This window comes from Mycobacterium sp. B14F4, from assembly GCF_039871645.1.
Classification (GTDB): domain Bacteria; phylum Actinomycetota; class Actinomycetes; order Mycobacteriales; family Mycobacteriaceae; genus Mycobacterium.
Genome location: NZ_JBDPMF010000013.1, coordinates 56,445 through 98,714 on the forward strand (window position 1 = coordinate 56,445; position 42,270 = coordinate 98,714).

Genomic DNA, 42,270 nt, shown 5'->3' on the forward strand with positions numbered 1-42,270 from the left:
ATCAACGCGCTACTCGACTCGGCCGGGCTGGGCTTGAGGCTGCACACCAGCGCCACCGCGGTCAACGGGCGGCCGGTGTCGGCCGGGGCCGTCATGCGCCGAGCACCGTGATGCCGGCCAGGGCGGGCATGCTGGTGGTGAGAGCCAGGAGCATCAGGGTCAGCAGGAACCACCCGGCGCCGTGCCATGCCCACGACGTCCGGCCCTCTCGCGACGTCTGATGCGTCCGGACGAAGGCGCGCACGCCACCGGCGAGCAGAACGCCCGGCGCCGCCAGCGCCAACAACGTCCGCTGCGGCGGGCCGCAGGCGACACTGTCGGCGGTCGCACCCTGGCAGGTACTGACCCAGACCACGGCGGTGAGCAGGAAAACGGCGCCCAGCACCGCGACGCCGAGAGCGAACCGTACGGCGTCTCGGACGGCCGCGTCGACGTCTCGCAGGTCGCCAGGACTGTCGTACACGGAAGGTTCTCTCCCCGAAATCGTTGCTGGAACACCGCTGTTGTGACGGGCGGCAGGGTTCCCGAACGGTTCGCTGGATAAACCTCAGGAGTCGGTGCGCAGGTGCGCGGTCAGCAGCAACCGGTCGTAGACGGAGCGGGGTGGCAGCTCCTCGTCGTAGGTCAGTTCGAGGAAGTCCATGGCGATCTGCTCGGCGAGCACGCGCAGCTTGGTGTTGGTCTCCTGCGAGCGCCACCGCAACAGTTCGAACGCCGATTCGGCCGAGATGCGGTAGACGAGCATCAACATGCCTTTGGCCTGTTCGATCGCGGCGCGGGCCTGCGCGATCTCGGCCACCGCCGCGGTGATCATCTTGTCGTGACGCTCGACCGTCGACGGGGTGACGTCGACATAGAACCCGTGCGTACCGACGACCACCCCGCTGTCGTCGTAGAGCTGGTCCCCCACCACCACGACGTGGTGCACGTCGCCACGGGTGTCGATGATGCGGTGCCGGGTGGAGAACGCGCCCGAGGTGCGCCTGATCTCGTCGAGCGTCGCGGCCACCTGCCCGTAGTCGTCGGGATGCTTGTGCGACAGCACCAGATCGGTGGTCGGCACCGTCGAGCCGGGCTCGTACCCGTGCATCCGCTCGACCTGCGGCGACCACTCCCACCGTTCGTCGGCGAAATAGAACCGGAACCACCCGACCCGCTGGGGGTCACCCCCCGCGAGCGCCTGCTCGACGGGCGTCTGCCCCTCGACGTCGGCCAGCTCATCGGTCACGAAAGGAAGATTAGCGCGGCAAACCGCAAGGTCCACCGTGCGTGGAGCATTTCGCTTCTCGGACAACGCTGCGCGGCGACGCTGCGGAGTCGGTGCGCACCTCTACGATTCGCCGCGTGGCGGTGAAACGGTATGCGCTGACCGCCGTCGCCGCAGCGGTGGCGGCCTGGCTGCTCGGCGTCGCGCCGCAGTGGAGCCTGGCGATCGGGCTCGTCGCGCCCCTGGCGATCGTTGCCGTGCCGCGCTTCGTCGTCGGGACGGTCGTCGGCGCCACGACTGCGCGCAGCCGCGAGGATGCCACCGCCGCGATGTCCGGCGAGGAGTTCGAGGACCACGTCGCGCGCATCGCCCGATCGTGCGCAGTGCCCGTCATCATGACGGCCGTCACCGGCGACTGGGGTGTCGACATCATCGTCGGCAGGCGGCCGAACCGGCTGGCCATCCAGTGCAAGCGCCAGTCCCGCCCCGTCGGGGCGAGCGCCGTGCAGGAGGTGGTGGCGGGCGCACCGATGCAGGACTGCACCAAGACGATGGTCGTGACCAACCACGACTTCACCCCGGCCGCACGCAGACTCGCCGAGCTGCACGGATGCGAACTGGTCGGCGGCGCCGAGCTGCCCCGCCTGCGGTCGACGATCCGGCGGCTGCTCGAACCGTCGGCGGAGGTCAGCTGAGCGCGTCGCGGACGGCCTCGACGGCCGCGTCGATCTCCTCGCACGACACCGTCAGCGCCGGCCGGAACCGCACGCTGTCCGGACCGCTGGCGAGCATGATGACCCGCCGCCGCCACAGCTCGCGTAGCAACGCGTCACGCTGGGCCGCGGTGGGCAGGCTGAACGCGCACATCAGGCCGCGCCCGCGCACGTCGAGGACCACGCCGGGGAACTCCTCGGCCAGCCGGTGCAGCCCGTCGAGCAGATGGCGGCCCGCCGTCGCGGCGCGGACCATCAAGCCGTCGCGCTCGATCACCTCCAGGATCCGCCGGGCCCGCACCATGTCGACGAGATTGCCGCCCCAGGTGGAGTTGATCCGCGAGCTGACGGCGAAGACGTTGCCTGCGACCTCGTCGACCCTTGTCTTCTTGTGCTCCTCGCGTGCGCGGCCGCCCGCCATGATCCCGCACACCTGCGTCTTCTTGCCGAACGCCACCACGTCGGGCGTCACGCCGAATTGCTGGTACGCCCACGGCGTCCCAGTGAAGCCGCACCCGGTCTGGACCTCGTCGAAGATCATCAGGGCGTCGAACTCGTCGCACATCCGGCGCATGGCCGCGAAGAACTCCGGCCGGAAGTGACGGTCCCCGCCCTCCCCTTGGATCGGCTCGGCGATGAAGCAGGCGATGTCGTTGGGGTGCGCCTCGAACGCGGCGCGGGCCTGCCGCAGCGACTCGGCTTCCAATGCGGCGATGTCGGCACCGGGGCGAAGGTAGGGAGCGTCGATTCGGGGCCAGTCGAACTTGGGGAACCGAGCCACCTTGTTGGGGTCGGTGTTGGTCAGCGACATGGTGTAGCCGCTGCGACCGTGGAAGGCGCCACGCAGGTGCAGCACCCTGCTGCCCAGGCGCGGATCGACCCCGCGGGACTCGTTGAGCCTGCTCTTCCAGTCGAAGGCGACCTTCAACGCGTTCTCCACGGCCAACGCTCCGCCGTCGACGAAGAAGAGGTGCGGCAGATCCGGATCGCCAAGCACCCGGGCGAAGGTGTCGACAAACCGCGCCATCGCCACGGTGTAGATGTCGGAGTTGCTGGGCTTGTTGACCGCGGTTCTCGCGAGTTCGGCCAGGAAGTCCTCGTCGCCGGCCAGCGCGGCGTGGTTCATGCCCAGCGCCGAGGAGGCGAAGAAGGTGAACATGTCGAGGTAGCGCTCGCCGCTGCGGGCGTCGACCAGCCACGACCCCGCCGACCGCTCGGTGTCGAGCACCAGGTCAATACCGTCGGCCAGGATGCTGCGTGCCAGTACGGCGTGCACGTCGTCGGGGTGGATGTGCGTCGCCGGTCCGGCCATGTCGAGGCGCGTCAAGACATCGGTCATGACGCCATGGTAACCGAAAGAATTCCCTTCATATTCCACCCAGACCGGAAGATTTCCGGTTTCGATGCCGCGAGACCGGCAATGCCCATGCCTCCGAGCCCACCCGCCCCCTGCCCCGGACCCGGATTGTTTGGCGGCGCTAGCGGTCGCAGCGGTCGGCCGCCGCTAACCGGAAAAACCACTGCCTAGCGGCAATAGGCCGGAATAATTACGGTACGAACTGCCTTCCTTCGTAAAACGTCTGTAAGATGATCGTGCTGCGGGTGCGCACGTTCGCCGCGGTGCGGATCTGCTGGAGCAGGTCCTCCAGAGCTCGTGCCGACGCGACCCGCACCAGCAGCACGTAGCTCTCCTCGCCGGCGACCGAGTGGCACGACTCGATGGCCGCTATGTGCGCGAGGCGCGCGGGCGCATCATCGGGTTGAGACGGATCGAGAGGGGTGATGGCGACGAACGCCGACAGCTGGTGGCCGACCGCTTCGGGATTCAGCCGCGCCTGGTATCCGGTGACGATGCCCCGCGACTCCAGGCGCCGGACCCGCGACTGCACCGCCGAAACCGACAGGCCGGCCGTCGCGGCGAGATGGGCCAGTGTGGCACGGCCGTCGGCGACGAGCTCACGCGCCAGGATGCGGTCGACCTCGTCCAGATGCGCGGCGACGGGGTGGTCCTCGGCTTCACCCATGGCCGCACTGTATCCGAGTGGGTGAGCCGCGATGAGTCAACGCTCGGACCGCTGGGAGACCTGGCAGCTGCGCGCGGAGTTCGCCGCCGCGCTGTCGCGGATGTACGGCTCGGAGGTGCCGGCCTACACCACACTCGTCGACGTCAGCGCCGAGGTGAACCGCAACTGCGTCGCCGCCACCCCCGGCACCGAGCGGTTGGGCACCTTGGCGCGGGTCACCGCCGAGCGCCACGGCGCGATCCGGGTCGGCAGCCCGCGCGAACTCGCCGACGTCGCCGACCTGTTCGCCGCATTCGGGATGTACCCCGTCGGCTTCTACGACCTGCGCGACGCCACCCCGCCGGTCCCCGTGGTCTCCACCGCCTTCCGGCCGATCGACTCGGAAGAGTTGTCGCGCAACCCGTTCCGGGTGTTCACCTCGATGCTGGCCAGTGCCGACGGGCGCTTCTTCCCTGCGGACCTGCGCGCCCGGGTCGACGCATTCGTGGCGCGACGGGGGCTGTTCGACCCGGCCCTGCTCGCCGAGGCGCGACGCATCGCCGCTGAGGGTGGCGCCGACCGCGAACGCGCGCGACACTTCGTCGGAGCCGCCGTGTCGGCGTTCGCTCTCTCCCGTGAGCCGATCGATCGGGCGTGGTACGACGAGCTGACCCGAGTCTCGGCGGTCGCGGCCGACATCGCCGGGGTGAGCACCACCCACCTCAACCACCTGACACCGCGGGTGCTCGACATCGACGAGTTGTACCGGCGGATGGTCGAGCGCGGTGTCGCGATGATCGACGCGATCCAGGGGCCGCCGCGGTGCGACGGGCCGGCAGTGTTGTTGCGGCAGACATCGTTTCGTGCGCTGGCTGAACCGCGCCGGTTCCGCGACGCCGACGGAACCGTGTCCGAGGGCACGCTACGGGTGCGCTTCGGCGAGGTGGAACAGCGCGGCGTGGCGCTCACTCCCGCCGGTCGCGCGCGCTACGACCGGGCGATGGCCACCCCCGACCCCGCCGCGGTGTGGTCCGACTACTTCCCATCGACCTACGTCGAACTCGCGGCGTCGGGCCTGGCGTACCACCGCGGCGGCAACCCCGCCGAACCCGTTGTCTACGAGGACTTCCTGCCCGCCTCGGCCGCGGGCATCTTCCGCTCCAACCTCGACGCCGACGCCCAGGCCGGAGCGGGCAGCGACGACACGCACTACAGCCAGGACTGGATGGCCGGTCAGATCGGCCATCACATCCACGACCCCTACGCACTCTACGAGAAGGCGGCATCATGACCACCACGACTACTTCGGCGCTCCCGACCGCGGATGCCCTGCGGACGAAAGTCCTCGACGCACTGCGCGCCGTCGGGTGGCACGGCGAACTCGGCGAACCGGGTGTCCACGGAGCCGGGGGGCCGGCGACATCAGGCTGGGGCCTGCACGCCAGCACACCCATCACCGGCGATGTGCTGTTCACCATGGCCGAGACCACGCCGGAACAAGCCGACGAGGCCATCGCCCAAGCGGCGCAGGCGTTCTCGACGTGGCGCACCACGCCGGCACCGGTGCGCGGCGCGCTGGTGGCCCGGCTCGGCGAGCTCCTGGTCGCCCACAAGGCCGACGTCGCGACGCTGGTGACCATCGAGGCGGGCAAGATCACCTCCGAGGCGCTCGGCGAGGTCCAGGAGATGATCGACATCTGCCAGTTCGCGGTGGGCCTGTCTCGCCAGTTGTACGGCAAGACGATCGCATCCGAGCGGCCGGGGCACCGGCTGATGGAGACCTGGCACCCGTTGGGTGTGGTCGGGGTGATCACCGCGTTCAACTTCCCCGTCGCGGTGTGGGCGTGGAACACCGCGATCGCGCTGGTGTGCGGTGACACCGTGGTGTGGAAGCCGTCCGAGCTGACGCCGCTGACCGCGCTCGCATGCCAGGCGCTGATCGAGCGCGCGGCCCGCGATGTCGGCGCGCCCGAAGGGGTGAGCCGCCTCATCCAGGGCGGCCGCGACGTCGGCGAGCGCCTGGTCGACGATCCGCGGGTGGCGCTGCTCTCGGCGACCGGCTCGGTCCGGATGGGTCGGCAGGTCGGACCGCGCGTGGCGCAGCGGTTCGGCAAGGCACTCCTGGAACTGGGCGGCAACAACGCGGCGATCGTCACGCCGTCGGCCGACCTGGATCTCGCCGTGCGCGCGATCGTGTTCTCGGCCGCCGGAACGGCGGGCCAGCGGTGCACCACGCTGCGCCGGCTGATCGTGCACACCTCGATCGCCGACGAGCTCGTCGACCGGATCGGTGCGGCGTACCGACAACTGCCCCTGGGGGATCCGGGGGTGGACGGCACCCTGGTCGGGCCCCTGATCCACGAGACCGCCTACCGCGACATGGTGCGGGCTCTCGAACGGGCCGCTGCCGACGGCGGCGAGGTCATCGGGGGCGAACGCCACCACCTCGGCGACGAGAGCGCTTACTACGTCGCACCCGCGGTGGTACGCATGCCGGCCCAGACCGCCGTGGTGCACGACGAGACCTTCGCCCCGATCCTCTACGTCATGACCTACACCGATCTCGACGAGGCGATCACGCTGAACAACGCTGTTCCGCAGGGGCTTTCGTCGTCGATCTTCACCGTCGACGTGCGGGAAGCCGAACGGTTCATTGCCGCCGACGGGTCGGACTGCGGCATCGCCAACGTCAACATCGGAACGTCGGGCGCGGAGATCGGCGGGGCGTTCGGCGGTGAGAAGCAGACCGGGGGCGGCCGCGAATCGGGCTCGGACGCCTGGAAGGGCTACATGCGCCGCGCGACCAACACCGTCAACTACTCGTCGGAACTGCCGCTCGCCCAGGGCGTCCACTTCGGCTAGAGGATCGGCCTGCCGCCTGTCACCGCCACCCGCGCACCGGTCACATAGCTGGCCTCGTCGGACGCGAGCATCACGTACACCGGCGCCAGCTCCACCGGTTGACCGGCGCGTCCCAGCGGCACGTTCTCGCCGAAGGATTCGACCTTCTGCGGCGGCATCGTGGCCGGAATGAGAGGCGTCCAGATCGGACCCGGCGCAACGCTGTTCACGCGGATGCCCTTCTCGCCGAGAAGTTCAGCGAGGCTGGCCGAGAAGTTCGCGATGGCCGCCTTGGTCGCGGCGTACGGAGCCAGCTTCGGGTTGGGCATGTCCGAATTCACCGACGAGCTGCCGATGATGGCCGCGCCGGATTCCATGTGCGGCAGTGCTGCCTTGACGAGGTAGAAGTAGGCGCCGATGTTGAGGCGGAAGGTGTAATCCCACTCCTCGTCGGTGATCTCGTCGAGGCTGTCGTGTGTCATCTGGTACGCGGCGTTGCTCACCAGAATGTCGATGCCGCCGAACTCCTCGACCGCCTTGTCGACCACCGCCCGGCAGTGCGCGGGATCGGAGAGGTCACCTGACACCAGCACGCACTTGCGCCCCGCCTCGGTCACGTAACGCTCGACATCGCGGGCGTCCTCGTCCTCGTTGAGGTAGGCGATCAGCACGTCGGCGCCTTCGCGCGCGAACGCGATCGCGACGGCACGGCCGATGCCACTGTCACCGCCGGTGACGATCGCGCGCTTGCCCTCCAGTCGCCCGTGACCTCGGTAGCTGGTCTCGCCGCAGTCGGGCACGGGCTGCATCTGGGACTGCACCCCCGGCGGCGATTGCTGCTGCTGTGGAAAACTCATCCTCATCCTTCGTGTGCTGTTACTCGCTGCGGTGTTGCGGTTGCATGTGCTGGGTTACCCCGACTTCGCCGCCTTACGCGACCGGGCTCGGGCGCTACCGAGCCGGCATTCGGGCGTAGGGGCCGTCAACCCCTGCGGGCGCCACGCTCGGCGATCTCATGCGTGATCGGTGGAACGAATTCGCCCAGCAGGTCGCGATGCCACCAGGAACGTTCACGCCGGAGTTCCTGCCAGGTGGTGAACCGGTACCGGTACAGCTGAACCCGCACGTATTGCGGTGCAGAGTCGGGAAACGGATTGTGGTGCAGCAACTTCAGGGTCCGCTCGTCGTTCTCGAGAAGCCTGGCCAGGAACCGAATCAGCCAACGCTGGGCGTAGGCGGGGGAAAGCGCAGCGAACCACATCAGCCAGTCCAGGCGCAGGTGGTACGGGGCCCACTGCCGAGGAAGCCGACGCGTGTCGCCCGGCTTGCCCTTGAACTCGTACTCTTTCCACTCCGGTTCGCCCGAGAGATCGGTGGCGGCGGCGCCCTCGATCACCAGTTCATCGCGCGTGCGGCCGATGGCACCGAACGCACCATAGGTGTTGCCCAAGTGGAGGGCGTTGAAAGCGACGTTCATTCGTTGGCTTCGCGACACCATGTTCGTCACCGGCGCGTAGCTGAGAATCAGCATCGAGACCGCGGCTGCGATCACGACACCGATGAACCACGTCGGTGTCGCCGGAGTCGACGGCGGATCCGGCAAGGGCAACAGCAGCGCTGCGGATGTGTGGTCCACCGTGCTGAAAGCCAGGACGATCGTCAGCCAGTTGAGCCAAGCGAAGTTACCGGACAGCACAAGCCACGCCTGGGTGACGATCACGATCAGCCCCGCAGTACCGGCCACCGGTTGGGGCGCGAACAACGCGAAGGGAACGAGCAACTGGGAGAAGTGGTTGACGGCAACCTCGATCCGGTGGAGTGGTTTGGGCAGGTGGTGAAAGAACCAACTCAGCGGACCTGGCATCGGCTGAGTCTCATGGTGGTAGTACAGGCAGGTCAGATCCCGCCAGCAGCGGTCGCCCCGCAGCTTGATCAATCCCGCGCCGAACTCCACCCGGAACAACAACCAGCGCATCAACCAGATCACCAGCACTGGCGGTGCGATCTGCTCGTTGCCGAGGAAGATCGCGAGAAAGCCGGCCTCCAGCAGCAGCGATTCCCATCCGAACCCGTACCACTGTTGGCCGACGTTGACGATCGAGAGGTACATGAACCAGATCAGCAGCCAGGCCGGCATGGCCAGCCACAGCGGCACCAGATCGGCTGCGCCGGCGACGAGCGCCAGCGAAGCGGCGACACCCAGCCAGCAGACGATCGCGAAGAACCGGTCGGAGTAGTGGAGGTGGAAGATGCTCGGTGCCGCTCGAAATGAGCTGCGCGACAGGTATTCTGGTATCGGCAGCATCCCGTGCTCGCCGATCAGCGGCCGGAACTGCCGTGCGGCGCCGAGGAAAGCGATCGCATAGATCGCCGCGATCCCGCACTGCAGGACCTCTCTGGCGAACCAGTATTCGGGGGCGCTGAACCACTCCATGCCTGTGTTGCCGTGTTCAGTAGAAGGATTCGAGTTGCGTGCTCGCCGCAGCGGTCACCGAGGCACCCGGCGGATTACCGACGCGTCGCCTTCGTCGTCTTGCGGGGCGACGACCCGCGGGCGCGCGAGGACGTGCCTTTCGCTGTGGTGGCGTTCACGGTCTGGCAGGCCAATCGGGTCGCGCCTCGAGCAATGTCCATCGTCATCCCTGCCTCGGTATGCGGATAACTGGGTAAAGGTACCCGCCCGACGTGACCCCAACCCACTGTTGGACATGTGTCAATTACGATGGCGGGATGGCTGAGACGCGACGACGCCTGTCGCCCGACGACCGCCGCAACGAACTGCTGGCGCTCGGTGCGGAGGTGTTCGGTCAGCGGCCCTACGACGACGTGCGCATCGACGAGATCGCCGAACGCGCCGGCGTGTCCCGCGCGCTGATGTACCACTACTTCCCCGACAAACGCGCGTTCTTCGCCGCTGTCGTGCGCGCCGAGGGCGAGCGGTTGTTCGCGGCCACCAACACGCCGCCCGAGCCCGGGCAGAGCCTGTTCGACCAGCTGCGCGAGGGCGTGCTCGCATACCTGCGCTACGACGAGGACCATCCGCACGGCGCATGGGCGGCGTATGTGGGAGTGGGCCGGTCGGATCCCGTCCTGCGCGGCATCGAGGACGTCGACACCGACCGACAGGCCGACAGGATCGTCCACCGCATCTTCGGCGCCTTCGGCGACGGGCTGGACGCCAAGGTCGAACGCGACCTCCGGATCACCGTCTACGGCTGGCTGGCCTTCACGTTCGAGATGTGCAGACGGCGGCTGATCGACCCGTCGATCGACGCCGGTCAGGTCGCCGACGCGTGTGCCCACGCGCTACTGGACGCGATCGGGCGCGTACCGGGCATTCCGTCCGCCCTGAGCGAAGCGGTGGCATCCGAACACCGGTGACCCCCGGCTTGTCGGTGGGCGGGAGCAGTATGGGTAGCGATGAGCACCACCGCCCTCGCCCGCTTCAGTGAGCTGACCCAGGAGTGGTTCACCGGAACGTTCGCCGAGCCGACGCCCGCCCAGGCACAGGCCTGGTCGGCGATCGCCGACGGCGACAACACCCTGGTCGTAGCGCCGACCGGGTCGGGCAAGACGCTGGCGGCGTTTCTGTGGGCGATCGACCGCCTGGCGGCCGGCGAGCCGCGGCCGGCCAAGGCGGGTACTCCCCTCGCAAGTTGGGGCCCCAGCGTGCTGTACGTCTCGCCGCTCAAGGCGCTGGCCGTCGACGTCGAGCGCAACCTGCGCACCCCGCTGACAGGCGTCGCCCGGGTGGCCGAGCGGCGCGGAGTGCCCGCGCCGCAGATCAGCGTCGGCGTGCGGTCGGGTGACACCTCCCCCGCGCAGCGCCGCGCGCTGATCACCTCCCCGCCGGACATCCTCATCACCACCCCGGAGTCGCTGTTCCTGATGCTGACGTCGGCGGCCCGCGACACGCTCGGCGAGGTGCAGACGGTCATCGTCGACGAGGTGCACGCCGTCGCGGCCACGAAGCGGGGCGCTCACCTGGCGCTCTCGCTGGAGCGCCTGGACGAGCTGCTCGACACGCCCGCACAGCGGATCGGATTGTCGGCGACCGTCCGGCCCGCCGAGGAGGTGGCGCGCTTCCTGTCGGGGCAGGCCCGCACCACCATCGTCGCGCCGCCGGCGGCCAAGACCTTCGACCTGTCGGTCCAGGTGCCTGTGCCGGACATGGCGAACCTCGAGAACAACACCATCTGGCCGGACGTCGAGGAACGCATCGTCGACCTGATCGAGACGCACAAGTCGTCGATCGTGTTCGCCAACTCGCGACGGCTCGCGGAACGACTCACGTCGCGGCTCAACGAGATCCACGCCGAGCGATCCGGCGTCGAACTGGAGACCGGCCCCAACAACGGCGTCGCGGGCGGGTCACCCGCGCACATCATGGGCAGCGGGCAGGCGTGCGGTGCGCCGACGCTGCTCGCCCGCGCGCATCACGGATCGGTCAGCAAGGAGCAGCGGGCGCTGGTCGAGGACGACCTCAAGAGCGGCCGGCTCAAGGCGGTCGTCGCGACGTCGAGCCTCGAACTCGGCATCGACATGGGCGCGGTCGATCTCGTGATCCAGGTCGAGGCTCCGCCGTCGGTGGCCAGCGGCCTGCAGCGCATCGGCCGCGCCGGCCACCAGGTCGGTGAGATCTCCCAGGGCGTGTTGTTCCCCAAGCACCGCACCGACCTGATCGGCTGCGCGGTGACCGTGACACGGATGCTCGCCGGCGAGATCGAGACCATGCGGGTGCCCACGAACCCGCTCGACGTGCTGGCCCAGCACACCGTGGCGGCGTGCGCGCTGGAACCGCTCGACGCCGACCGCTGGTTCGACGCGGTGCGGCGCAGCGCACCGTTCGCCACGCTGCCCCGCAGCGCCTTCGAGGCGACACTGGACCTACTGTCCGGCAAGTATCCGTCGACCGAGTTCGCCGAGTTACGACCGCGTCTTGTGTACGACCGCGACGCCGGCACACTGACCGCCCGCCCCGGCGCGCAGCGACTGGCGGTGACCAGCGGCGGCGCCATACCCGACCGCGGCCTGTTCACGGTGTACCTGGCCTCCGAGTCCGAAAAGCCCTCCCGGGTCGGCGAACTCGACGAGGAGATGGTCTACGAGTCGCGGCCCGGCGATGTCATCTCGCTGGGCGCGACCAGCTGGCGGATCACCGAGATCACCCACGACCGGGTGCTGGTGATCCCGGCGCCGGGCCAGCCCGCGCGGCTGCCGTTCTGGCGCGGCGACGGCGTCGGGCGTCCCGCCGAGTTGGGCGCCGCGGTCGGCGCGTTCACCGGGGAGCTCGCGCGGCTCGGCAAGGACGCCTTCGTCGACCGCTGCCGCGCAATGGGTTTCGACGAGTTCGCCTCGGACAACCTGTGGCGGCTGATCGACGACCAGCGGCAGGCCACCGGTGTGGTGCCCTCGGACACGACGTTCGTCGTCGAACGGTTCCGCGACGAGCTCGGCGACTGGCGCGTCATCCTGCACTCGCCGTACGGGCTGCGGGTGCACGGGCCGCTCGCGCTGGCGGTATCGCGACGGCTGCGGGAGCGTTACGGCATCGAGGAGAAGCCGACCGCCTCCGACGACGGCATCATCGTGCGGCTGCCCGACACCGAAGACGCCGCTCCCGGAGCGGATCTGTTCGTGTTCGACGCCGACGAGATCGAACCGATCGTCACCGTCGAGGTGGGCGGCTCGGCACTGTTCGCGTCGCGGTTCCGCGAGTGCGCTGCCCGCGCCCTGCTGCTGCCGCGCCGTCATCCCGGCAAGCGCTCGCCGCTGTGGCACCAACGCCAGCGCGCCGCCCAGTTGTTGGACGTCGCGCGCAAGTACCCGGACTTCCCGATCGTGCTCGAGGCGGTGCGGGAATGCCTGCAGGACGTCTACGACGTGCCGGCGTTGACCGACCTGATGCAGCGTGTCGCGCAGCGGCGGCTTCGTATCGTCGAGGTCGAGACCACCACGCCGTCGCCGTTCGCGGCGTCACTGCTGTTCGGCTATGTCGGCGCGTTCATGTACGAGGGCGACAGCCCGCTCGCCGAGCGGCGGGCGGCGGCACTGTCCCTCGACAGCGTGCTGCTCGCCGAGTTGTTGGGCCGGGTGGAGCTGCGTGAGCTGCTCGACCCGCAGGTGATCGCCGGCACCACAAGCCAATTGCAGCACCTCAGCGAGGACCGCCTGGCCCGCGACGCCGAGGGCATCGCCGACCTGTTGCGGTTGCTGGGCCCGTTGACCGAGGCCGAGATCGGCGAGCGCTGCACCACATCAGAGGTGGAGGGCTGGCTCGACGGGCTGCGCGCCACGAAGCGGGCGCTGACGGTCTCTTACGCCGACCGGACCTGGTGGGTGGCCGTCGAGGACATCGGCCTGCTGCGCGACGGCGTGGGAGTCGCGGTGCCGGTGGGCGTACCGGCGGCGTTCACCGAATCGGTCGAGGATCCGCTGGGCGAGCTGCTCGGCCGTTATGCGCGTACCCGCGGACCGTTCGCCACGCACGATGCGGCCGCCCGGTTCGGCCTGGGCCTGCGGGTGACCGCCGACGTACTGAGCCGAATGGCGATCGACGGCAAGCTGATTCGGGGCGAGTTCACTGACATCCCCGTGTCGGACCACGGAGCAGGTGAGCAGTGGTGTGACGCCGATGTGCTGAAGATCCTGCGGCGGCGGTCGCTGGCGGCGCTGCGTGCCCAGATCGAGCCGGTCAGCACGACCGCCTACGGCCGATTCCTGCCCGCCTGGCAGCAGGTCGGCTCGGCGCACAACACCGGCATCGACGGCCTGGCCTCGGTGATCGATCAGCTTGCGGGCGTGCCGATTCCGGCGTCGGCGGTCGAACCGCTGGTCTTCGGCCAGCGGGTGCGCGACTACCAGCCGGCGATGCTCGACGAGCTGCTCGCCTCCGGGGAGGTCACCTGGTCCGGTGCGGGCCAGATCGGCGGCGGAGACGGGTGGATCGCGTTCCACGTCTCGGAGTCGGCGCCGTTGACGCTGAGCGCCCCGACCGAGATCGAGTTCACCGACACCCACCGCGCGATCCTGGACACCCTGGGGGCGGGTGGTGCGTACTTTTTCCGTCAGCTTGCCGACAACCCCGGCGAGGAGCTCAAAGCGGCTCTCTGGGAACTGATCTGGGCAGGCTGGGTCACCGGGGACACCTTCGCCCCGGTGCGGGCCATGCTGATGGGCACGCGTAGCCAGACGGGTCGGCGCGGCGCACCGGCACACAAGCAGAAGCAGCGAGCACCGCGGTTGAGCCGGTACAGCGTCGCGCACGCCCAGGCGCGAACCCCGGATCCGACGGTGGCGGGCCGCTGGTCGGTACTGCCGACGGCCGAGCCGGAGTCGACGGTGCGCGCACACTTCCAGGCCGACCTGCTGCTCAGCCGCCACGGGGTCCTGACGAAGGGGGCGGTCGGCGCCGAAGGCATTCCTGGTGGCTTCGCGATGCTCTACAAGGTGCTGACCGCGTTCGAGGATGCGGGACGGTGCCAGCGCGGCTATTTCGTCGAGTCGCTGGGCGGCGCGCAGTTCGCGGTGGCGTCCACGGTGGACCGCCTGCGCACCTACCTCGACGGCGTCGACCCGGACCGTCGGGAGTACCACGCGGTGGTGCTTGCCGCGGCCGATCCGGCCAACCCGTACGGCGCCGCGCTGCCGTGGCCGACGAAGCGGTCGGCCGACGAGGACGTCACGCACCGCCCGGGCCGCAAGGCCGGCGCGCTGGTGGCGATCGTCGACGGTGAACTGGCGTGGTTCCTGGAACGCGGCGGGCGCTCGCTGCTGAGCTTCACCGGCGACGCCGATGCGCACGCCGCCGCGGCGGCCGCGCTGGCCGACCTGGTCGGCACTGGGCGGGTGGGGTCCTTCTTGGTGGAGAAGGTCAACGGCGTGCCGGTACTGGAACCGGGCGCCGAGGGCGAGGGGGCCGGTGAACGAGCCAAAGTGCACGATGCGCTGCTCGGCGCCGGGTTCGCCCGCACACCGCGCGGCCTGCGTCTGCGCTGATGCCGCGGTGACCCGGATACGCTGAACCATGCCCGAAGGCGACACCGTATTTCGCGCCGCGACCAAGCTCCGCGAGGCGCTGGTCGGGAAGGTGCTCACCCGCTGCGATGTGCGGGTGCCGAAGTTCGCGACCGTCGACCTCTCGGGCTGCGTCGTGGACGAGGTGCTGAGCCGGGGCAAGCATCTGTTCATCCGGGTCGGCGGGGAGGCCGGGGTCAGCATTCATTCCCACCTCAAGATGGAAGGCGCCTGGCTGATCGGCGGGCAGATCCGTCGCGTACCCGAATACAAGATTCGAATCCTGCTGGCAACGGACGACTCTCGGGCCGCGGGGGTGGACCTCGGTGTGCTGGAGATCCTGAAACGCGACCACGACATGGAGGCCGTCGCGCACCTCGGGCCGGACCTGCTCGGCGACGATTGGGAGCCCCGCATCGCCAGGGCCAACCTGATCGCCGACCCCGACCGGCCGTTGGCCGAGGCCCTGCTCGACCAACGGGTGATGGCGGGCGTCGGCAACGTCTACGCCAACGAACTGTGCTTCGTGACCGGTTATCTGCCCACCACCCCGGTGAGCAACGTCAAGGACCCGCTGCGCATGGTGCAACGGGCCCGAGACATGCTGTGGTTGAACCGGTCTCGCATCAATCGCACCACGACGGGTGACACGCGAAGTGGCCGCGATCTATGGGTGTACGGCCGCCGCGGCAGACCGTGTCGCCGGTGCGGCACACCGATCGAGTCGGACGGCCCGGCCAACCCCGGCGACCGGGTTTCCTACTGGTGTCCGGTCTGCCAGACCTGAGCCGCTTCGATCTGGTGAAACTACGGTTCTCGACAGTTTCGCGATTTCCCCGTCGACGACCGTAGTCTCGAAGCCGATTTCGCTCAGCCCGGCAGGGCCAGCCTGACGATCTTGCGCACGACGGTCGCGAACTGGCGCGGCAGCGATCCCTTGTTGTACGGGATGCCGTAACGGTCGCAGATCTCCTTGACGTCCTCGGAGATCTCGGCGTGGCGATGCGCCGGGATGTCGGGGAACAGGTGGTGCTCGATCTGGAACGACAGGTTGCCGCTCAGGATGTGAAAGAGCTTGCCGCCGGTCAGGTTCGCCGATCCGAGCACCTGCCGGAAGTACCACTGTCCGCGGGTCTCGGCCTTGGTCTCCTCGATGGTGAACTCCTGGACGTCGTCCGGGAAGTGGCCGCAGAAGATGATCATGTAGGACCACACGTTGCGCATCAGGTTGGCGGTGAGGTTGCCCGCCAACACCCACGGCGCGACCGGCCCGGCCAGCAGCGGGAAGGCGACGTAGTCCTTGAGCGTCTGGCGCTTGGTCTTGCGCCAGATGCCTTCCAGGATCTCACGCTTGTCGCGGATGCTGATCTCGCCCGAGCGGATCCGTTCGGTCTCCAGTTCGTGCAGCGCGACGCCGTACTGGAACAACACCATCAACAGAAACGCATACACCGGATTGCCCAGGAAGTACGGAGTCCACTTCTGGTCCTTGCTCATCCGCAGGATCCCGTAGCCCACATCGCGATCCATTCCGACGATGTTGGTGTAGGTGTGGTGCATGTAGTTGTGCGAGTGGCGCCACTGGTCCGCAGGGCACGCGGTGTCCCACTCGAATTTCTGGCCCGACAGAGCAGGATCGCCGGTCCAGTCGTACTGGCCGTGCATGACATTGTGACCGATCTCCATGTTGTCGAGGATCTTCGACAGGCCCAGCATGGCGGTGCCAGCCAACCAGAACGGCGGGAAGATCCCCCCGAACAACATCGTGCGACCGCCGACCTCCAAGGCGCGCTGCGCCTTGATGATTCGACGGATGTAGTCGGTGTCGCGCTCGCCGAGGTCGGCGATGACCCGGTCCTTGAGCGCGTCGAGCTCGCGGCCGAACTCCTCGGCCTGCTCGGGGGTCAGGCTGATCGTCTTGCCCGCGACGGTCTTCTCGAGGGTGCGCGGTTGTACGGTGGTGACAGTCATTTCGGACTCCTTTGCGATCTCAGAGCGCGATGTCGACGTCGCCGAGGGGGACGGACACGCAGAGCTGCACGTCCTCCTCTTCGGGACTCGACACCGTGCCGGTGATCAAATTCTTGACAGCGCCGCGGGTTTTGCGGCGAGTACAGCTGTGGCAGATGCCCATTCGGCATCCGCTTTCGGGATTGAGGCCGGCCGCCTCGGCCTGTTCCAGCAGCGGGCGGCCGTCGTCGGCCACCGCGACGCTGCTGTCGGTGAAGGCGACCAGGCCACCGGATGCTTCGGCAGGCACCGTGAAACTCGGCGGGACGAAGCTCTCGGAGGCGACGTTCGGGCAGTACTCGCGGACGCTGTCCACGAGCTCCGGCGGTCCGCACACGAACACCGCGTCGGGCTCGGGCATTGCTGCGGCGAGGTGGGCGGGGCCGAACCGGCCCTCGAGATCGGAGCCGGCGGTCTCGCGGGTGTAGCCGTGCAGAACCCGCACGCCCGCCATGCTGTCAAGCTCCAACCGGTAACTCGCCTCCTCGGCGGACCGTGCGTAGTGAATGAACGCGATCTCGCCGTCGAATTGTGCGGCGCGCAGGGTCCGCAGCATCGACATGACCGGCGTGATGCCGCTGCCGCCCGAGACGAACAGGATTCGTCGCGGGCGGGTGGAGGTCGGCAGGACGAACTCGCCGCCGACGGAGTCCAACCCGACGACCATGCCGGGACGGGCGTGGTCGTTGAGGTAGGTGGACACCAGCCCGCCGTCGTGGCGGCCGACGGTCAGCTCGATGTGGCGAGCGCCCTCGGCACTGGCCGGGGAATACGGGCGGGTGCGGCGACGACCGTCGATCTCGACGGTGAGGTTGATGTGCTGGCCGGCGCGGTGGCCGGTGAACGCCTGATTCGGCTCGAGGGTGAGCGTGACGCTGCGCGGCGTCTGCCGGCGGACAGCAACCACCGTCGCGCGGGCGTCCGCCCCCGTCCAGGTCGGGGCGACGAGCTCGGTGTACCGGTCCACGCCATGGGGCCCGGTGAGCAGGTCGACCAGCGGAGACCGGAGCACCCGCTGCGTCAAAGTTTGAGTGAACATATGTACACAGTGAGCGTTGAAGGGCGTGATGGTCAAGGTAACCGGCCAGTTTGTGGCGGCATTCACATTTGTAAACAGTCGTACGCTCACTTCACGTCTACCGACCTCGCGGGCGATGCACGCCGCCAGGCCCGGCAAGCGGGACCCGACGCGCCGAAAAGTGACTTCTGACGATCGCCGAAGCCGATCGCTGGTAAACGTCTGTACGCTGACCTGGTGGCCAGTGAACATCTCAGTGCGCGGGCCGCTCGATCGAGCCGGTCACACTCGAGCCGCTCCCGCCAGCGCGACAGCTCGACGCGCGAGGAGCGCAAGGAGGCCACGCGCCGCGCCATCGTCGCGGCCGCCCTCAAGCTGCTCGAGGACCGCAGCTTCTCCGCGCTCAGCCTGCGCGAGGTGACCCGCGAGGCCGGCATCGTTCCTGCCGCGTTCTACCGGCATTTCGAGTCGATGGAGGCGCTCGGCCTCGTCCTCATCGACGAGTCGTTCCGCAGCCTGCGCGAGATGCTGCGCGGGGCGCGCGCCGGCAAGCTCGACCCCAAGCGCGTGATCGAGTCCAGCGTCGACATCCTCATCGACGGCGTCAATCAACGTCGCGAACACTGGCGGTTCATCGGCCGCGAGCGATCCAGCGGGGTCACCGTCCTGCGCTATGCCATCCGCACCGAAATCCGGCTCATCACCTCGGAATTGGCCATCGACCTGGCCCGCTTCCCCGGTCTGAACACCTGGAGCGGCGAGGACCTCAACATCCTCGCCAGCCTGTTCGTCAACTCCATGATCGTGATCGCCGAGGCCATCGAAGACGCCCACGACCAGGCCGCGCTCGACGAGATCAAGCGCGTTGCGGTCAAACAGCTTCGCATGATCGTCGTCGGCGTCGCCGGCTGGCGCAGCACCGTATGAGAACCCGCGCGGGGCTAGCGTGGGCGCATGTCGCATCTGGAATTGGACTACCCGCGCCCCGACATCGCCGTCCTCACCCTCAACCGGCCGGAGAAGCTCAACGCACTGTCGTATGAACTGGTCGAGGACCTGCATGCCACCCTGCAGCGGGTCGACGCCGACAACGACTGCCGCGCGGTGGTGCTCACCGGCGCCGGCCGCGGCTTCTGCTCGGGGCTGGACCTGACCGACCCCAACCCGAACAAGGCCGGCGAAGGCGTCGAGTTCCCCCGCTCGGGCATGCGATGGCAGGAGCGCATCGCCGACCTCACCGCACGCATCCACCGGCTGCGCCAACCCGTGATCGCCGCGGTCAACGGCGTCGCCTACGGCGGCGGCATGGGCATCGCCCTGGCCTGCGACATCCGCATCGGCGAACCCTCCGCGCGGTTCTGCACCCAATTCATCAAGCTCGGCCTCGGCGGCTGCGACATCGGGGTCAGCTACACGCTGCCGCGGATCATCGGCGCCGGACCCGCGTTCGACCTGATCCTCACCGCACGTGCGGTCGAAGCCGACGAGGCGCTGCGTCTCGGGCTGGTCTCCCGGCTCTCGGCAGAAGGGGCGGTCGTCGACGAAGCGCTTGCCATCGCAGAAACCCTTTGCAGCTACGGCAAATTCGGCCTGGAATCCACCAAGCAGGTGTTATGGGCGAATCTCGAGGCATCGAGCTTGGAGGCGGCTCTGCACCTGGAGAACCGCAGCCAGATCCTGTCCTCCACCAGCGGCGAGATGCGCGAGGCTAGCGAGGCGTTCCGCCGCCGTCCACGATGATCACCGTGCCGGTCATGTAGCTACCGGCATCCGACGCCAACAACAGAGCGGCACCGATCATTTCGTCAGGCGACGCCAGCCGTTTCATCAAGGTGCTGCGGGCCATGCCCTCGATCGCCTCCTGCGGGTTGTTGCGCATCATGTCGGTGTCGACAGGCCCGGGCGCGATCGCGTTGACGCGGATACCTGACGGAGCGTACTCGGCGGCCATCGACCGCGTGAACGACATCAGTGCGGCCTTGTTGGAGGAGTAGATCGAGGTCATCGCCGAGAAGTTGAATGCGCCGACCGAAATCATGTTGATCACAGAGGCTTTCGCGCTAGCCTTGAGATAGGGCAGCGCCGCCTGAACGAGGAACACCGGCCCGCGCAGATTGACCTCGTAGGACTTCGTGAGCGCCTCGGGGGTCATTTCCCCGAGCGGCTGCGCCAGCGCATTGGCAGCGTTGTTGACCACGACGTCGACGCCGCCGAACTCGTCGACGGCCTTGCACACCAGCGCTTCGAGGGCCTCGACGTCACCGAGATGGGTCGGCACCCCGATGACCTGACCACCGAGCGCGCGCAGATGCTGGGCGGCCTCCTCGCACGCATCGCGCTTGCGACTCGCCACCACCACGCGAGCCCCTGCCAACGCGAAGCCCTCGGCCAACGCCAGGCCGATCCCCCGGGTGCCGCCCGTCACGATGACGGTGCGGTCGGTCATGTCGAAGAGACGGTCGAATGCAGCGCGGTCCACGGCCGTCAGTCAAACAGATCGCGGTGTGCGGCGACGAACTGCTCGACGGTCTCGGCGGGCCGCCCCAAGATGTGTTCGACGTCGTCGGTGGCTCGTTCGTAGCGATGCGCGCGATGCAGCAGCGCCATCGTCGCGATGTGCTGCTGGACGTGTTCGGGCAATCCGATCGCGGCGAGCACCTCGCGCCGCCACTCGTCGTGGGGCGTGTCCTCCCCGGATATCGGCCTGCCGAGCGCGCGGCCGTACCGCGTGGCCAGAGCAGCGATGTCGAGCACTTCCGGGCCGGTCAACTCGTAGACCTTGCCGATGTTGTCGACAGGATCCTGCAGGATGGCGGCGACGACGGCGGCCACATCGGCGGCAGAGATCGGTGATGTGCCGCCCGAACCGAACGGCAGGGCTAACACATCGCGCTCTTTGACCGAGCGTGCGGCCAGCCACGTGAACAGCGGGTTGTCGAGGAATACCGTTGGCCGGACGTGGATCACGGGAAGCGCCGACCAGTTCAGCACATGTTCGGCCAACCAGTGCAGCCGGTGCTGGTGTGACTCCTCGGTGCTGGTCAACGTCATCTGCGACACCGTCATCTGCGACATGTTGACGATCGCCTCGAGATCGCCCTCCTCACGCGCCACGGCGCACACCTCGGCGGTCGCCGCCAAGTAGTCCGGGGACACGCTCATGTTGAAGAACATGCGACGTACGCCGCGAATCGCCGCCAGGATGTCACCTGCCCTGGTCAGATCGCCGACGATGACCTCAGCGCCGACAGCGCGAAGCCGCTCGGCGCGGTCGTCGTCGCGGCGCACCATCGCGCGCACCGGTTCGCCGAGCCCGACCAGCAGCTCGACGACCCGCCGGCTGACACTGCCTACGGCGCCACCGGCACCGGTGATGAGGTACACGTCCTCAGCCGGCCAGCGCCAGGGCCGGTGTCGCGATCAGATCGCCTCGCTCCAGCGCGTCGATGCAGCGCTGGTGAGCTTCGAGGTACTTCTCGTCGGTCGCCATCGCGCGCTCGCCGTCAGATGCACCCGCTGACGCTGATGCGGCGGCCGACGTTGGCGCACACGTCCACGTTCGGCGCCGGCGGTATGTACACCGGCGGCGGTGGCGGTGGCGGCGGAGGAGGCAATTGGTTGAGATACGACAGCGGATCAGCACATCCGGTGACGTCGACGAACCTGCCGCCGACCGAACCGCACAGCGTCGCCTCCGCCTCGGGCGCGCTGACGGTCACCAGACCGCCGGCGAACAGCACCGCGGCGGCGCACAGCCCAATCTTGCGCACGTCTCCTCCTCCGGCGACCGACGCCCGGCGGTCAGCCGGGTCGATTGTCGCAGCCAAGGACCCGGACGGAGGCTGAACCGATCAGGCGGCGGTAACGATCACCGTCCGCGCGTCGATGTGTTGGTCGATGCGCCTGCCGATCCCGCTCCGTCTCGACACCGACAATTGTTTGCTCTCAGCGCCCGAGACTTCGTCTGAGCGGCACCCCGATGCACGCCGCGCATTGCTCCGAAAACCCGTCGCTTCAACATGGCACGCGACATAGCGAGATGCTAAGCTCGGCAATCACTTGAACCTAGTTACTCCCTGGACGCGCAATGTAAATGCTCATCTTGAGCGATCTCAGCTGACACCCTTGTACCTTCGCCGACGAAGGGCCGTGGACGTCAGCCCAATATAGTGTCGCGAAGCGTAGGGAACACCGACTTCCCTGGCAGCGTCTCGCTGTCGTTGTTTGCTGTGCGGTGTCGGTGTGCGCCGCGCATGCGCAGTTCGTCGTCTTTCCAACTCCTGGGGGGAGCAGTCATGTCCGCATGCGCCGAATCGCCGCGATACGAGCGCGCCAACCGCCTGCCTGCGGCGTGGTCGGGCCGTCGCATCGGGCTCGCCCGGTCGGCGGTGCTGGCCGTGGCCCTGATGGCCGGCCTCACGCTGGTCGATACCCCCGCCCACGCCGCCGAGGCGTGGCAGCGGCAGAGCCCACCGCTGTCGACGCCGTGGACGCACCTGGTCGGACCGAACAACGCCCTGCCCGAGTACCCGCGGCCCCAGATGGTCCGTCAGCGGTGGCTCAACCTCAACGGCGTCTGGGCGTACACCGGCCGCTCGCGGGACAACGCGCTCTCGGCACCGCCGGCGTCGGGCGCGTACGACGAGAAGATCCTGGTCCCCTATCCGACCGAATCCGCCTTGTCGGGCATCCAGCGCCACGACGAACAGATGTGGTATCGCAAGGTCTTTCACGTTCCGGGCACCTGGCGTGGGCAACGGGTGCTGTTGCACTTCGGCGCCGTCGACCAGATCGCCACCGTCTGGGTGAACAACCGGAAGGTCGCTCACCACGAAGGCGGCTACACCGCTTTCAGCGCCGACATCACCGACGCGCTGCGGTGGTCCGGTGCACAGGACATCACCGTGCAGGTGGAGGACCGCAACGAGACCAACCCCTTCCCCGTCGGCAAGCAGCGCAACGATCCGGAAGGCCTCTTCTACACCGGCGCCTCGGGTATCTGGCAGACGGTGTGGATGGAGCCGGTGCGCGCCAACCACATCGACAAGCTCGACATCACCCCCGACCTGACCGGGTTCACCGTCACCCCCCGCATCACCGGCGAGGCGCAGCTCGCCGAGGTCGTCGTCTCGGCCCCGGGCGGCGCGGTGGTGTCGCGGGCACGGGGCAAGCCGGGTGAGCCGCTGCGCGTCCCGGTGGCCAAGCCCCGGCTGTGGACGCCCGAGGACCCGTACCTCTACGACCTGACGGTGCGACTGGTCAGCGCGTCGGGCAAGGTGGCCGACGAGGTGAAAAGCTACGGCGGCCTCCGCACGATCAGCACCGTCAGGGATCCGCAGGGCAGACCGCGAATCGCCTTGAACGACAAGATCACCTTCCTGCACGGACCGCTGGACCAGGGATACTGGCCCGACGGGATCTACACCGCACCCACCGACGACGCGTTGCGCTTCGACCTCGAGCGCACCAAGGCGCTCGGGATGAACTTCGTCCGTAAGCACGCCAAGGTGGAGCCGGCCCGCTGGTACTACTGGACCGACAAGCTCGGCCTGATGGTGTGGCAGGACATGCCGTCGCTGGACGTGTCGCTCGACATCCCGGTCGGTCCCGCGCCCGAGCCGGTGCCGCAGGCGAAGGTGAACTTCGAGCGCAAACTCGTCGCGATGATCGACCAGTTGCGCAGCGTCACCTCGATCGTCGGCTGGGTGCCGTTCAACGAGGGCTGGGGAGAGTTCGACACGGCCAGGATCGCGCAGGCGGCCAAGACCGCGGATCCCACCCGCATGGTCAACGCCAACAGCGGTGTGAACTGCTGCAAGTCGCGGCCCGACAGCAGGGCAGGCGACGTCTACGACGACCACACCTACGTCGGCCCCGGCCGCCCGGTGCTGCACGACAACCCGTCGACCCCGCACGATGAGCGCCTGAAGCTCGGCGACCGCCCCATCCCGCTGGAACACCGCGTCGTGGTCGACGGCGAGTACGGCGGCCTCGGCCTGGTGCTCGACGGCAACATCTGGCCCGGACGCCCGCAGGCGTACGAGATGACCGACAGCCGCGCAAGGCTGACCGAACGCTACGTCGAGGTCAGTCGGGCCCTCGAAGAGGCGGTCCGCAGGGGCGGCTTGTCCGGCGCGGTCTACACCCAGACGACCGACGTCGAAAACGAGGTCAACGGGTACCTGAGCTACGACCGCTGGCTGGTCAAAGTGGTGCTGCGGACCGTCGCCGAGCGCAACCGGGCGGTGATCGCGGCGGGCGCGCACGTGGAGGATCGGCCCGACCAGCGGCGTTGACCGCAGCCGATCACCACGGTTTCTTGCTCTGGAAGTCCCAGCCGCGCGTGTCGTCGGTCGTGTAGCGGAGCCGACGCGCCAGCAGCGTGATGGTGTCGCGCATTCCATCGTCGCCATCGGAGGTCTCGCTGCTGAACGAGGTCACGAGCATGTCCTCGAACACCCATCGCACCGCGACCGACTTGCCTCGCTGGACTTCGAAAACGCCCTCGGAGAGGGGCTTTCCGTTCATGCACGCTTCGAACAGCAACGGCGATGCGACGCCGGAGACGATCACGAACCGCAGTGCCCGTTGCTTCGCGCCGACTCCCGTCATCCCGCCGCCGGCGCCGCTGACGGCCACGGCCTGCTCCACACCCCAGTCGACCGCGACGACGTCCATCCAACCGCTCCGGTCCTTCGCGGCAGAGCCGCCGGGAATGCCGTCAAGTCGGAGAAAAAACTCGTGGTCCCGCTCGTCTCTGCCCATCGCTCAACCTTCCAACGTCCGCATGCTGGTGAACCGTAGCGGCTTGTTGGTGCGTGGATCATCCAATTCGAGGCAGTGCGCCAGCAGTTGCAGCGGACGCGAGAAGTCGTCGGCCGCCACGTCGACGACATCGGGATACAACGGGTCATTGGTGATCGGCACACCGAGCGAGGTCATGTGTACCCGCAGTTGATGCGTGCGGCCGGTGCGCGGTGTCAACCGGTACAACCCGTCGCCCACCGACTCCACCAGCGTCTCAGCATTGGGCTCACCGGGCTCCTCGACCGCCTGTAACGACCCACGCCGCTTGATGATCCGGCTGCGCACCGTCGTCGGGAACGTCGAGGCCGGCTCGGGCGCCGACCGCGCCAGGTACGTCTTGCGCACCTCGCCGCGCGCGAACATCGTCTGGTACGCGCCGCGGATCTCGCGGCGGGTCGTGAACAACAGCACACCCGCGGTCAGCCGGTCCAGCCGATGCGCCGGCGACAGTTCCGGCAGGCCCAGTTCCCGCCGCAACCGCACCAACGCCGTCTGCGTGACGTGGCGACCCCGCGGCATCGTCGCCAGGAAGTGCGGTTTGTCGACCACCACGATGTCGTCGTCACGGTGCAGCAGCGGGATGTCGAACGGCACGCGCACCTCGTCGGCCACATCGCGATACAGGTAGACGACGGCGTTGGGCGGGAGCACCGTCGCCGCGGTCACCACCGTGCCGTCGGCACAAACGACCTCGCCTGCAAGCACTTTCGCCGCCGCTGCCTCACCGAAGCGACTCGCCAGTTCGACCAGCACCGCGCCGCCGCGCAGTCGCACCCGGGCCGGACCGAGCCCGTCGCGGTCCGGCAGTGGCGCCTTCCGGGACCGTCTCAAGTAAGCGGGACGGGTTCGAGGATCTCCGCGCGCGCCTCCGGCGCCGCCACACGCAGCGCGTCGGCCGACTCGTCGTCGGGTTCCTGCTGCGACCGGATCTCCGCGTCGACCCGCGCGAGGTACGTGTTCACTTCGCGGTCGACGTCCTCGGCGCTCCAACCCAACACGGGCGCAACGATTTCGGCGACCTCGTGCGCGCAGTCGACGCCGCGGTGCGGATACTCGATGGAGATCCTCATCCGCCGCGCCATGATGTCCTCCAGGTGCAGTGCGCCTTCGGCCGCGGCCGCATACCACGCCTCCACCTTCAGATACACCGGCGCCTCGGCGATCGGCGTCAGCAGGTCCGGGCGGCCCTCGGCCATCTGCAGCACCTCGCCGATCAGCGAGCCGTACCGGTCCAGCAGGTGCCGCACCCGGTACGGGTGCAGACCGTAGTGCGCGCCGACGCTTTCCGTCTGGTTGATCAGCGCGAAGTACCCGTCGGCGCCCATCAGCGGCACCTTCTCGGTGATCGACGGCGCGACCCTCGCGGGGATGAACTCCGCCGCCGCGTCGATCGCGTCCTCGCCCATCACGCGGTACGTCGTGTACTTGCCGCCGGCGATGGCCACCAGGCCCGGCGCGGGCACCGCGACGGCATGCTCACGCGAGAGTTTCGACGTCTCCTCGCTCTCCCCCGCCAGCAGCGGCCGCAGTCCGGCGTACACGCCGTCGATGTCGTCGTGGGTCAGCGGCGTCGCCAGCACCTTGTTGACTTGTCGGAGAATGTAGTCGATGTCGGCCTTGGTGGCCGCCGGATGCGCAAGGTCGAGATTCCAATCGGTGTCGGTGGTGCCGATGATCCAGTGCGTGCCCCAGGGAATGACGAACAGCACCGACTTCTCGGTGCGCAGGATGATTGCCACCTCGCTGACGATCCGGTCGCGCGGCACCACCACGTGCACACCCTTGGAGGCGCGCACCCGGAATCGCCCGCGCTGCTTGGACAGTGCCTGGATCTCGTCGGTCCACACCCCGGTGGCGTTGACGACGACGTGTCCGCGCACCTCGGTGACGGCGCCGTTCTCGGAGTCGCGCACCTGCACACCGATCACCCGGTCGCCCTCCCGCAGCAGCGACACCACCTGCGTCGACGTCCGCACCACCGCGCCGTAGTGCGCCGCCGTGCGCGCCACCGTCATGGTGTGGCGCGCGTCGTCGACCACCGTGTCGTAGTAACGGATCCCGCCGATCAACGACGACCGCTTCAATCCCGGCGCCAGGCGCAGCGCACCTGACTTCGTCAGATGTTTCTGCGCCGGAACGGATTTCGCCCCGCCCAACTGGTCGTAGAGGAAGATGCCCGCCGCCACGTACGGCCGCTCCCACCACCGGTTGGTCAGCGGGAACAGGAACGGCAGCGGTTTGACCAGATGGGGCGCCAACGTGGTCAGCGAGAGTTCGCGCTCGTGCAGCGCCTCGCGCACCAGGCCGAACTCCAACTGCTCCAGGTACCGAAGCCCGCCGTGGAACATCTTGGACGACCGACTCGACGTGCCCGACGCGAAATCGCGCGCCTCCACGAGTGCCACCTTGAGGCCGCGGGTCGCCGCGTCCAGTGCCGCTCCCGCGCCGACGATTCCGCCGCCGATCACCACGACGTCGAACTGCTCGCTGCCGAGGCGCTCCCAGGCCTCCGCCCGCTGCTGGGGACGCAGCAGCGTCTGGCCGTTGTCCGAGACCACGTCCGCCACCGGAAGGGACTCCTAGTTACTCGTCGGTACTGTTGCCCGTTCAGGCTACGTGGAATCACTCCAGATCGTCGTGAGCCATCAATCGACGGCCGGCCTCGGCGATCGACCCCGACAGCGACGGATACACCGAGAACGTCTGCGCCAGATCCTCGACATCGTTGCCGTTCTGCACCGCCAGCGCGATCGGCATGATCAGTTCGGACGCGATCGGCGCGACCACCACGCCGCCGATCACCACACCGGTGGCCGGCCGGCAGAAGATCTTGACGAAGCCGCGGCGCAGGCTCGACATCTTGGCGCGGGCGTTGGTGTGCAGTGGCAGCATCACCGTGCGCGCGGCCACCGAGCCGTCGTCGATCTTGGATTGCGGCACCCCGACCGCGGCGATCTCGGGCCGCGTGAACACCGCAGCGGCGACCGTGCGCAACCGGATCGGTTCGAGCCCTTCGCCCAGCGCGTGGTACATCGCGATGCGGCCCTGCATGGCGGCCACCGAGGCCAGCAGCATGAGGCCGGTGCAGTCACCGGCCGCGTAGATGCCCGGCACCCTGGTCCGCGACACCCGGTCGACGTTGAGGTAGTCGCCCGGGCCGAGTTCGATACCCACCCGGTCCAGGCCCAGCCCGCTGGTGTTGGGCACCGAGCCGACGGTCATCAGCGCGTGGCTGGCTTCGACGCAGCGGCCGTCGGTCATCCGGACGACGACGCCGTTACCGTCGCTTTTCACCGACTCCGCCCGAGCGTTCTTGACCAGCGTCACGCCGCGCGACGCCAGCACTTCTTCCAGCACGGCGGCGGCGTCGGAGTCCTCGTGCGGCAGGATCTGGTCGCGACTGGCCACCACGGTGACCTTGACCCCGAGCTCGGTGTAGGCGTTGACGAACTCCGCGCCGGTCACCCCGGAGCCGACGACCACCAGGTGCTCGGGCAGCGTCTGCAGGTCGTAGAGCTGACGCCAGTTCAGGATGCGTTCACCGTCGGGTTCGGCACCCGCCAGCACCCGAGGGCTGGCACCCGTCGCGATGAGCACGACGTCGGCGGTCAGCGTGCTGGTCGAGCCGTCGTGCCCGGTCACCTTGACCGTGTGCTCGGCCATCCGGGGCACGTCGTCGACGAGCTCACCGCGGCCCACGATCAGCGTGACGCCCTGACTGCGCAGCCGCTCGGCGATGTCGGCGGACTGCGCGGCGGCCAGCGCCTTGACGCGCTCGTTGATCTTCGGCAGCTCGATCTTGGCGTTGTCGAAGTCGAGGGCGTAGCCGAGGTCGGGCGCGCGGCGCAGTTCGGTGCGCACGCCGGTCGACGCGATGAACGTCTTGGACGGGACGCAGTCCCACAGCACGCAGGCGCCGCCGATGCCGTCGGAGTCGACGACGGTGACCTCGGCAACTTCGGGTCCACGGGCCGCGGCGACCAATGCCGCCTCGTAGCCGGCGGGTCCGCCGCCGATGATCACGATGCGGGTTGGCACCGTCTCAACCTAACGAAGCGGGTGGTTGATCGCCCAGCCAGGAGGCGAAGCCTTAATCTTTCCTGGTGCCGCTCTACGCCGCGTACGGGTCCAACATGCATCCGGAGCAGATGTTGCAGCGGGCGCCCCATTCGCCGATGGCTGGCACGGGGTGGCTGCACGGCTGGCGTCTGACGTTCGGCGGTGCGGACATCGGTTGGGAGGGAGCGCTGGCCACGGTCGTCGAGGATCCGGATTCGAAGGTGTTCGTCGTGCTCTACGACGTCACCAAGGACGACGAGGAGAACCTCGACCGCTGGGAAGGCTCCGAGCTCGGCATCCACAAGAAGATCCGCTGCCGGGTGGAGCGCACCTCGTCGGACACCAACACCGACCCGGTACTGGCGTGGTTGTATGTCGTCGACGCGTGGGAGGGTGGCCTGCCGTCGGCCCGCTACCTCGGCGTGATGGCCGATGCCGCCGAAATCGCCGGCGCCCCAGCCGAATACGTGCACAAGATCCGCACCCGCCCGGCCCGCAACATCGGCCCCGGGACAGGAGGCTGACTTCGGATGCGCTTTCGCTGGCATGCTGAGACGGTGACGTCGTTGCGTTCCGCACACCATCGCCGGCCAGAGGCTTCCGAGTGAGGCTGGTCATTCATGACTACTCCGGGCACCCGGGGCAGGTTCACCTAAGCCGCGAGCTGGCCCGTCGAGGGCATACCGTCGAGCACCAGTTCTGCGCGTCCTACACCACGGGCCGTGGCGCAACTGAGCGCAGGCCAGGTGACCCGCCGAACTTCTCGGTGCGCGCCCTCGAACTCGGCGGTGAATTCGCCCGCTATTCGCCGTTGGTCCGCTTGAAGCAGGAACTGCACTATGCGCCGATCGCCGCTCGGGCCATCCGCGATGCCCGTCCTGACGTGGCGGTGCTTTCGAACGTGCCGCTGCTTTCGTTGTTCCTGTTGGCGTGGTTGTTGCGTCGACGCGGTGTGCCCTACGTGTTCTGGCAGCAGGACGTATACAGCGACGCGATCGGTGTCGTCGCCCGCCAGAAGCTGCGCGCCCCGGGAGCAGTCGTCGGATGGCTCGCCGCACGCGCCGAACGCAGTGTCGCGCGAGGCGCTGCCGCGATCGTGCCCATTAGCGACACCTTCCTCGACCAACTCGACCGGTGGGGCGTACACCGGTCGAAGATCCGGATCATCCCCAACTGGGGCGCCATCGACGAGATGCCGCTTCGCCCGCGGCAGAACCCCTGGGCGCAGGCGCACGGGCTGACCGATGTGCCCGTCGTCATGTACGCCGGAACACTGGGCCTCAAGCATGACCCGTCGGTCCTGGCGCATCTGGCGAAGAACGTGCCGGAGGGCTGCCGAGTCGTCGTCGTGTCGCAGGGCCAGGGCCGGCAGTGGCTGGAATCGAATGCGGGCGATGCGCCGTCGCTGACGCTGCTCGACTATCAGCCCTACGAGCAACTGCCCGACATGCTGGCTAGCGCCGACGTGCTCGTCGTGGTGCTCGAGAAGGATGCCAGCCGCTACTCGGTGCCTTCGAAGGTGCTCAACTATTTCTGCGCCGGCCGGCCTGTGCTGGGGTTGCTGCCGACCGACAATGCGGTGGCGCACATGATCGACTCGGCCGACGCGGGAATCGTTCACAACCCGACGGATATGCCGACGGCATCGGCCGCGGTGAACGGCCTGCTCGGAGATCCCGCCGCACGTGACAGAATGGGTAACGCCGCGCGCGACTACGCCGAAAAGACCTTCGATGTGAGTGTTGTCGGCGATCTCTTTGAATCGGTGGTCACTGCCGTTTATGATCGGCCAAGTCGTTTGCTCAGCAAAGGCTGATGCAACCCCGGGACAATTCCTGCGCCAATGCAGACGTGGGTGTGCTGAGAATCGAGGAGGACAGACGTGGGTAGTGCGCGGGAGACGGCACTCGTTGCAGGCGCGGGCGGTTTCATCGGCGGCCACCTCGCCAGGGTGCTGAGGGAGCAAGGTGTCGAGGTCCGAGGGGCGGACGTCAAGCCGCTCGACGAGTGGTATCAGATCCCCGACGGCGTCGATGCGCGCCGGCTTGATCTCGCGACGATTGAAGACGCCCGGGTGGCCGTCGAGGGAGTGGACACCGTCTACATGCTGGCGGCCGACATGGGCGGCATGGGCTTCATCGAGACCCATAAGGCCGACTGCATGCTGTCCGTGCTGACCAGCACTCACATGCTGGTGGCGGCGCGAGACGCGGGGGTCGGACGATACTTCTACTCGAGTTCGGCGTGCGTCTACGCTGCCGACAAGCAAGTCGACGCCGATGTGACGGCGCTGAAGGAAGAGGACGCGTATCCAGCGATGCCTGAGGATGGCTACGGTTGGGAGAAGTTGTTCAGCGAGCGGATGGCCCGCCACTTCCTCGAGGACTTCGGGTTGCAGACCAGGGTCGCGCGGTATCACAACGTCTACGGCCCGATCGGCAGCTTCGACGGCGGCCGCGAGAAGGCTCCGGCAGCTCTGTGCCGCAAGATCGCCGAGGCGGTGCTCTCGGGGCGTCACGAGATCGAGATCTGGGGCGACGGCGAGCAAACACGCAGTTTCATGTACGTCGACGACTGCGTCGAGGGAACGATCAAGGTGACCGCCGGCGCCAGCCCCGTGCCGGTCAATGTCGGCAGCTCGGAATTGGTCAGCATCAACCAGATGGTCAGCATTATCGAGCAAATCGCCGGAATTACCGTCAAGCGTGATTACAACCTCGACGCACCGAAAGGTGTGCGCGGCCGAAACAGCGACAACACACTGATTCAGGAGATCTACGGGTGGGAGCCCTCCATCCGGCTCGCTGACGGACTCGAACGCACCTACCGGTGGATTTACGACCAGTTGGTGTCCCGCCAGAAGGTCACCGCGGCGGTCTAGCAGGCGGCCGTCCGCCGAACGGCGGGGCAATCAGAACGCGGCCGCTTGCTCGATCAGGTTGGCCAGCACCCGCACACCCACGGCGAGCGCTCGCTCGTCGAGATCGAACGTCGGCTGGTGCAGATCCAACTGGGGGCCGCGCCCAGTCCACACGCCCAGTCGCGCCATCGCACCGGGCACCTCCTCGAGGTACCACGAGAAGTCCTCGCCGCCACCCGACTGGCGCGTGTCGGCGAGCACGTCGGGGCCGATCACCTCGATCGCGTGGGTAAGGATCCTCGTCGAGATCGCCTCGTTGACCACCGGCGGCACCCCGCGCCGGTACTGCAGGCTGTATTCGATTCCCAACGGTGCCAGCAGCGACGAAACCGTCTCGTGCACAATCGCTTCCAGCGTGTCCCAGGTGTCGTGGCTGGCGGTGCGAATGGTTCCGGACAGTGTGCCGGTCTGCGGGATCGCGTTGGCGGCCACGCCCGCATTGACGGCGCCCCACACCATCACCGTGCTGTTGCGCGGATCGATGCGGCGCGACAGCACACCCGGCACCCCGGTGATCAGCGTGCCGAGGCCGTAGACCAGGTCGCCGGTCAGGTGCGGTCGCGACGTGTGCCCGCCTGGTGAGTGCAGCGTGACCTCGAGCTGATCGGCGGCCGAGGTGATCGGCCCGGCCCGCACCGCGACCCTGCCGACGGCCAACCGCGGGTCGCAGTGCAGCGCGAAGATCCGCGACACGCCGGTCAGCGCGCCCGCCGCAATCGCGTCGATCGCGCCCCCGGGCATCAGCTCCTCGGCGGCCTGGAAGATCAACCGCACCCCGACCGGAAGCTCGGGCACGGACGTCAGCGCCAGCGCGGTGCCCAGCAGCATCGCCGTGTGCGCGTCGTGACCGCAGGCGTGCGAGACGTTGGGCACCAGCGAGGCGTACGGGGCGCCCGTCCGGTCGGCCATCGGCAACGCGTCCATATCGGCCCGCAGCGCGATCTTCGGCCCGTCCTCGGGACCCAAGTCGCACGTCAGCCCCGTCCCGCCGGGCAGCACCTTCGGGTTCAGGCCCGCATCGGCCAGATGCGACGCGACGAACTGCGTGGTGGCGAATTCCTGGCGGCCCAGCTCCGGATTCGCGTGGATGTGCCTGCGCCACGCGACGAGGTCGTCGTAGTGCGCGTCCAGCCAGAGTTCGGTGGCGTCGTGCAGCGTCATGACGCCCGCCTCTCCTGCAGCTCCATCACGCGGTCGCGCTCGGCAGGGGTCTGCGCCAGGCCGACCACCGTGCGGGCCAACATGATCGCGCCCTCGACCACCGCCTTGTCCGCGCTCGGCCCGGCCGCGGCCGCCGCGAACGCGGGCTGGTGCACCGACGCACCACCGGCATCGATGCCGACGATCGGGTGGATACCCGGCAGCACCTGCGTGACGTTGCCCATGTCGGTGCTGCCCAGCGGCAACGCCGCTTCCAATTCGGCGGGCACCGGCGAGCGACCCATCCGCAGCATCTCCGCGCGGAACGCCTCGGCCAGCCACCGGTCCGGGGTCAGTTCCAAATACGTCGGCTCGGTCTCGGTGACGTCGTGACCGCAGCCGGTCGCCACCGCGCCGGCCAAAAAGCAGTCCGACATCCGCCGCTCGAGTTCGTGCAGCGAGGCCACGTCGTCGGCCCGCATCGTGTACTGCATCTCGGCGCGCGCCGGGATCACGTTGGTGGCCTGGCCGCCGTCGGTGATGATGCCGTGCACCATCTGCCCGGGCGCCAACTGCTGACGCAGCAGGCCGATGGCCACCTGGGCGACGGTGATCGCGTCGACGGCGTTCACGCCCAGATAGGGCGCGACGGCCGCGTGCGCTTCCCGGCCGTCGTAGCGCACCGCGACCTGCGACAGCGCCAGCGACCGCGCGGCGGCGATGTCGAGCGGGCCCGGATGCAGCATCACCGACGCGGTGATGTCGTCGAACGCTCCGGCGTTGAGCAGCAACACCTTTCCGCCGCCTGCCTCCTCGGCGGGAGTGCCCAGCAGCACGACCGTCAGGCCGAGCTCATCGGCCACCTCGGCCAGCGCCAGCGCGGTGCCCACCGCCGACGCGGCGATGATGTTGTGCCCACAGGCGTGTCCGATGCCGGGCAGCGCGTCGTATTCCGCGCACACCCCGATGACCATCGGTCCGCTGCCGTAGACGGCGCGAAACGCGGTGTCCAGGCCGCCGGGCGCGGTCGTGATCTCGAAGCCGTGCTCGGCCGCCAGCGCCGTGGTCTTGGCGCAGCTTCGGTGCTCGGCGAATGCGAGTTCGGGTTCGGCATGGATGGAGTGGGACAGCTCGACCAGGTCACCGCGGTGCCGATGAACGGCGTCCTCGACGGTCGTCGAGGCGGTGACTGAAGGCATCCTCGCAGTATCTCACTGCCGCCCGGAGCGGGACGCGACAGTGGAACCTGAGCAACGTTCCCGACAGCTAAGCTCGCCCACCATGACCGATCCGGACGCAGCTGCCGCCGAGTCGGCGACCGCCATCGCCGAGCGCACGGGCGTCGAGCGCCACGACGTGGCCGTCGTCCTCGGATCGGGCTGGGCACCCGCCGTCCAGCAGCTGGGCGATCCGGTGGCGGTGGTGCCGGTCGGCGAGCTTCCCGGCTTCACGCCGCCTGCGGCCGCGGGGCACGGCGGGCGGCTGCTGTCGATGCGCATCGGCGATCACCGGGTGCTGGTGTTCGTCGGCCGCATCCACGCCTACGAGGGCCACGAGCTGCGCCACATCGTGCATCCGGTCCGGGCCGCCTGCGCGTGCGGCGTGCACACCGTGGTGTTGACCAACGCCGCGGGCGGGTTGCGTGAGGGCTTGGTCGTCGGCCAGCCGGTGCTGGTCGGTGACCACCTCAACCTGACCGGCCGCTCCCCGCTGGTCGGTCCCCGGTTCGTCGACATGGTCGACGCGTACTCCCCGCGCCTGCGCGCGCTCGCCCGCGAGATCGACCCGTCCCTGGCCGACGGCGTCTACGCGGGCCTGGCCGGGCCGCAGTACGAGACGCCCGCCGAGATCCGCATGCTGCGCACGCTCGGCGCGGATCTGGTGGGCATGTCGACCGTGCACGAGACCATCGCCGCCCGCGCGGCCGGTGCACAGGTGCTGGCGGTGTCGCTGGTGACCAACCTGGCCGCCGGGATGACCGGTCGGCCGTTGAACCACGACGAAGTGCTGGAGGCGGGCCGTCAATCCGCGACGCGGATGGGTTCCCTGCTCGCCGGTGTCATCGCCCGGCTCTGAGCGCCGAACCGGCGGCTGAGGTGGACCATGCCGCGGGCGAGCAGCGGCGCGGCGAACAGCATCAGCAGGATCCGCACCACCTGGGCGGCGATGATGAAGGTGACGTTGGAGCCGGTCTCGACGGCCGTGGCCAGCACTGCGTACACCCCGCCCGGGCTGGTCGCGAGGTAGCCCTCCAGCGGGGTCAGGCCGGTGACGTGGGCCAGCGCCACGCCGAGCAGGGCGGTCACCACGCCGAGCACCCCGATCAAGCCGATCGCGGTCGGCAGCAGGCGTCCGACGGCGCGCAGGGATTCCCGGGTGAACGCCACCCCGGCCTGCCAGCCGATCACCGCATAACCGATCTGCGCCAGCACCATGGGCACCGAGAGGCCGAACGACGTGCCGGTGAGTTCCAGGACCACCGTGAGGGCCAGCGGGCCGAGCAGGCCTGCGCCGGGGAGCCGGATCAGCCGGCCGGCGGCCCCGCCGACCAGTACCAGTGCGATGAGCATGCCGACGCTCAGATACCAAGGGGCCGCGTCACTTTGAGATGCGGGCGCGGTGTCGTGCGACCGGTCGGCGTGATACACCAGCGTGACGACGACGGGCATGGATGCCGTCACCAGCGCCACTCGCAGATACTGCACCACCGAGACCACGCGGTCGTCGCCGCCCAGTTCCCGGGTGATCGCGACCAGCCCGGAGGCGCCCCCGGCGACCAGCGCCAGCGATCCGGTGAGCGCTGTGACGTCGCGGCGCAGGGCCAGCAGTGCGCCGCAGACGACGCTCAGCAGCAGGGTGGCGACCGCGACGGCGATGACAATCGGCCAGTGCGGACCCAGCGCGTCGATGGCGTCCCGGTGCACCATCGTGCCGATGTACACGCCGAGCACACCCTGCGCCCCGAGCCCGGCGAGACGCGGCACCCGAGCCGGCGCCAACGAGGCCAGCGCCAGCGCGATGCCGACGACCAGCGCGGCGAACAGCGCCGCCGACGGCACACCGAGCAGCGTGAGCGGATAGGTGACGACGACGGTCACCGCCGCCAGCAGCACCCATCTCAGAAGTCGTCGCACCATCGTGATTACAAGTATCACCTTGCTAAAACATGATCGCAACCGTGGTTTTGATCCTTTGCTCCGGTCACGTTACCAAGGTATAACTTGGTTATGCCTCCTGATAGTGACAGCTCCGCCGCCACCGAACTGCGGGAGTCGATGATGGCGGTGGCCCGGCAGCTGCGCAGGCACCGTCCCGACCACGGGCTGACGCTGAGCCAGATGGAACTGCTCGGCGAGATCAGCCGAACCGGGGTCATCACCCCCGCCGAACTGGGTTCGCGGATGCAGGTGCGCGTCCAGTCGCTGACCGACGGCATCAACGAGCTCGTCGGCCGCGGGCTGATCGTGCGCCGTCCCGACGACGCCGATCGGCGCCGGCAGCTGATCGAGCTGACCGAGGCGGGGGCCGAGTTGCTGGCGGCCGATCGCGCCGAGCGCGACGCGTGGCTGAACGCCGCGATGCGCGACAACCTGACCCAGCTGGAGTTCGACCTCGTGATGCTCGTCGCGCCCGTGCTGCGCAAGCTGGCATATGCCGACGTGAAAGTGGGCACACTGACGCCATGAGTCCGTCGGGGAAGTCGGCCATAGCTCAAGAGTGGATCTCTCACGATCCCGATCCGAAAACCGCCGCGGAGCTTCTGCAGTGCTCGGAAGAGGAGCTCGAGCAGCGCTTCGCGCACCCGTTGGCGTTCGGCACGGCGGGCCTGCGCGGGCCGTTGCGCGGCGGGCCCAGCGGCATGAACCTCGCCGTCGTCATGCGCGCCGCATGGGCGGTGGGCACGGTGCTCAAGGACCGCGGTTTGCAGGGTCAGGACGTGGTGGTGGGCCGCGACGCCCGGCACGGTTCCGACGATTTCGCCCTGGCTGCCGCCGAAGTGCTTGCCGCGCAGGGCTTTCCCGTCACACTGTTCCTCACCGCCGTGCCCACTCCGGTCGTGGCCTTCGCCGTGCGCCACGTACCCGCCGCGGCGGGTATCCAGATCACGGCCTCGCACAATCCCCCGTCGGAGAACGGCTTGAAGGTCTACTTCGGCGGCGGTTTTCCCATCGTCACGCCCACCGACCGCGAGATCGAAGAGGCCATGGCGAATGCGCCGCACGCCGATGAGATCCCTCGGCGCGCGGTCAAGCCGTCGGGCATCGACGAGATCCAGCGCTATGTCGAGCGGGCGGCCAGCGTGCGCCACACGCACGGTGCGGTGCGCGTGGCACTCACCCCGCTGCACGGTGTCGGCGGCGAGTTCGCGCTCGACGCCCTGGTGCGGGCCGGGTTTTCCGACGTGCACGTCGTCGAGAGCCAGTTCGCCCCGGACGCCGACTTCCCGACGGTGTCCTCGCCGAACCCGGAGGAGCCCGGGGCGGTCGAGGAACTGCTGAAGCTGGCCACCGACGTGGAGGCCGAGGTGGCCATCGCCTTGGATCCCGACGCCGACCGCTGCGCCGTGGGAGTTCCGACGCCGGACGGGTGGCGGATGCTCACCGGCGACGAAACCGGTTGGCTGCTTGGTGATTACATCCTCTCGCAGCTCGAGCCCGGTCCGGTCACCGAGGCCACGGTGGTGGCCAGTTCGCTGGTGTCGTCGCGGATGCTCGCCGCGATCGCCGAGGAGCACGGCGCCCGTCACGTCGAGACGGCCACCGGGTTCAAGTGGCTGTCGCGGGCGGACGTGGACCTGCCCGGCTGCACGCTGGTGTACGCGTACGAGGAGGCGATCGGTCACTGCGTCGACCCGTCGGCCGTGCGCGACAAGGACGGCATCACGGCCGCGGTGTTGGTCTGCGATCTCGTGGCGGCACTGCGGGACCGGGGCCACACGCTGCTCGACGCACTCGACGATCTGGCCCGCCGCCACGGCGTGCACGCCACCGCCGCGGTGTCGCGGCGCGTCGAGGACGCCCATGAAGCCGCCGCCGTGATGACCCGGCTCCGGCAGACGCCCCCGGAGGAGCTCGCCGGCTACCCGGTGACGGTGACGGACCTACTGCCTCACGACGGCACCGACGCGTTGGTCCTGTCCGGCGGCGACGGCGAGATCGCGGTACGGCTGGTGGCGCGGCCGTCCGGCACCGAGCCGAAGGTCAAGTCCTACATCGAAGTTCGCTGTCGCGACTGTTCCGATCTGCGGGCGGCGCACACGCGGGCAGAACGGGTGCGCGACGAATTGGCCGCCGCCGCCGAGCGCTTCTGATCCATTCAGCGCGGGCCGAACTGGCGGTCCCCGGCATCCCCGAGCCCCGGCACGATGTAGGCGACGTCGTTGAGCCGCTCGTCGATGGTCGCGGTGAACAGACGTAATTCGGGTGCCACTTCCTCCAGTGCCGCAAGACCTTCCGGCGCCACCACCACGCAGATCGCGGTGATGTCGACGGCGTTGCGTTCGTGGAGGAGCTTGATGGTGTGGGCCATCGAGCCGCCGGTCGCGAGCATCGGGTCGAGCACGATCACCGGCTGCGTGCTCAGATCGTCGGGCAGCGACTCCAAATACGGTGTCGGCTGGTGGGTTTGCTCGTCACGCGCGACGCCGACGAAGCCGACGCGGGCTTCGGGGATCAGGGCGTGCGCCTGGTCCACCATGCCGAGCCCGGCACGCAGCACCGGTACGAGCAGCGGCGGATTGGCCAGGCGATAGCCGGTGGTCTCCGCCAGCGGGGTGCGCACGGGAATCGGTTCGACGGCGGCGTCGCGGGTCGCCTCGTACACCAGCATCAGGGTCAGGTCGCGCAGCGCTGAGCGGAAGGCCGCGTTGTTCGTGCTCTCGTCGCGCAACGTGGTGAGCCGCGCCGCTGCCAACGGGTGATCGACGACGCGGACATCCATGGCGGGAACCTTAATCGGAACCGATCGTCACCGGGCAGCGTCTTATCCACATGCACGCCGACACCGACGCCATCCGGACCCTCGCGACGGCCAACGCCTCACACGCGGCCGAACTGGCCGCCATCGCCTCGACGCTGACGTCCGCGCCGACAGCCGCGGCCGGCCAGGCGTTCGGCCCGGTCGGGGCGCCGTTCCTCGCGGCGATCCTCGAAGCTCTCGCGCACGAAGCCCGCGCGGTGGCGGCGCTCGGTTCGCGCGCATCGGCGGCCGCCGGCACCGCCGTCGCCTCGGCCACGGCCTACGACACTGCCGACGCGCGGGCCAGCGCGCGGGTCGGCGGCGTCTGACGATGCCGAGCCCGTTGGTGGCCACGCTGGCGGCGCCGATCCGGGAGGTGCAGACGCTGCTCGGGCCGGGTGCGCATTCGACGGAACTGACCGACGTGCTGCACCGGGTACGCATCGCCCTGCAGGAGGTCTCGGACGACGCCAACCAAGCGTGGCGACGAACGGCCGAGCAGTGGACGGGTCCTGGCGCCGATGCCGCGGCGAACCACGTCGCCGCGGCGGTCGCCCGGATACAGGACGCCGCGGAGCGTGTCGGGCGGCTCGGGTCGTCGGTCGAGACGGCGCAGGCAGCGGTCACCGCGGCCCGCGAGCGGCTGCGGAACATCGTCGAGGCCTTCGAAGCACGCGCAGCGGCGCTGGAGTCGCACCTCGATTCGCCAGATACAGCGGAGGAACTGCTGGCCGAGGCGCGGCGGTCGCTGGCTGAAGCGGTCGCGGTCGTCGAGGAACTACGCGCCGAACTCGACGGACAGGCCGCCGCACTGCCGTCATCCACTGCTGCGCCTGCCGCGCCTGCCGCCACCACTCCCGCGTCCTTCGGTGCGCCGATGCCGTCGAGCGGTCTGGGGTCGGGCGGTTCGGGTCTCGGCTCGGGTGGTTCGCCTTCGGCCGGGTTCGGCTCGCTGCTGCGCGACGTCGCCGAACAGGCATCGGTCGACACGCCCGACGCTGCCGCGTTTGGTGACGGGGTGGCGGTGCGTCTGCCCGACGGCAGCTCGGCGATGGCGCCGAACGCGGTGGCGGCCAGCGCTGTTCGTCATGCCCTGACGCAGCTCGGGGTGCCGTATGACTGGGGCGGCACCACACCCGGCGTCGGCCTGGACTGCAGCGGGCTGACGCAGTGGGCCTACGCGGAAGCGGGGTTGTCGCTCCCGCGGTTGGCGCAGGAACAGGACGTGGGTGCCCCCGTCGCCGCCGGGGCGCTGCGGCCGGGCGATCTGGCGGTCTGGGACGGCCACGTCGCGATGGTCGTCGGCAACGGGCAGATGATCGAGGCGGGCGACCCGGTGAAGTTGTCCCCCATCCGCACCACCAACATCGGGCAGGGCTTTCAGGGATTCTGGCGACCGACGGCGTGACATCGCGTCCCAGTCGCGGATGGGCCTTCGGACGTCGTGCGCGCTCGCCAACGGTCAGGCGGTAGCTAAAGCATCGCCTAGCGCGCCGTTGCGCTATGCTTTTACAGCACAGTCAATTTTGCTGCCCCTCGTTGGGCAACGCGATCGGACTCGCACCGACCGAAACCTCATCGACCCCGGTTTCGCGGCGACATCTGGGTCGCAGGGGATGCGGGCATGGGTCACGCGATCTATATCGGTCGGGTCGGTGCGCTGGCGGTGGCATTGGGTGTCGGGGCGGCGGTGGCCACCGGATACGGCATTGGCAGCCCGGCGGTGGCGTGGGCCGATGAAGGTTCCCAGCCCTCGGGGAGCGCGGACACCGCCGACACCGCCGCTGATCCATCCGATGACCCGATCGATCCGGCCGACACCGCGGCCCCCACCAGTGGGCTCGAGACAGAATCGGGCAGCGAGGCGGGGGCAGGTCCCACGACCGGTAGCGATTCGACGGTGCCGGAGATGCAGTTTTCGAACACCGGCGGCGCGCACCTGTCTGGTGCACAGGTCGACGACGCCGGGTCAATTGCCTCCACCCCGACGCCAGCCCCATCAACGGGGATCACCGCGAGCCCTCAGCAGACGGAAACCGCCTCGCCGACCGCGCTGGCCGACGCCGCAGTTGTGACACCGAACGAGCCGACCCTCACCGGGTCGCCGGCGGAAGCTGCCCACGTAGCGCCCTTCGAACCGGGCATAACGACCACCCGCGCCCTGATCCAGGAGATCACCGACCCCGTCAGTCAGGACGACGGCTTGAGCGCCGGGCATTTCCCCGGTGGACAGCTCATGACACGCACGCTGAGCGCGTTGACCGACGAGGACCCCGTCGCGGCACCGCAATTGTTCACCGCGGCCGCCGCGGCGGGCACCCCGGCCCCCGCTCCCCTGGTCGATCAGCCCAACAGTCTGATCGAAGTTCTGTGGCGGGCCCCGGTGGTCTTGGCCAACATCGCCGTCACCGCGATCACCACACTGCTGACGTCATTCCTGGCGCCCGGCCCGGCCACCCCGGCCCCGCCGGTCATGTTGTTCGTCGTGCTGGGCTGGGTGCAGCGTGAACTACAACGCACCTTCTTCAATCAATCCCCCACCGCGGTGGTCGATGCGGTCACCACCGTCGAAGACACCGGCGTCACGATCCCGGTGCTGACCAACGACACCGACGCCGATCTCGGTGCCGGCACCGAGTTGACGGTCACCGACTACACCCAGCCGGCGCACGGCACAGTGGCGCTCAACCCCACCGGCACTTTCACGTACACCCCCGACGCCAACTACAACGGCACCGACACCTTCACCTACACCGTCTCCGACGAAGCCAGCCCCTGGCACCTCCACGGCCTGGGTGGTCTGCTCTTCGGCGGCGGGCACACCTCCACCACCACCGTCACCATCACCGTCACCCCGGTCAACGACGCCCCGGTCGCCAACCCCGACACGTACACCACTGCAGAAGACACCTCGGTATTGATCGACGCCGTGGGCAACGACACCGACCCCGATGGCGACAGCCTGGATCGCAAGCTGGTCACCGGTCCCGCCCACGGCACGCTCGCCGAGATCAACGACGGACCCAACAGTGGCGGATGGACCTACACCCCCGACGCCGACTTCCGCGGCACTGACACCTTCACCTACCACGTCACCGACGGCACACTCACCAGCAACACCGCCACCGTCACCATCACCGTCACCCCGGTCAACGACGCCCCAGTGGCCAGCCCCGACAGCTACACCACCGCCGAAGACACTGCACTCACAGTCTCAATCCCCAACGGAGTCACCGGAAACGACACCGACGCCGACGACGACGCCCTGACGTCCACCGTCATCGAGCCACCCGAGCATGGCACCCTCAACTTCAACTCCGACGGCACCTTCACCTACACCCCGAACGCGAACTTCAACGGGGACGACACCTTCACCTACCACGCCACCGACGGCACACTCAGCGACACCGCCACCGTCACCATCACCGTCACCCCGGTCAACGACGCCCCGATCGCCGCCGACGACACCGCCACCACTACCGAAGACACCCCGGTCACCATCGACGTGCTCGCCAACGACACCGACCCCGACGCCGACACCCTGACCGCACTGGTCATCAGCGGCCCGACCAACGGCA

General features: G+C 68.7%; 38 protein-coding genes (1 of these 38 cut by a window edge). 18 read left to right on the forward strand and 20 right to left on the reverse strand.

The annotated features are described in order from the left end of the window. From ABGB19_RS25145 to ABGB19_RS25155, 3 genes are all read right to left on the reverse strand, one after another. Positions 1-95: the start of an NAD(P)H-dependent oxidoreductase gene (locus ABGB19_RS25145; protein ID WP_347688714.1), read on the reverse strand. The gene continues 538 nt to the left of window position 1, outside the view; the window shows 95 of its 633 coding nt (coding positions 1-95); its start codon is at positions 93-95; its stop codon lies off the left edge, out of view. Further along, positions 92-463 (reverse strand): hypothetical protein, encoded by a 372-nt coding sequence (locus tag ABGB19_RS25150; protein WP_347688715.1) that lies wholly within the window; start codon positions 461-463, stop codon positions 92-94. The genes ABGB19_RS25145 and ABGB19_RS25150 overlap by 4 nt, the downstream gene beginning before the upstream one ends. An 84-nt stretch (positions 464-547) precedes the next feature. Next, a complete protein-coding gene (locus ABGB19_RS25155) occupies positions 548-1,228 on the reverse strand; it encodes a PAS and ANTAR domain-containing protein (RefSeq protein WP_347688716.1) in 681 nt (226 codons plus the stop codon). A gap of 116 nt (positions 1,229-1,344) precedes the next feature. Between ABGB19_RS25155 and ABGB19_RS25160 the strand changes: the two genes are divergently transcribed. Continuing rightward, complete coding sequence (locus tag ABGB19_RS25160) at positions 1,345-1,902, forward strand: restriction endonuclease (protein ID WP_347688717.1); 558 nt, start codon at positions 1,345-1,347, stop codon at positions 1,900-1,902. Here ABGB19_RS25160 and lat read toward each other — a convergent pair. Both lat and ABGB19_RS25170 read right to left on the reverse strand, forming a co-directional pair. After that, on the reverse strand, positions 1,895-3,259 hold the full coding sequence (gene lat / locus ABGB19_RS25165) for an L-lysine 6-transaminase (protein WP_347688718.1): 1,365 nt from the start codon (positions 3,257-3,259) through the stop codon (positions 1,895-1,897). The genes ABGB19_RS25160 and lat overlap by 8 nt on opposite strands. A gap of 208 nt (positions 3,260-3,467) precedes the next feature. Next, on the reverse strand, positions 3,468-3,944 hold the full coding sequence (locus ABGB19_RS25170) for an Lrp/AsnC family transcriptional regulator (protein WP_347688719.1): 477 nt from the start codon (positions 3,942-3,944) through the stop codon (positions 3,468-3,470). Between the two features lie 31 nt (positions 3,945-3,975). Between ABGB19_RS25170 and ABGB19_RS25175 the strand changes: the two genes are divergently transcribed. Continuing rightward, a complete protein-coding gene (locus tag ABGB19_RS25175) occupies positions 3,976-5,214 on the forward strand; it encodes a VOC family protein (RefSeq protein ID WP_347688720.1) in 1,239 nt (412 codons plus the stop codon). After that, positions 5,211-6,785, forward strand: a complete 1,575-nt coding sequence (locus ABGB19_RS25180) for an aldehyde dehydrogenase family protein (protein WP_347688721.1) — start codon at positions 5,211-5,213, stop codon at positions 6,783-6,785. The genes ABGB19_RS25175 and ABGB19_RS25180 overlap by 4 nt, the downstream gene beginning before the upstream one ends. Here ABGB19_RS25180 and ABGB19_RS25185 read toward each other — a convergent pair. Beyond that, positions 6,782-7,621: a glucose 1-dehydrogenase gene (locus ABGB19_RS25185; RefSeq protein WP_347688722.1), complete on the reverse strand. Its 840-nt coding sequence runs from the start codon at positions 7,619-7,621 to the stop codon at positions 6,782-6,784. The two genes, ABGB19_RS25180 and ABGB19_RS25185, sit on opposite strands and share 4 nt — an antisense overlap. Before the next feature lie 125 nt (positions 7,622-7,746). After that, positions 7,747-9,198, reverse strand: coding sequence for a lipase maturation factor family protein (locus ABGB19_RS25190; RefSeq protein WP_347688723.1), 1,452 nt, complete (start codon positions 9,196-9,198; stop codon positions 7,747-7,749). Between the two features lie 296 nt (positions 9,199-9,494). Here ABGB19_RS25190 and ABGB19_RS25195 point away from each other — a divergent pair, with 296 nt between their 5' ends. Genes ABGB19_RS25195 through nei2 form a run of 3 tightly spaced genes read left to right on the forward strand, consistent with a single transcriptional unit; the run spans position 9,495 to position 15,567 of the window. Then, positions 9,495-10,145 carry a TetR/AcrR family transcriptional regulator gene (locus ABGB19_RS25195; RefSeq protein WP_347688724.1) on the forward strand — a complete coding sequence of 217 codons (651 nt, stop codon included), beginning with the start codon at positions 9,495-9,497 and terminating at the stop codon, positions 10,143-10,145. A 39-nt stretch (positions 10,146-10,184) separates the two neighbouring features. Continuing rightward, positions 10,185-14,762, forward strand: a complete 4,578-nt coding sequence (locus tag ABGB19_RS25200; RefSeq protein WP_347688725.1) for an ATP-dependent helicase — start codon at positions 10,185-10,187, stop codon at positions 14,760-14,762. Between the two features lie 28 nt (positions 14,763-14,790). Continuing rightward, positions 14,791-15,567, forward strand: coding sequence for an endonuclease VIII Nei2 (nei2, locus tag ABGB19_RS25205; protein ID WP_347688726.1), 777 nt, complete (start codon positions 14,791-14,793; stop codon positions 15,565-15,567). Between the two features lie 83 nt (positions 15,568-15,650). On the opposite strand, the gene ABGB19_RS25210 is transcribed toward nei2, so the two are convergent. Continuing rightward, positions 15,651-16,751, reverse strand: a complete 1,101-nt coding sequence (locus ABGB19_RS25210) for an acyl-CoA desaturase (RefSeq protein WP_347688727.1) — start codon at positions 16,749-16,751, stop codon at positions 15,651-15,653. 19 nt (positions 16,752-16,770) lie between these two features. After that, on the reverse strand, positions 16,771-17,829 hold the full coding sequence (locus ABGB19_RS25215) for an FAD-binding oxidoreductase (RefSeq protein ID WP_347688728.1): 1,059 nt from the start codon (positions 17,827-17,829) through the stop codon (positions 16,771-16,773). A 216-nt stretch (positions 17,830-18,045) separates the two neighbouring features. Between ABGB19_RS25215 and ABGB19_RS25220 the strand changes: the two genes are divergently transcribed. Together ABGB19_RS25220 and ABGB19_RS25225 are read left to right on the forward strand one after the other, a co-directional pair. Continuing rightward, positions 18,046-18,735 carry a TetR family transcriptional regulator gene (locus ABGB19_RS25220; protein ID WP_347688729.1) on the forward strand — a complete coding sequence of 230 codons (690 nt, stop codon included), beginning with the start codon at positions 18,046-18,048 and terminating at the stop codon, positions 18,733-18,735. A gap of 27 nt (positions 18,736-18,762) precedes the next feature. Then, entirely contained in the window at positions 18,763-19,548 is a 786-nt protein-coding gene (locus ABGB19_RS25225) for an enoyl-CoA hydratase-related protein (protein WP_347688730.1), read from the forward strand. On the opposite strand, the gene ABGB19_RS25230 is transcribed toward ABGB19_RS25225, so the two are convergent. From ABGB19_RS25230 to ABGB19_RS25240, 3 genes are all read right to left on the reverse strand, one after another. Further along, positions 19,517-20,287 (reverse strand): SDR family oxidoreductase, encoded by a 771-nt coding sequence (locus ABGB19_RS25230; RefSeq protein ID WP_347688731.1) that lies wholly within the window; start codon positions 20,285-20,287, stop codon positions 19,517-19,519. The two genes, ABGB19_RS25225 and ABGB19_RS25230, sit on opposite strands and share 32 nt — an antisense overlap. Before the next feature lie 5 nt (positions 20,288-20,292). Then, positions 20,293-21,192, reverse strand: a complete 900-nt coding sequence (locus tag ABGB19_RS25235) for an NAD(P)H-binding protein (RefSeq protein ID WP_347688732.1) — start codon at positions 21,190-21,192, stop codon at positions 20,293-20,295. Between the two features lie 119 nt (positions 21,193-21,311). Next, positions 21,312-21,578 (reverse strand): RNA-binding protein, encoded by a 267-nt coding sequence (locus ABGB19_RS25240; RefSeq protein ID WP_347688733.1) that lies wholly within the window; start codon positions 21,576-21,578, stop codon positions 21,312-21,314. Between the two features lie 636 nt (positions 21,579-22,214). On the opposite strand from ABGB19_RS25240, the gene ABGB19_RS25245 reads away from it, so the two are divergent. Further along, positions 22,215-24,104, forward strand: coding sequence for a sugar-binding domain-containing protein (locus tag ABGB19_RS25245; RefSeq protein WP_347688759.1), 1,890 nt, complete (start codon positions 22,215-22,217; stop codon positions 24,102-24,104). Positions 24,105-24,114: 10 nt separating this feature from the next. Here ABGB19_RS25245 and ABGB19_RS25250 read toward each other — a convergent pair whose 3' ends face one another. Genes ABGB19_RS25250 through ABGB19_RS25265 form a run of 4 tightly spaced genes read right to left on the reverse strand, consistent with a single transcriptional unit; the run spans position 24,115 to position 28,653 of the window. After that, the gene (locus ABGB19_RS25250) at positions 24,115-24,573 is read right to left on the reverse strand and encodes a type VI secretion system tube protein Hcp (protein ID WP_347688734.1); all 459 of its coding nucleotides are present in this window, start codon (positions 24,571-24,573) and stop codon (positions 24,115-24,117) included. 3 nt (positions 24,574-24,576) lie between these two features. Continuing rightward, a complete protein-coding gene (locus tag ABGB19_RS25255) occupies positions 24,577-25,446 on the reverse strand; it encodes a pseudouridine synthase (RefSeq protein ID WP_347688735.1) in 870 nt (289 codons plus the stop codon). Continuing rightward, entirely contained in the window at positions 25,443-27,182 is a 1,740-nt protein-coding gene (locus ABGB19_RS25260; protein WP_347688736.1) for a glycerol-3-phosphate dehydrogenase/oxidase, read from the reverse strand. Before ABGB19_RS25260 ends, ABGB19_RS25255 begins: the two co-directional genes overlap by 4 nt. A 55-nt stretch (positions 27,183-27,237) precedes the next feature. Beyond that, positions 27,238-28,653, reverse strand: coding sequence for an NAD(P)H-quinone dehydrogenase (locus tag ABGB19_RS25265; RefSeq protein ID WP_347688737.1), 1,416 nt, complete (start codon positions 28,651-28,653; stop codon positions 27,238-27,240). A gap of 65 nt (positions 28,654-28,718) precedes the next feature. Here ABGB19_RS25265 and ABGB19_RS25270 point away from each other — a divergent pair, with 65 nt between their 5' ends. The 3 genes from ABGB19_RS25270 (at position 28,719) to ABGB19_RS25280 (ending at position 31,555) form a co-directional block, all read left to right on the forward strand. Continuing rightward, the gene (locus ABGB19_RS25270; RefSeq protein WP_347688738.1) at positions 28,719-29,198 is read left to right on the forward strand and encodes a gamma-glutamylcyclotransferase; all 480 of its coding nucleotides are present in this window, start codon (positions 28,719-28,721) and stop codon (positions 29,196-29,198) included. An 80-nt stretch (positions 29,199-29,278) separates the two neighbouring features. Next, positions 29,279-30,490, forward strand: coding sequence for a glycosyltransferase family 4 protein (locus ABGB19_RS25275; RefSeq protein WP_347688739.1), 1,212 nt, complete (start codon positions 29,279-29,281; stop codon positions 30,488-30,490). A gap of 66 nt (positions 30,491-30,556) precedes the next feature. Continuing rightward, entirely contained in the window at positions 30,557-31,555 is a 999-nt protein-coding gene (locus ABGB19_RS25280) for an NAD-dependent epimerase/dehydratase family protein (RefSeq protein ID WP_347688740.1), read from the forward strand. 30 nt (positions 31,556-31,585) lie between these two features. Here ABGB19_RS25280 and ABGB19_RS25285 read toward each other — a convergent pair whose 3' ends face one another. Beyond that, a complete protein-coding gene (locus ABGB19_RS25285) occupies positions 31,586-32,755 on the reverse strand; it encodes an amidohydrolase (RefSeq protein ID WP_347688741.1) in 1,170 nt (389 codons plus the stop codon). Next, on the reverse strand, positions 32,752-33,933 hold the full coding sequence (locus ABGB19_RS25290) for a M20 family metallopeptidase (RefSeq protein WP_347688742.1): 1,182 nt from the start codon (positions 33,931-33,933) through the stop codon (positions 32,752-32,754). Before ABGB19_RS25290 ends, ABGB19_RS25285 begins: the two co-directional genes overlap by 4 nt. A gap of 82 nt (positions 33,934-34,015) precedes the next feature. Here ABGB19_RS25290 and ABGB19_RS25295 point away from each other — a divergent pair, with 82 nt between their 5' ends. Continuing rightward, positions 34,016-34,810 (forward strand): purine-nucleoside phosphorylase, encoded by a 795-nt coding sequence (locus tag ABGB19_RS25295; protein WP_347688743.1) that lies wholly within the window; start codon positions 34,016-34,018, stop codon positions 34,808-34,810. Here the strand turns inward: ABGB19_RS25295 and ABGB19_RS25300 are convergent. Beyond that, the gene (locus ABGB19_RS25300) at positions 34,756-35,871 is read right to left on the reverse strand and encodes an AbrB family transcriptional regulator (protein WP_347688744.1); all 1,116 of its coding nucleotides are present in this window, start codon (positions 35,869-35,871) and stop codon (positions 34,756-34,758) included. The two genes, ABGB19_RS25295 and ABGB19_RS25300, sit on opposite strands and share 55 nt — an antisense overlap. Positions 35,872-35,961: 90 nt before the next feature. On the opposite strand from ABGB19_RS25300, the gene ABGB19_RS25305 reads away from it, so the two are divergent. Beyond that, a complete protein-coding gene (locus tag ABGB19_RS25305; RefSeq protein ID WP_347688745.1) occupies positions 35,962-36,420 on the forward strand; it encodes a MarR family transcriptional regulator in 459 nt (152 codons plus the stop codon). After that, on the forward strand, positions 36,417-38,045 hold the full coding sequence (locus tag ABGB19_RS25310; RefSeq protein ID WP_347688746.1) for a phospho-sugar mutase: 1,629 nt from the start codon (positions 36,417-36,419) through the stop codon (positions 38,043-38,045). Before ABGB19_RS25305 ends, ABGB19_RS25310 begins: the two co-directional genes overlap by 4 nt. 5 nt (positions 38,046-38,050) lie before the next feature. Here ABGB19_RS25310 and upp read toward each other — a convergent pair whose 3' ends face one another. Then, positions 38,051-38,674 (reverse strand): uracil phosphoribosyltransferase, encoded by a 624-nt coding sequence (gene upp / locus ABGB19_RS25315; RefSeq protein WP_347688747.1) that lies wholly within the window; start codon positions 38,672-38,674, stop codon positions 38,051-38,053. A 50-nt stretch (positions 38,675-38,724) separates the two neighbouring features. Here upp and ABGB19_RS25320 point away from each other — a divergent pair, with 50 nt between their 5' ends. The 3 genes from ABGB19_RS25320 to ABGB19_RS25330 form a co-directional block, all read left to right on the forward strand. After that, positions 38,725-39,021, forward strand: a complete 297-nt coding sequence (locus tag ABGB19_RS25320) for a hypothetical protein (RefSeq protein ID WP_347688748.1) — start codon at positions 38,725-38,727, stop codon at positions 39,019-39,021. Between the two features lie 2 nt (positions 39,022-39,023). Continuing rightward, positions 39,024-40,100: an NlpC/P60 family protein gene (locus tag ABGB19_RS25325; protein ID WP_347688749.1), complete on the forward strand. Its 1,077-nt coding sequence runs from the start codon at positions 39,024-39,026 to the stop codon at positions 40,098-40,100. Between the two features lie 216 nt (positions 40,101-40,316). Continuing rightward, positions 40,317-42,270, forward strand: a 1,954-nt coding sequence (locus tag ABGB19_RS25330) for an Ig-like domain-containing protein (protein ID WP_347688750.1), incomplete at its 3' end; no start/stop codon positions are given.

Bases quoted from the DNA above. Each gene is read 5' to 3' on its own strand.
- lat (WP_347688718.1), bottom strand. From the start codon at position 3,259: ATGACCGATGTCTTGACGCGCCTCGACATGGCCGGACCGGCGACGCAC.
- ABGB19_RS25170 (WP_347688719.1), bottom strand. From the start codon at position 3,944: ATGGGTGAAGCCGAGGACCACCCCGTCGCCGCGCATCTGGACGAGGTC.
- ABGB19_RS25175 (WP_347688720.1), top strand. From the start codon at position 3,976: ATGAGTCAACGCTCGGACCGCTGGGAGACCTGGCAGCTGCGCGCGGAG.
- ABGB19_RS25180 (WP_347688721.1), top strand. From the start codon at position 5,211: ATGACCACCACGACTACTTCGGCGCTCCCGACCGCGGATGCCCTGCGG.
- ABGB19_RS25185 (WP_347688722.1), bottom strand. From the start codon at position 7,621: ATGAGTTTTCCACAGCAGCAGCAATCGCCGCCGGGGGTGCAGTCCCAG.
- ABGB19_RS25190 (WP_347688723.1), bottom strand. From the start codon at position 9,198: ATGGAGTGGTTCAGCGCCCCCGAATACTGGTTCGCCAGAGAGGTCCTG.
- ABGB19_RS25195 (WP_347688724.1), top strand. From the start codon at position 9,495: ATGGCTGAGACGCGACGACGCCTGTCGCCCGACGACCGCCGCAACGAA.
- ABGB19_RS25200 (WP_347688725.1), top strand. From the start codon at position 10,185: ATGAGCACCACCGCCCTCGCCCGCTTCAGTGAGCTGACCCAGGAGTGG.
- nei2 (WP_347688726.1), top strand. From the start codon at position 14,791: ATGCCCGAAGGCGACACCGTATTTCGCGCCGCGACCAAGCTCCGCGAG.
- ABGB19_RS25210 (WP_347688727.1), bottom strand. From the start codon at position 16,751: ATGACTGTCACCACCGTACAACCGCGCACCCTCGAGAAGACCGTCGCG.
- ABGB19_RS25215 (WP_347688728.1), bottom strand. From the start codon at position 17,829: ATGTTCACTCAAACTTTGACGCAGCGGGTGCTCCGGTCTCCGCTGGTC.
- ABGB19_RS25225 (WP_347688730.1), top strand. From the start codon at position 18,763: ATGTCGCATCTGGAATTGGACTACCCGCGCCCCGACATCGCCGTCCTC.
- ABGB19_RS25245 (WP_347688759.1), top strand. From the start codon at position 22,215: ATGGCCGGCCTCACGCTGGTCGATACCCCCGCCCACGCCGCCGAGGCG.
- ABGB19_RS25250 (WP_347688734.1), bottom strand. From the start codon at position 24,573: ATGGGCAGAGACGAGCGGGACCACGAGTTTTTTCTCCGACTTGACGGC.
- ABGB19_RS25285 (WP_347688741.1), bottom strand. From the start codon at position 32,755: ATGACGCTGCACGACGCCACCGAACTCTGGCTGGACGCGCACTACGAC.
- ABGB19_RS25290 (WP_347688742.1), bottom strand. From the start codon at position 33,933: ATGCCTTCAGTCACCGCCTCGACGACCGTCGAGGACGCCGTTCATCGG.
- ABGB19_RS25295 (WP_347688743.1), top strand. From the start codon at position 34,016: ATGACCGATCCGGACGCAGCTGCCGCCGAGTCGGCGACCGCCATCGCC.
- ABGB19_RS25300 (WP_347688744.1), bottom strand. From the start codon at position 35,871: ATGGTGCGACGACTTCTGAGATGGGTGCTGCTGGCGGCGGTGACCGTC.
- ABGB19_RS25305 (WP_347688745.1), top strand. From the start codon at position 35,962: ATGCCTCCTGATAGTGACAGCTCCGCCGCCACCGAACTGCGGGAGTCG.
- ABGB19_RS25310 (WP_347688746.1), top strand. From the start codon at position 36,417: ATGAGTCCGTCGGGGAAGTCGGCCATAGCTCAAGAGTGGATCTCTCAC.
- upp (WP_347688747.1), bottom strand. From the start codon at position 38,674: ATGGATGTCCGCGTCGTCGATCACCCGTTGGCAGCGGCGCGGCTCACC.
- ABGB19_RS25320 (WP_347688748.1), top strand. From the start codon at position 38,725: ATGCACGCCGACACCGACGCCATCCGGACCCTCGCGACGGCCAACGCC.
- ABGB19_RS25325 (WP_347688749.1), top strand. From the start codon at position 39,024: ATGCCGAGCCCGTTGGTGGCCACGCTGGCGGCGCCGATCCGGGAGGTG.